General features: G+C 73.0%; 46 protein-coding genes and 1 tRNA gene. 22 read left to right on the top strand and 25 right to left on the bottom strand.

Annotated features, from left to right (window positions below):
• Nucleotides 1-44 precede the first annotated feature (44 nt).
• Nucleotides 45-118 (top strand) — tRNA-Leu (locus D0D28_RS26240).
• Between the two features lie 98 nt (nucleotides 119-216).
• Here D0D28_RS26240 and D0D28_RS26235 read toward each other — a convergent pair.
• From D0D28_RS26235 to D0D28_RS26215, 5 genes are all read right to left on the bottom strand, one after another.
• Nucleotides 217-459 (bottom strand): hypothetical protein, encoded by a 243-nt coding sequence (locus D0D28_RS26235; protein ID WP_094008331.1) that lies wholly within the window; start codon nucleotides 457-459, stop codon nucleotides 217-219.
• Between the two features lie 83 nt (nucleotides 460-542).
• Entirely contained in the window at nucleotides 543-1280 is a 738-nt protein-coding gene (locus D0D28_RS26230) for an HAD-IA family hydrolase (RefSeq protein WP_233157488.1), read from the bottom strand.
• Between the two features lie 490 nt (nucleotides 1281-1770).
• Complete coding sequence (locus D0D28_RS26225; RefSeq protein ID WP_094008332.1) at nucleotides 1771-3408, bottom strand: hydantoinase B/oxoprolinase family protein; 1638 nt, start codon at nucleotides 3406-3408, stop codon at nucleotides 1771-1773.
• Entirely contained in the window at nucleotides 3405-5447 is a 2043-nt protein-coding gene (locus D0D28_RS26220) for a hydantoinase/oxoprolinase family protein (RefSeq protein WP_116113307.1), read from the bottom strand. The genes D0D28_RS26225 and D0D28_RS26220 overlap by 4 nt, the downstream gene beginning before the upstream one ends.
• A gap of 34 nt (nucleotides 5448-5481) precedes the next feature.
• Nucleotides 5482-6822, bottom strand: coding sequence for an MFS transporter (locus D0D28_RS26215; protein ID WP_205413362.1), 1341 nt, complete (start codon nucleotides 6820-6822; stop codon nucleotides 5482-5484).
• A 137-nt stretch (nucleotides 6823-6959) separates the two neighbouring features.
• Here D0D28_RS26215 and D0D28_RS26210 point away from each other — a divergent pair, with 137 nt between their 5' ends.
• Nucleotides 6960-7976 carry a LacI family DNA-binding transcriptional regulator gene (locus tag D0D28_RS26210; protein WP_116113304.1) on the top strand — a complete coding sequence of 339 codons (1017 nt, stop codon included), beginning with the start codon at nucleotides 6960-6962 and terminating at the stop codon, nucleotides 7974-7976.
• Nucleotides 7977-8015: 39 nt separating this feature from the next.
• Here the strand turns inward: D0D28_RS26210 and D0D28_RS26205 are convergent, their stop codons facing one another.
• Nucleotides 8016-9065 (bottom strand): NAD(P)-dependent alcohol dehydrogenase, encoded by a 1050-nt coding sequence (locus tag D0D28_RS26205; RefSeq protein WP_116113302.1) that lies wholly within the window; start codon nucleotides 9063-9065, stop codon nucleotides 8016-8018.
• Between the two features lie 105 nt (nucleotides 9066-9170).
• On the opposite strand from D0D28_RS26205, the gene D0D28_RS26200 reads away from it, so the two are divergent.
• The gene (locus tag D0D28_RS26200; RefSeq protein ID WP_116113299.1) at nucleotides 9171-9770 is read left to right on the top strand and encodes a TetR/AcrR family transcriptional regulator; all 600 of its coding nucleotides are present in this window, start codon (nucleotides 9171-9173) and stop codon (nucleotides 9768-9770) included.
• A 7-nt stretch (nucleotides 9771-9777) separates the two neighbouring features.
• On the opposite strand, the gene D0D28_RS26195 is transcribed toward D0D28_RS26200, so the two are convergent.
• A complete protein-coding gene (locus D0D28_RS26195) occupies nucleotides 9778-10008 on the bottom strand; it encodes a hypothetical protein (RefSeq protein WP_162830623.1) in 231 nt (76 codons plus the stop codon).
• A 25-nt stretch (nucleotides 10009-10033) separates the two neighbouring features.
• Nucleotides 10034-10486 carry a winged helix-turn-helix transcriptional regulator gene (locus tag D0D28_RS26190; RefSeq protein ID WP_094008337.1) on the bottom strand — a complete coding sequence of 151 codons (453 nt, stop codon included), beginning with the start codon at nucleotides 10484-10486 and terminating at the stop codon, nucleotides 10034-10036.
• 38 nt (nucleotides 10487-10524) lie between these two features.
• Between D0D28_RS26190 and D0D28_RS26185 the strand changes: the two genes are divergently transcribed.
• Both D0D28_RS26185 and D0D28_RS26180 read left to right on the top strand, forming a co-directional pair.
• The gene (locus D0D28_RS26185; protein ID WP_116113297.1) at nucleotides 10525-11760 is read left to right on the top strand and encodes an MFS transporter; all 1236 of its coding nucleotides are present in this window, start codon (nucleotides 10525-10527) and stop codon (nucleotides 11758-11760) included.
• 59 nt (nucleotides 11761-11819) lie between these two features.
• Nucleotides 11820-13346, top strand: a complete 1527-nt coding sequence (locus D0D28_RS26180) for an Nramp family divalent metal transporter (RefSeq protein ID WP_094008402.1) — start codon at nucleotides 11820-11822, stop codon at nucleotides 13344-13346.
• Here D0D28_RS26180 and D0D28_RS26175 read toward each other — a convergent pair.
• Nucleotides 13343-14509, bottom strand: coding sequence for a metallophosphoesterase (locus D0D28_RS26175; RefSeq protein WP_094008339.1), 1167 nt, complete (start codon nucleotides 14507-14509; stop codon nucleotides 13343-13345). The two genes, D0D28_RS26180 and D0D28_RS26175, sit on opposite strands and share 4 nt — an antisense overlap.
• A gap of 101 nt (nucleotides 14510-14610) precedes the next feature.
• Here D0D28_RS26175 and D0D28_RS26170 point away from each other — a divergent pair, with 101 nt between their 5' ends.
• From D0D28_RS26170 to D0D28_RS26155, 4 genes are read left to right on the top strand one after another with little or no spacing between them, the layout of a single operon-like run.
• Complete coding sequence (locus D0D28_RS26170) at nucleotides 14611-16026, top strand: ABC transporter substrate-binding protein (RefSeq protein WP_198958365.1); 1416 nt, start codon at nucleotides 14611-14613, stop codon at nucleotides 16024-16026.
• Nucleotides 16027-16029: 3 nt separating this feature from the next.
• Nucleotides 16030-17067 (top strand): ABC transporter ATP-binding protein, encoded by a 1038-nt coding sequence (locus D0D28_RS26165; RefSeq protein WP_094008340.1) that lies wholly within the window; start codon nucleotides 16030-16032, stop codon nucleotides 17065-17067.
• Nucleotide 17068: 1 nt separating this feature from the next.
• A complete protein-coding gene (locus D0D28_RS26160; RefSeq protein ID WP_116113294.1) occupies nucleotides 17069-18007 on the top strand; it encodes a carbohydrate ABC transporter permease in 939 nt (312 codons plus the stop codon).
• On the top strand, nucleotides 18004-18885 hold the full coding sequence (locus D0D28_RS26155) for a carbohydrate ABC transporter permease (RefSeq protein ID WP_116113291.1): 882 nt from the start codon (nucleotides 18004-18006) through the stop codon (nucleotides 18883-18885). The genes D0D28_RS26160 and D0D28_RS26155 overlap by 4 nt, the downstream gene beginning before the upstream one ends.
• A gap of 27 nt (nucleotides 18886-18912) precedes the next feature.
• Here D0D28_RS26155 and D0D28_RS26150 read toward each other — a convergent pair whose 3' ends face one another.
• Both D0D28_RS26150 and D0D28_RS26145 read right to left on the bottom strand, forming a co-directional pair.
• Nucleotides 18913-20469: a BCCT family transporter gene (locus tag D0D28_RS26150; RefSeq protein WP_116113289.1), complete on the bottom strand. Its 1557-nt coding sequence runs from the start codon at nucleotides 20467-20469 to the stop codon at nucleotides 18913-18915.
• A 26-nt stretch (nucleotides 20470-20495) separates the two neighbouring features.
• Nucleotides 20496-20981, bottom strand: a complete 486-nt coding sequence (locus tag D0D28_RS26145) for a flavin reductase family protein (RefSeq protein WP_094008344.1) — start codon at nucleotides 20979-20981, stop codon at nucleotides 20496-20498.
• 143 nt (nucleotides 20982-21124) lie between these two features.
• Between D0D28_RS26145 and D0D28_RS26140 the strand changes: the two genes are divergently transcribed.
• From D0D28_RS26140 to D0D28_RS26115, 6 genes are read left to right on the top strand one after another with little or no spacing between them, the layout of a single operon-like run.
• Entirely contained in the window at nucleotides 21125-21769 is a 645-nt protein-coding gene (locus tag D0D28_RS26140; RefSeq protein WP_094008345.1) for a GntR family transcriptional regulator, read from the top strand.
• A 25-nt stretch (nucleotides 21770-21794) separates the two neighbouring features.
• On the top strand, nucleotides 21795-22928 hold the full coding sequence (locus D0D28_RS26135; protein ID WP_094008346.1) for an LLM class flavin-dependent oxidoreductase: 1134 nt from the start codon (nucleotides 21795-21797) through the stop codon (nucleotides 22926-22928).
• A complete protein-coding gene (locus tag D0D28_RS26130; protein ID WP_116113287.1) occupies nucleotides 22925-23515 on the top strand; it encodes an amino acid synthesis family protein in 591 nt (196 codons plus the stop codon). The genes D0D28_RS26135 and D0D28_RS26130 overlap by 4 nt, the downstream gene beginning before the upstream one ends.
• A complete protein-coding gene (locus D0D28_RS26125) occupies nucleotides 23516-24067 on the top strand; it encodes an amino acid synthesis family protein (protein WP_116113284.1) in 552 nt (183 codons plus the stop codon). It begins immediately after the preceding gene.
• Entirely contained in the window at nucleotides 24064-24795 is a 732-nt protein-coding gene (locus D0D28_RS26120) for an alpha/beta fold hydrolase (RefSeq protein ID WP_116113282.1), read from the top strand. Before D0D28_RS26125 ends, D0D28_RS26120 begins: the two co-directional genes overlap by 4 nt.
• Nucleotides 24782-26260, top strand: coding sequence for an aldehyde dehydrogenase (locus D0D28_RS26115; RefSeq protein ID WP_240323359.1), 1479 nt, complete (start codon nucleotides 24782-24784; stop codon nucleotides 26258-26260). The genes D0D28_RS26120 and D0D28_RS26115 overlap by 14 nt, the downstream gene beginning before the upstream one ends.
• Nucleotides 26261-26277: 17 nt before the next feature.
• On the opposite strand, the gene D0D28_RS26110 is transcribed toward D0D28_RS26115, so the two are convergent.
• Nucleotides 26278-26736 carry a carboxymuconolactone decarboxylase family protein gene (locus D0D28_RS26110; protein WP_094008351.1) on the bottom strand — a complete coding sequence of 153 codons (459 nt, stop codon included), beginning with the start codon at nucleotides 26734-26736 and terminating at the stop codon, nucleotides 26278-26280.
• A gap of 161 nt (nucleotides 26737-26897) precedes the next feature.
• Between D0D28_RS26110 and D0D28_RS26105 the strand changes: the two genes are divergently transcribed.
• Nucleotides 26898-27434 carry a L,D-transpeptidase gene (locus tag D0D28_RS26105; RefSeq protein WP_094008352.1) on the top strand — a complete coding sequence of 179 codons (537 nt, stop codon included), beginning with the start codon at nucleotides 26898-26900 and terminating at the stop codon, nucleotides 27432-27434.
• A gap of 30 nt (nucleotides 27435-27464) precedes the next feature.
• Here the strand turns inward: D0D28_RS26105 and D0D28_RS26100 are convergent, their stop codons facing one another.
• Complete coding sequence (locus tag D0D28_RS26100; protein WP_094008353.1) at nucleotides 27465-28436, bottom strand: magnesium transporter CorA family protein; 972 nt, start codon at nucleotides 28434-28436, stop codon at nucleotides 27465-27467.
• A gap of 151 nt (nucleotides 28437-28587) precedes the next feature.
• On the opposite strand from D0D28_RS26100, the gene D0D28_RS26095 reads away from it, so the two are divergent.
• Both D0D28_RS26095 and D0D28_RS26090 read left to right on the top strand, forming a co-directional pair.
• On the top strand, nucleotides 28588-29499 hold the full coding sequence (locus tag D0D28_RS26095; protein WP_240323358.1) for a Gfo/Idh/MocA family protein: 912 nt from the start codon (nucleotides 28588-28590) through the stop codon (nucleotides 29497-29499).
• Nucleotides 29500-29515: 16 nt separating this feature from the next.
• Complete coding sequence (locus D0D28_RS26090) at nucleotides 29516-30193, top strand: GNAT family N-acetyltransferase (RefSeq protein ID WP_116113312.1); 678 nt, start codon at nucleotides 29516-29518, stop codon at nucleotides 30191-30193.
• A 315-nt stretch (nucleotides 30194-30508) separates the two neighbouring features.
• On the opposite strand, the gene D0D28_RS26085 is transcribed toward D0D28_RS26090, so the two are convergent.
• From D0D28_RS26085 to D0D28_RS26055, 7 genes are read right to left on the bottom strand one after another with little or no spacing between them, the layout of a single operon-like run.
• Nucleotides 30509-31495: a pyridoxal-phosphate dependent enzyme gene (locus tag D0D28_RS26085; protein ID WP_116113277.1), complete on the bottom strand. Its 987-nt coding sequence runs from the start codon at nucleotides 31493-31495 to the stop codon at nucleotides 30509-30511.
• Nucleotides 31416-32342, bottom strand: a complete 927-nt coding sequence (locus D0D28_RS26080; RefSeq protein WP_240323357.1) for a GHMP kinase — start codon at nucleotides 32340-32342, stop codon at nucleotides 31416-31418. Before D0D28_RS26080 ends, D0D28_RS26085 begins: the two co-directional genes overlap by 80 nt.
• Nucleotides 32343-32347: 5 nt before the next feature.
• Nucleotides 32348-33151 (bottom strand): Rossmann-like domain-containing protein, encoded by an 804-nt coding sequence (locus D0D28_RS26075; RefSeq protein WP_116113272.1) that lies wholly within the window; start codon nucleotides 33149-33151, stop codon nucleotides 32348-32350.
• Nucleotides 33148-33903 carry a methyltransferase gene (locus D0D28_RS26070; protein WP_240323356.1) on the bottom strand — a complete coding sequence of 252 codons (756 nt, stop codon included), beginning with the start codon at nucleotides 33901-33903 and terminating at the stop codon, nucleotides 33148-33150. Before D0D28_RS26070 ends, D0D28_RS26075 begins: the two co-directional genes overlap by 4 nt.
• Nucleotides 33900-34886 (bottom strand): ABC transporter substrate-binding protein, encoded by a 987-nt coding sequence (locus D0D28_RS26065; protein WP_430732406.1) that lies wholly within the window; start codon nucleotides 34884-34886, stop codon nucleotides 33900-33902. Before D0D28_RS26065 ends, D0D28_RS26070 begins: the two co-directional genes overlap by 4 nt.
• Nucleotides 34883-35665, bottom strand: a complete 783-nt coding sequence (locus tag D0D28_RS26060; protein WP_116113263.1) for an ABC transporter ATP-binding protein — start codon at nucleotides 35663-35665, stop codon at nucleotides 34883-34885. The genes D0D28_RS26065 and D0D28_RS26060 overlap by 4 nt, the downstream gene beginning before the upstream one ends.
• Entirely contained in the window at nucleotides 35665-36732 is a 1068-nt protein-coding gene (locus D0D28_RS26055; RefSeq protein ID WP_116113260.1) for a FecCD family ABC transporter permease, read from the bottom strand. The genes D0D28_RS26060 and D0D28_RS26055 overlap by 1 nt, the downstream gene beginning before the upstream one ends.
• A 147-nt stretch (nucleotides 36733-36879) precedes the next feature.
• Between D0D28_RS26055 and D0D28_RS26050 the strand changes: the two genes are divergently transcribed.
• On the top strand, nucleotides 36880-38082 hold the full coding sequence (locus D0D28_RS26050; protein WP_116113258.1) for an MFS transporter: 1203 nt from the start codon (nucleotides 36880-36882) through the stop codon (nucleotides 38080-38082).
• Between the two features lie 76 nt (nucleotides 38083-38158).
• A complete protein-coding gene (locus D0D28_RS26045) occupies nucleotides 38159-38572 on the top strand; it encodes an STAS domain-containing protein (protein WP_094008363.1) in 414 nt (137 codons plus the stop codon).
• Here the strand turns inward: D0D28_RS26045 and D0D28_RS26040 are convergent.
• Together D0D28_RS26040 and D0D28_RS26035 are read right to left on the bottom strand one after the other, a co-directional pair.
• Nucleotides 38559-38930, bottom strand: a complete 372-nt coding sequence (locus tag D0D28_RS26040; RefSeq protein ID WP_233157490.1) for a hypothetical protein — start codon at nucleotides 38928-38930, stop codon at nucleotides 38559-38561. The genes D0D28_RS26045 and D0D28_RS26040 overlap by 14 nt on opposite strands.
• 166 nt (nucleotides 38931-39096) lie before the next feature.
• Nucleotides 39097-41106, bottom strand: a complete 2010-nt coding sequence (locus D0D28_RS26035) for an acyltransferase family protein (protein WP_094008365.1) — start codon at nucleotides 41104-41106, stop codon at nucleotides 39097-39099.
• 80 nt (nucleotides 41107-41186) lie between these two features.
• Between D0D28_RS26035 and D0D28_RS26030 the strand changes: the two genes are divergently transcribed.
• The gene (locus D0D28_RS26030; RefSeq protein WP_116113255.1) at nucleotides 41187-41762 is read left to right on the top strand and encodes an NUDIX hydrolase; all 576 of its coding nucleotides are present in this window, start codon (nucleotides 41187-41189) and stop codon (nucleotides 41760-41762) included.
• 107 nt (nucleotides 41763-41869) lie between these two features.
• On the opposite strand, the gene D0D28_RS36290 is transcribed toward D0D28_RS26030, so the two are convergent.
• Together D0D28_RS36290 and D0D28_RS26025 are read right to left on the bottom strand one after the other, a co-directional pair.
• Nucleotides 41870-42043, bottom strand: a complete 174-nt coding sequence (locus tag D0D28_RS36290) for a hypothetical protein (protein ID WP_167481527.1) — start codon at nucleotides 42041-42043, stop codon at nucleotides 41870-41872.
• A gap of 142 nt (nucleotides 42044-42185) precedes the next feature.
• Entirely contained in the window at nucleotides 42186-43184 is a 999-nt protein-coding gene (locus D0D28_RS26025; RefSeq protein WP_240323355.1) for an acyl-CoA dehydrogenase family protein, read from the bottom strand.
• 104 nt (nucleotides 43185-43288) lie between these two features.
• On the opposite strand from D0D28_RS26025, the gene D0D28_RS26020 reads away from it, so the two are divergent.
• Nucleotides 43289-44281 (top strand): SDR family oxidoreductase, encoded by a 993-nt coding sequence (locus D0D28_RS26020; protein WP_116113253.1) that lies wholly within the window; start codon nucleotides 43289-43291, stop codon nucleotides 44279-44281.
• A 241-nt stretch (nucleotides 44282-44522) separates the two neighbouring features.
• On the opposite strand, the gene D0D28_RS26015 is transcribed toward D0D28_RS26020, so the two are convergent.
• Nucleotides 44523-45533, bottom strand: a 1011-nt coding sequence (locus tag D0D28_RS26015) for a phosphoribosyltransferase family protein (protein WP_116113251.1), incomplete at its 5' end; no start/stop codon positions are given.

Genomic DNA, 45533 nt, shown 5'->3' with positions numbered 1-45533 from the left:
GCCAGTTGGGCTACGGGGGCGGGCGCGTAAAGTCTGGCTGCGCCGCCCCCGTAGCCCAACTGGCAGAGGCAACGGATTCAAAACCCGTCCAGTGTGAGTTCGAATCTCACCGGGGGCACTCGCGGGATGCACACTGGCCCTGACCTGGGTTGCTCGACGGGCAGTTGCCTCGACGAGGATCCTGCCGTCCTGCCCACCGCGCGGGAACGACACTTCTCACGCAAGGGGCGGAAGCCAGTCCCAGGCTCCTTCCGATTCTCGGAGTTGCCGGAAGATCTCCGCAAAACCCGCTTCAATCGACGCCGAGTCCGTCCGGACGAACCTTCCGTCTCCCAGCGCCGGGCCGGAAGCCAACACCATCCAGGGTCTTCCGCCGTCCGCCAGCCTCTCGTGATCCAGTTTGAGCAGAACCGTCAAGCCCCGTCGGCCGAGCTCCTTCATGACGGGTTCGATCTCCATTCGGCACTCCATCCTCCCCACGCCGCGGGCATGGGCCCCTTCGGATCCCCCGAGAACCGGCGTTTCCGGTCCGGCTCACCTCGTTACGACGCGCGCGCGAAGGCCTCGTCGGCCGCGTCGGCGAACTCGGCCATCGACGTGAACTCGAGGTCGTAGCTCCACTCCTCGCGGGGCTCGGGGGTCGCGCCCCAGCCGGGCCGGTCGTGCCGGCGGTTGATCCACACCGACGGCAGACCCTCGCGCCTGGCCGGCACGTGGTCGTGGAACAGGCTCTGCGCCACGTGCAGCAGGCGGTCGCGCTGCACACCGAGCCGGGGCAGGGTGGCGTCCAGCGCCCGGAAGTGGTTCGGCGCGGGCTTGTACGCGCCGACGTCCTCGGCGGTGATCACGGCCGCGAAGTCACCGCGCAGGTGCCGGTTGCTGCCGGCGAAGCCGTCGCGGTGCACGTTGGACAGGATGATCAGCCGGTAGTGCCGGGCCAGCCGGGCCAGCGCGCCGGCGGAGTCGGGGAAGGCCGGCCAGTCCGGCACCGAGTCGCCCAGCCGCCGCGCCCACTCGTCGCTCACCGGCCGCCCGAGCCGGTCCCCGGTCCGGCGGAACGCGGTGGCGAGGACCAACGGGTAGCGCGCGGCCGGGGTTTCCCGCTCCACCGCGGCCTCGTTGTCGGCGTAGGCGAGCAGCAGTTCCTCGTCGGTCAGGCCGAGTCCCTGTTCCCGGGCCCAGGGCGCCAGGACCGCGGCGATTCCGGTCTCCCAGTCGATGAGGGTGCCGTAGCAGTCGAAGCTGAGGGCCTCGTACGCGGTCAGGTCCAGGCCGGTCATGGTGCGGCTCCTTCGTGATACGGAGGGACGACGCCGAAGTCCAGCTTGGCCAAGTCCGGGCCGCAGCGCAGCCCGGCGGGCGGAGGGTTCACCGGCTCGGCTCGCTCCGAAACAACTACGACACGTTGAGCTGAAGCGTGCCCCACCCTGGTGGGTAGCCTGTTCACGGACCGGGCGGCGTCCTGTTCTTCACGCATCACGACGTCAGCGAGCCGACGGTCGAGTTGGAGGTTTGGGACGGAGAACCGGTCCGCGGCCCTGATTCCGCATGGCGAAACGAAGGACGCCGAGACCAGCGTGCAACGGTGGCTCGTCCCGATTTGGTGAGATGCACCCGGCCCGCGCGACCAGATCGCGGCGCCGGAACGAGCGGAGGGGTCGGGCGTGAAGGCCCCTTGGCTCGAGTCTCCATCCGCAACCGGAGCACGGGCCGCCGCTCGTGGTGGTCCACCAGCCAAGGCGACCGTCGCCGGCGGCCGGGTGGCGCCGGTCAGGGCCGGCGCGTGATCAGCCCCTGGGCCAGATCCGACTCGACCGCCGCCGGGTCGCGATCGGCCGCCTCACCGTAGCCTCCGCCTCCCCCGGACTCGCACCGCAGCACGTCGCCCTTGTGGACGCGCAGGCTGTTCACCTTGAGCATCTCCCGCTCGCCGGGGGTGCCCGGGTTGAGCACGACCCGGGGCGGCGCACCGGCCTCACCGCCGAACACGCCCCACGCCGGGGTCACCGACCGCTCCCACCACAGCGACAGGTCCTGATCGGCCTCCATCGTGTACTCGCGGATCACCCCGTTCCCACCGCGCCAGCGGCCGGCACCCCCGGAGTCGGGCCGGATGCGGTACTCGTCGACCCGCACCGGGTACAGCGTCTCGACCACCTCGATCGGCAGATCGCGCAACGACCCGTTCACGTTGTTGATCAGCGCGGTCTCACCGTCACCGCCGCGCCAGGCGCCCCATCCGCCGACCGTCGCCTCCAGCGTCACGAACGGCTCCCCGGTGCGCGGGTTGTCGCCGGCGAACTGGACGATCATCGAATCGCCGTAGCTGGCCGCCGCGACCTGCTCCGGCATCGCCGGCGCGAGCGCCCGCACCACCAGGTCGATCAGCATGCCGAGGCTGGAGTAGTAGTACTGGCAGGCCGCCGGCTCGCGGGCGCCCAGCATCGACCCGTCGCGGACCTTCACCTCCAGCGGCGCGAACGACCCGCCGTTGAGGCTGATCGACGGGGAGATCAGCAGCTTGTACCCGACGCGGGCGGCCGAGACGGCCTGGGACCGCCCGCAGTTGACCGGCCCGGTCGTCTGGTCGGCGCAGTCGGTGAGATCGATGGTCATCCGCTCGCCGTCGACGGTGACCCGGACGGTGACCTCCAGCGGCGTCCCCAGGTCGATCGCGTCGTTGTCCAGGTACCCGGTCGCCTCGTAGGTGCCGTCCGGGATCGCCGCGACCCGCTCGCGTTCCAGCCGCTCGGTCTGGGCGAAGATCTCCGCACGGGCGGCCTCGATGGTCTCCGCCCCGAACCGCTCGAACAGCTCCCCCAGCCGGCGCACGCCCATCCGCGCGCACGCCACCTGCGCCCGCATGTCCCCCAGCGTGACGTACGGGAAGCGCACGTTGGAGGCGATCAGGCGCAGCACGTCCGGGTTCTCCTCGCCGCCGACCACGATCCGGGTCGGCCCCATGCGCAGGCCCTCCTGGTAGATCGTGGTCGAGTCCATCGACCCGCCGGGGTCCTTGGACCCCATGTCGATCCAGTGCGCGCGGGACGCGGCGAACCCGGCCAGCTCACCGCCGACGAAGATCGGCGCGTACACGGTGCAGTCGTTGAGGTGGGTGCCGCCGATGTAGGAGTCGTTGAGCACCCACACGTCGCCGGGCTGCCACACCCGCGCGCCGAACTCGGCCTCGGTGTAGCGGGTGCACTCCTCCAGGTTGCCGAGGAAGATCGGCAGGCCGGAGGACTGGCCGAGCACCCGGTGCTCGCGGTCCAGCAGGGCGACCGCGCAGTCCTTGCCCTCGTAGATGGTCGGCGTGTACGAGGACCGGATCAGGGTCATGTTCATGTCCTCGGCGGCCTGGATCAGCGCCGAGCGGATGATTTCCGTGGTGACCGGGCTCGGCGTCATGCCAGCTCCTCCGCGTCCAGGGTGATGATCAGGAATCCGTGGTCGTCGACCCGCAGCAGGGCGCCCGGGGGCACGACGGTGGTCGAGGTTTCCTCGTGCACGATCGCCGGGCCCGCCAGCGTGGCCCCGAGGGGCAGCGTGGACCGCGCGACGATCGAGGTCGGCACCGCGGTGCCGTCGAAGACGACGGCGCGCACCACCTCCTCGCCCGGGTCCGCGACGGCGGGCGGCTCGCCCGGTGTCCGGTCCACCAGCCCGCGGGCGGTGGTGCGGATGGTGACGAACTGGACCGGGGCGCCGGGGGTGGCGTGCCCGTAGCGCTGGTGGTGCGCCTGGGCGAAGCGGTCCTCGATGGCGGCGGGGAACTCCGGCGCGGTCACGTCCTCGCCGGGCAGGATCGGCACGGTGAGGGTGTAGTCCTGGCTCTCGTACCGCATGTCCAGACCGTGGGTGACCTCGCGGCGCTCCGGGGCGATGCCCTGCTCCCCCAGCGCGGCCCGCGCCTGGCTGTCCAAGGTGGACAGTGCGGCCGCGAGCGCGGCGGTGTCGAGGCTCTGGCTCGTGGCGAAGAACTGCTGCGTGAAGTCGCGGCGCACGTCGGCTTCGAGCATGCCCCACGCCGAGAACGCGCCGGGGAACCGCGGCACGACCACCTCGCGGACGCCGATCTCGCGGGCGATGAACGCCGCGTGCATCGGCCCGGCACCCCCGAAGGCGAGCAACGCGAACTGGGCCGGTTCGCGGCCGTGCTCGACGGTCAGGGTGCGGATCGCCTGCGCCATCTTGGCGTTGGACACGTCGCAGATGCCCGAGGCGAGCTCCACCGGGTCCATCCCGAACTCGGCGGCGAGCGCGGCCACCGCCGGGTGCGCCGCGGCGGTGTCCAGCCGCATGCCACCGCCGGCGAAGGACTCCGGATCCACGCGGCCCAGCACGCAGTTCGCGTCGGTCACGGTCGCCTGGGTGCCCCCGCGGCCGTAGCAGGCCGGACCGGGCACGGCGCCCGCCGACTCGGGACCGACGCGCAGCCCGTCGCCCTCGGCGTAGGCGAGCGAACCGCCGCCCGCGCCCACGGTGTGCAGGTTCACCAGCGGCATGAGCAGCGGGAAGCCCTCGCACTCGCCGTCCGGGGACACGTCGGGCCGGTGGTCCATGACCAGCGAGACGTCGAACGACGTACCGCCCATGTCGATGCAGATGACATCGGGCCTGCCGAGCAGCCTGCTCGCCGCGACACCGCCCATCGTGCCGCCGACCGGGCCGGACAGCAGCGTCTGCAACGGGTGCTCGCGGGCGAAGCCGGCGTTGACCAGCCCACCGGAGGACTGCATGACGTGCACCGGCACCGCCAGGCCCTTGTCCGCGAAGCGGGTCTCGATCTTGTCCAGGTAGCGGTGCACGGACGGGCCGGTGTAGGCCTCCATCACGGTGGTGGAGGTCCGCTCGTACTCGCGCCATTCCGGGGCGACCTCGTGGGACAGCACCACCAGCGCGTCCTCGCCCAGTTCCTCGCGCAGGATCCGGCCGGCGCGGCGCTCGTGCCCGGAGTTCAGGTAGGCGAACAGGAAGCACACCGCGACCGCGTCGAACCCTTCCGCGCGCACGCGTTTGGCGACCAGCCGCACCGCGTCCTCGTCCAGCGGCTCCAGCTCCTCGCCCGCGGCGGAGAACCGGCCCGCGACTTCGGCGACGGCGTTGCGCGGGACCAGCGGCTCGGGTTTGCGGTAGTGCAGGTCGAACAACCGGTTCCGGTTGCCCCGGGCGATCTGGTAGACGTCCCCGATCCCCTGCGTCGTCAGGATCAGCACTCGCGCGCCGCGCCGTTCCAGCAGCGCGTTGAGGCCCTGCGTCGTGCCGTGCACGAAGAACCCGATGTCTTCGAAGGGCAGCCCGAATCCCTCCAGCGCGTCGAACACGCCCCGGGCCAGGTCGTCCGGGGTGGTGAGGACCTTGCCCGCACGCAGCTCCCGCGTCGTCTCGTCGTAGGTGACGACGTCGGTGAACGTGCCCCCGATGTCCATGGCGACCCGGTAGGTCATGTGGAAACTCCTTGTCGTTGCGGCGGAAACGGCGTCAGTCGAGGGCCCGGCCCTCGGTCTCCGGGAGCGGGAGCACGGCCAGCAGCGCGACGACGAGGAACGCCACGATCGAGCCGATGACGGCGACGGACGGGACGCCGTGGTCCATCATCGCGCCGATGACGGGCACCGAGACCGTGTTGGCCAGCAGGATCGCCGAGGTGATCCACGCGTAGCCGAGACCGCGCAGGCTGGTCGGCAGGGCTTCGCCGGCCCAGGTGTTCCAGATGCCCCACGCGCCGAGCGAGAAGAACGCCAGCACCAGGTTGCCCGCGTACATCTGGCCGGCGTTCGCCGCGATCCCGAACAGCACCCCGCCGGCGGCGGAGGCGAGCACGAACCAGAGGAACACGCGTTTGCGGCCCTGCCGCCGGGTCAGCCACGCGGCCAGCAGGTACCCGGGCACGGACACCAGCTGGGTGACGGCGACGAACCACAGCGCGCCGGACACGCTCATGCCGCGGCCCTGCAACAGCACCGGCAGCCACGTCTGCAGCCCCCAGTAGCCCCAGCTGAAGGTGAACGAGACGACGAGCAGCAGGAGGAACCGCGTCCGCACGCGGCCGCGGAAGAGCCCGCGCAGGTCCCCGCCCCGGCCCTCGTGGTCGACCCGGAACCGGGTGTCCTCGCCGATTCCGGCGCCGAGGCGGCGCAACACGCGAGCGGCGTCGGCGTGGCGGCCCTGCTTGGCCAGCCAGTACGGGGATTCCGGCACCCAGCGCAGCACCGCCAGCGCCCACAGCCCGGCCAGCGCGGCCACGATCGCCACGGCCCGCCAGCTGACCGCGCCCAGGGTCTGGCTGACCAGGATGCACAGCAACGTGCCGACCGGGAACCCGATCGACAGCGCGACCGCGCCCTGACCACGCCACCGGGTGGGCAGCAGCTCCAGGAAGTACGGGAACGTCACCGAGTACACGCCGCCGAAGGCGATGCCGGAGGCGAACCGCAGCACCAGGAACATCCAGAACTCCGGCGCCACCCCGGCCAGCAGGGCCAGCGCCGCGTAGATCATGAGGCTCAGCACGGTGACGCGGCGGCGGCCCAGCCGGTCGATGATCACGCCCCACAGCAGCGCGCCCGGCACCATGCCGAACGCGACGGCCGACAGCGCCCAGCCCAGCCGCGTGTTGTCGACGCCGAAGTCGTCGCCGATGCCGGTCGAGACGTACACGAGCCCGACCTGCTCCCACGCCTCGATGACGAAGGTGAAGAACAGGACCGCGCCCGCGACGAGGTGGGCGCGGCTGAGGGTCATCCGGTCGCACACGTCGCCGACGGACACCGGCGCGGCGCGGTCGCTGTCCGGGATGGCTGCTCCGCCCTCGGAGGTCATCGCCCACCACCTTCGTCAAAACGATTTGATGATTCGGGCCATGAAACGCGCCCGCGGCCGGGACTGTCAAGAGCCGGACGGGTCGTGGGCGATACTGGGTGCCGGGTCCAGGGTGTCCGGACAGGAGGGTGGGCGGGGTGAGCAGACCGGCCGCGAAGGTCACGATCCGGGAGGTGGCCGAACGCGCCCAGGTCGCGATCAGCACCGTGTCGCACGCGTTCTCCGGCAGCAGGCCGATTTCGCAGGCCACCCGGGAACGCGTCCTGCGCGCCGCCGCCGAGCTGGGCTACGACCCGAACCCGAGCGCGCGCTCGCTGCGCACCGGGCGGTCCGGCATCGTCGGGCTGGTGCTGCGGCCGCGCTACGCGGTCACCGGCACCCCGGACCGGGCCGAAACGTTCAACCGCCTGGTGGGCTCGATCGCCACCGAGATGCTGCGGCGCAAGACCGGGCTGATCCACGTGCCCGACATCGACGACCCGTCGGTCGCGCGGGTGCCCATGGACGGCTGCATCGTGGCCCACCCGTACGGCGACGACTCGGTGCTCACGGAACTGACGCGCCGCGGGATCCCGGTGGTCACCGTCGAGGAGGACCCGGAGCGGCCCGGCTTCCCGTGGGCCGTCCGCCTCGACTACCCGGCGGTCGTCACCGCGCTGCTGGACCACCTGCGCGAGCAGGGCGCCCGCCGGATCACGCTGTTCACCGGCACCGAGGACAACGCGTGGAACCGGCGCACGAGGGAGACCTACCTCGCGTGGTCGGCCCGGCGCCGCCGCACACCGCGGGTCGAGGTGCTCAGCGAGGGCCTGACCCCGGACGACGCGGCGGCGGCGGTGCGTCCGCTGCTGACCGGCCGAAGCCGCCCGGACGCGGTCATCATCGCCACCAGTGACTTCGCGGCGCTGGTGACGCGCGTCGCGGCCGCCGAGGGGCTACGGGTTCCGGACGATCTGATGGTCGCCTCGCTCACCGACACCGAGCACTCCCGCACCGCGTCCCCGCCGATCACCGCGATGGACCTCAACCACGAGAAGCTCGCCGAGCACGCGGTCGAACTGATGCTCGCGCGGCTGTCCGGGGCGGGGGAACCCCGGGAACCACTGGTCATCGCCCCGGTGCTGCACCTGCGCGCGTCCACCCGGCGCGCGTGACCGTCCCGGTAGGACGGTCAGGCGCGCCGGGGCGGATCGTCACGCGCCGATCGTGGACGCGTCGATCACGAAGCGGTAGCGCACGTCGCTGTTGTCCACGCGCTCGTAGGCCTCGTTGACCTGATCGGCGGAGATCGTCTCGATCTCGGCGCCGATGCCGTGCTCGGCGCAGAAGTCGAGCATCTCCTGGGTCTCGGCGATCCCGCCGATCATCGAACCGGCCAGCACCCTGTTGCCGCCCAGCAGCGAGAACGCGTTGTAGGACAACGGTTCGCCGGGAGCACCGACGTTGACCATCGCGCCGCCGACGCGCAGCAGGCCCAGGTAGGCGTCGACCGGCAGCTTGGCCGACACGGTGTTGAGGATCAGGTCGAACCGGCCGCGCAGCGCCTCGAACGTGCCCTCGTCGCCGGTCGCGTAGTAGCCGGTGGCGCCCAGGCGCAGGCCGTCCTCCCGCTTCTTCAGGCTCTGGCTGAGCACGGTGACCTCGTCGCGCATCGCGGCCGCGAGCTTGACCGCCATGTGGCCGAGCCCGCCGAGCCCGACCACGGCGACCTTCTTGCCCGGGCCCGCGCCCCACTGCCGCAGCGGCGAGTAGGTGGTGATCCCGGCGCACAGCAGGGGTGCGGCGACGTCGAGGCCGATGCCCTCGGGGATCCGGCACACGAAGGCTTCCTTGACGACGATCTGCCTGCTGTAGCCGCCGTAGGTCTTCTCGCCGTCGAAGCCGACGCCGTTGTAGGTCTGGACGTTGCCCCGCACGCAGAACTGCTCGGTGCCGGCCCGGCAGTACTCGCACTCGCCGCACGAGTCGACCATGCAGCCGACGCCGACGCGGTCGCCGACCCGGTACTTCGTCACCTCGGGGCCGACGGCGGCGACGACACCGGCGATCTCGTGGCCGGGCACCATCGGGAAGATCGCCTCGCCCCAGTCCTCGCGGGCCTGGTGGATGTCGCTGTGGCAGATGCCGGCGAAGGCGATGTCGATCAGCACGTCGTCCGGTCGCAGGTCCCGCCGCTCGATGGTGGTGGGCGCCAGGGGCGCGCCCGGCGACGGGACAGCGATAGCGTGCGTGGTCGTGGTCATGAATCCTCCGGGAAACGCCGTTTCGGGGCATACTGTAAGAGCCCTCATACATCAACGACGTAAGAGGGCTCTTACATATTCCGGCCGGGGGATGTGATCCACGCCATGGGCGGCAAGTACCACCACGGCAACCTGCGTGACGAGCTCGTCCGGGTGTCCCTCGACCTGATCGCCGAGCGGGGCGTGGCCGGCTTCTCGGTGGCCGAGGTCGCGCGGCGCGCCAAGGTCAGCCCGGGCGCGCCCTACCGGCACTTCCCGGAGCGGGAGAGCCTGCTGGCCGCCGTCGCCGCCACCGTGGCCGGCCAGCTGGCCGGCGAGGTGCGGGCCGCGATCGAGCGGGAGGCCGGCCCGGCCGACGCGCTGGCCGCGGCGGCCGGCGCCTACACCGCCTACCTGATCCGGCGGCGCGCCGGCATGAACCTGATCTACGCCGAGGGCCTGCACGGCCCCGGGCACACCGAGCTGCACGAGAACACCCGCGTGCTGACCGACCAGTTCCTCATGCTGTGCCTGCGCCTGTGCGACGAGCCTACGGAGGCGCTCGAGCTGATGGAGCAGCTGTTCACCCAGGCGCACGGCTACGGCATGTTCTGGCTCGACGGGGTCTTCGTCAAACACGGCTACCCGCCGGAGCAGGTGGTCGCCAAGTCGATCGCGGCGGCCCGGGTGATGATCGAAGGCCACCGCGCCACCACGGGCCGGTAGCGGCCGGTCAGTCCGCGGGGCCCCGCAGGGTCAGCACGACCCGCAGCACGTGCTCGACGGCCGCGGCGAACATCGTGCCGCGCAGTTCCCGCCGCTCGGCCAGGTTGCGGGAGGCGAACTCCAGCACGGTGCCCGGGCCGGCCTTGCGCACCACCAGCTCGGCGATCTCCTCGAGGTCGAGGTCCGGGTGGTCCAGCCGCGTCAGGGCGACCTCCACCAGCAGTTCCTCGTCCGTCACGCCAACCCGCCGCACGCTTCGCACACTACTTGCGCACCGAGGTCGTGTCACTGGTCAGCGGCCGTCCGTCCGCGGCCACCGGGACCACCGGCGGCACGAGCGCGCCCTCCTCGTCGACCAGCACGGAATGCGTCTCCCCGGGCCCGTAGGCGTGCCGCTCACCCCATTGCCGGAGCGTGACGATCACCGGGAACAGGTCCTTGCCCGCCGCGGTGAGCGCGTACACCCGGCGCTTGCCCGACGACGCCTCGACCTGCGTGATCAGGCCGTGCGCGGCGAGCCTGCGGAGCCGGTCGGCGAGGATGTTGCGGGCGATGCCGGTGCGCTGCTGGAACTCGGTGAACGAGCGGGCGCCGTCCATCGCGTCCCGGATGATCAGCAGGCTCCACCGGTCCCCGACCACGTCCGCCGCCCGCGCGACCGGGCAGTCCGGATCCGTCCACACGTGACCCTCCCCTGAGTTGCATTGTGAAACCATTCTGCCCTACTCTCCAAAGAGTTGCAATTTGAAACCGAATGGAGGCGCGGGTGGGCAGGGGAACGAGGCTGCTGCTGGCGGTGGTGTGCGGGGTGGCGGTCGCCGGGGTCTACGCCGGGCAGCCGGTGCTCGGGCCGATGGGGCACGACCTCGGTGTCCCCCGCGATTCGGTCGGCTGGCTGGTGGCCGGCGGGCAGCTCGGCTACCTCGCCGGGCTGGTGCTGCTGGTGCCGCTGGGCGACCTGCTCGACCGCAGGCGCCTCATCGCCGCGCACCTCGGGCTGGTGGCGGCCGGGCTGGCGATCACCGCGGCCGCGCCGGTCGCGTGGATGGCGTTCGGCGGCCTCGCCCTGGCAGGCGCGTTCGCCGTGGTGGTGCAAACCGCCGTCGCCTACGCGGCCGCGATCTCCCCAGCCGGGGAGCGCGGGCGCACCCTCGGCGTCGTCACCTCCGGCGTGGTGGTCGGCATCCTCGGCGCCCGGGTGGTCACCGGAAGCGTGGCGGACGCCTGGGGCTGGCGCGGCAGCTACCTCGCCCTGGCGGTCCTCGCCACCGTCCTCGGCGTGCTCACCCTGGTCGCGCTGCCGCCGGACGTCCGCGCCGGCGGCGAACGGTACGGGCGGATCCTCCGGTCGCTGGCCGGGCTGTTCACCCGGCCGGTGTTCCTCGGCCGCGGGCTGATCGCGTTCTTCCTCTTCGCCTCCTTCGGCACGCTGTGGAGCGGTCTGGCGCTGCCCCTGGCCGGTGCGCCGTGGCACTTCAGCGAGGCGCAGATCGGGCTGTTCGGGGTGGCCGGGCTCGCCGGCGCGCTGGGCGCCGCCCGGTCCGGGCGCTGGGCCGACGCCGGGCACGCGGGCCGGGTCGGCGGCGTCGCGCTGGTCCTGCTGATCGGCTCCTGGCTCGCGATCGGGCAGCTCGGCTGGTCGCTGCCGCTGCTGATCGCCGGGGTGATCGTGCTCGACTTCGCCGTGCAGGCGGTGCACGTCGGCAACCAGCACGTCCTCACGAGCGCCTTCCCCAGCCGCACCAGCAGCACGATCGGCGGCTACATGGTCTTCTACTCGCTCGGCTCGGCGCTCGGCGCCGCCGCGACGACCGCGCTGTTCGACGCCGCGGGCTGGAGCGGCCCCACGCTGCTCGGCGCGGCGTTCGCGCTGTGCGCCCTGGTCACGTGGGCACTCGCCGAACGGCGGGCTGGGCGATCGCGACCCGGCGAGCAGCCACCTGAGCACGTCTCCGGAGCCGAAGGTCACGACTTGCGCGCGACCCCTTGACCCGGCGCACACCCGGGTGCTTACTGCCCGGAAAGTCCGTATCGGGCTCGGAGGTGGTCATGGTCGACGCATCCGGAAGGCCGGTTCCCCCGGCCGCGGTCGGTGAGTACCAGATCGGCGTCAGCAGGCCCCCGCTCGCGGTGGACGACCTGCCGGAGCCGGAGGAGGTGTTCCGGGTCCGCCGCCTCGGCGCGGTGCAGATCGTCCAGTTCGTGATCGGCCCGAGCCTCATCGCGCTGGGCATCTCCATCGGCAGCGGCGAGTGGCTGCTGGGGCCGCAGGCGGTGGGCACGTTCGGGTTCGTCGGGGTCGGCTGGGTCATCACGGTGTCGGCGCTGCTGCAGACCTTCTACAACGTCGAGGTCTCCCGCTACGTCGTCGCCACCGGAGAGGTGCCCATCGTCGGCTTCGGGCGGGTGCCGCCGGGCGCCAAGCTGTGGATCCCGTTCTCCCTGCTGGTGCTGTACTTCGCGTTCATCTTCGGCGGCTGGGCGGCCGGCGCGGGCCAGGGGCTGTTCGCGCTGATCGCCGGGCGGCCGCACCGGCCCGGCGAGCTGGAGTACGTCCGCCTGCTGGGCATCGGGCTGCTGCTGGTGGTCTTCCTGATCACGGTGCTGGCGCGCAAGATCTCCCGCACGCTGGAGCTGGCGAACTGGCTGATGGTCGGCACCCTGCTGCTGGTCCTGCTGGTCGTCACGATCACGGTCGTGCCCGGATCGGTGTGGTGGGACGGCGTGCGCGGCCTGGTGACGCCGGCCGCGCCCCCGGAGGGCATCACCGCGACCCAGCTCGGCGGGCTGGCCGGGTTCACCGCGCTGGCGTCCGGGCTGAACTGGTACGTGATGAACCACTACCGCGACAAGGGTTACGGCATGGGCTACCGCGTCGGGTTCATCTCCGGCCTGCGCGGCGGGCGGACCGAGCTGCGCCACTCCGGCGTGACGTTCCCGGACGACGCGGCGAACACCAGCCGGTGGAAGCGGTGGTACCGGCTGCTGCTGATCGACCTGTGGGGCGTGTTCTTCGTGGGCGCGATGGTCGGCATGCTGCTGCCGACCGTGCTGATGTCGCACATCGTGGCGACCAGCGGGCAACGGCCGACGTCGGCCAACGTCCCGACGTTCACCGCCACCCAGCTCGGCGCCCAGTACGGGTCGTGGATGTTCTACCTGATGCTGGTCGTCGGCGTGCTGGTGCTGTTCTCCACGCAGCTGGGCATCTTCGAGGCGCTGGTGCGCAACTTCACCGACGCCACGCACGCGAGCAGCCCGCGCATCCGCCGCCTCATCGAGGGCGACCCGCGGCGGTTCTACTTCCCGTTCATGCTGGTCGTGCTGGCGGTGATCGCCGGGGCGATGCACCTGGCCCTGCCCACGGACCTGGTCCAGACCTCGGCGAACATGTCGAACCTGGGCGCGCTGATCTTCCCGTTCGCGCTGATGTACCTGAACTCGCGGCTGCCGAAGGCGGCGCGGCCACGGCCGTGGCACTACGTGATCCTGCTGCTGAACTTCGCGTTCTTCGGGTTCTTCTTCATCAACTTCGTGTACGAGCTGTTCACCGGGAGCGCCCTGGTCAAGTTCTAGAGCGACGCCAGGCGGACCACCGTGATGTCGGGCGGGGCGCCGACCCGCACCGGTGGTCCCCACGCGCCCGCGCCGCGGGTGACGTAGAGCTGCGTGCCGCCGTGGCGGGTCAGGCCGGCCAGCGTGTGCTGGATGCCGTCCACCACCAGGTGTCCCGGCCAGAACTGCCCGCCGTGGGTGTGCCCGGACAGCTGGAGGTCGACGCCGTGCGCGACGGCCTGGTCGATGACGATCGGCTGGTGCGCGAGCAGCACCGCGGCCCGGGCGGGGTCGCGGCCGCCGAGCGCCTTGGCGAAGTCCGGGCCTTCCCCTTCGCCGGCGCGGACGTCGTTGACCCCGGCCAGGTCGAAGCCGGGCAGCTCGACGCGCTCGTTGGCGAGCAGCCGCATGCCCAGGGTCCGGACGTGGCCGACCCACTGCCCGGCGCCGGAGATGTACTCGTGGTTGCCGGTCACGAAGAAGGTGCCGTGCCGCGACCGCAGCCCGGCCAGCGGCGCCACCGCGGGCGCGAGGTCCTCGACGTCCCCGTCGACCAGGTCCCCCACCACCGCCACCAGGTCCGGCGACGTGGCGTTGATCGTGTCGACGACGTGCTGCGTGAACCCGCGGCCGAGGAGCGGGCCGACGTGGATGTCGCTGACCACCGCGATCCGGAACCCGTCCGCGCTGCGCGGCAGTTTCGCCAGCGGCACCGTCACGTCCAGCACCCGGGGACCGCTGAACAGGCTGTGCGCGCCGTAGCCGACGGTCCCCGCCACCGCGGCCACCGTTGCGCCGCCCACCACCCGCGACACGAACACCCGCCGCGTCACCGCCGTCTCCTCCGGCACCGGCCCGGCGTCGCGGCGGGCGAGCCACCGGCGCAGTAGCGGCCGCACCACCTCGCCGGCCAGCAGGGCCAGCAGCAGGTACACGCACACCGCCATCCAGACGAACCCCGGCCAGGACACGACCCGCACCAGCCAGTACGGCGCCTCGGCCCGCTCGCTCAGGGGCGCGGCCACCATCAGCACCGGCCCGGCCACGAGCACCCCGGTCGCCACCCGTCGCCACACCGAGCCGCGGGGCAGCGCGTCGCGGACCAGGCGGCGCCAGGCCCACCAGTGGAACGCGGCCACCGCCGCCAGCACGACGACGAACACCAGGGCGATGATCACGACCACGCGAAAGCATCCCAGATCGGTTACGGAGTGTGTTACGGATCACATTACCGCTACACTATCTGGCTACGCTTCCCGAGCCACCCCCACGGGGAGGAGTCGAGATGAACGACTTCCTCGGTTCACGGCACAGCAGGCGGGACGTGCTGCGCGCGGCGGCAGCCCTGACGCTGGGGTCGGCGGCGCTGGGCGCCTGCGCCTCGGAGGAGGATCCCGGCGGCACCGGCACCGCTCCCGGGCAGGCGCCGCAGGAGGTCTTCACCGAGCCCGCCACCAGGCTCTCCGGTGACCTGCGGATCCTGCTGTGGAGCCACTTCGTGCCCAGCCACGACGAGTGGTTCGACCGGTTCGCCCGCGACTGGGGCTCCCGCGTCGGCGTCAACGTCACCGTGGACCACATCGACCAGGCCCAGATCCCGACCCGCATCGCGGCCGAGATCCAGGCCCGGCAGGGACACGACCTGATCCAGTACATCGCGACGCTGTCCCAGTTCGAGCCGAGCGTGCTGGACATGAAGGACCTGGTGGCCGAGGCGAACCGGCGCTGGGGCCGGCAGCTGCCGCTGTGCGAGAAGTCCAGCCGCAACCCGGCCACCGGCAAGTTCTACGCCTACTCCCCCGGCTGGGTGCCCGACCCGGGCAACTACCGCCGCTCGCTGTGGGAACCGGTCGGCCTGCCGAACGGACCGTCCACCTGGGACGAGCTGCTCACCGGCGCCGCGGAGATCAAGCGGAGCAAGGGCGTCCCGCTCGGCCTGGGCATGTCGCAGGAGATCGACTCGAACATGGTGCTGCGGGCACTGATGTGGTCCTACGGCGCGTCGGTGCAGGACGAGAACGAGCGCGTGGTGATCAACTCGCCGGAGACGATCGCGGCGATCGAGTACATGACGCGGCTCTACCAGCAGGCGATGACGCCGGAGGTGTTCTCCTGGAACGCGGCCAGCAACAACCAGGGCCTGGTCGCCGGGAAGCTGTCCTACATCGTCAACTCGATCTCCGCCTGGCGCACCGCGGCCACCTCCAACCCGGACGTCGCCGACGACACGTTCTTCGTCCCGGCGCTGCGCGGGCCGCGGGCCGCACTGGCCGCGCAGCACGTGCTCTACAACTGGATCGTCCCGCAGCACGCCACCGGCGCCGACGCGGCGAAGGAGTTCCTGCTGCACTACACCGCCAACTTCAAGGCGGCCACGTACGCCTCGAAGCTCTACGACTTCTGCGCGTGGTCGGGTCTGACGCCGGAGCTGCCGGGCTGGCTGGCCAGCGACCCGTTCGGCTCGAAGCCGCCGGACAAGCTGAAGCTGCTGGCCGACGCGGTCCCGTGGAGCGCCAACATCGGCCACCCCGGCCCGGCGAGCACCGCGATCGGCGAGGTGTTCAGCACGTTCGTGGTGCCCAACATGTTCGCCAGGGCGGCGCGCGGGGAGATGACGCCGCAGCAGTCGGTGGCCGAGGCCGAGAACCAGGTCAACGCCATCTTCGCGAAGTGGCGTGCGGCCGGGCTCGTCGGCGGTTGAGCCATGGCCGTCGTCGAGGTCCGGGAGCTGGTGAAGGAGTTCGACGGCGGGCGGGTGCACGCCATCGACGGCGTGAGCCTGGCCGCCGCGGCCGGCGAGTACCTGGTGCTGCTCGGCCCCTCCGGGTGCGGCAAGACGACGCTGCTGCGCACCATCGCCGGCCTGGAGCAGCCGACCAGCGGCGACGTCCTGATCGGCGGCCACGTGGTGACCGGGCTGCCGCCGCGGGCGCGGCAGATCGCGATGGTGTTCCAGAGCTACGCGCTCTACCCGCACAAGACGGTGCTGGCGAACATCGTCTTCCCGCTGCGCGCGGCCGGGATGGAGCGGGAGGAGCGGGAGCGCAAGGCGCGGTGGGCGGCCGGGCTGCTGGGCATCGAGCCGCTGCTGAACCGCAAGCCGCGGCAGCTCTCCGGCGGCGAGCGGCAGCGGGTGGCACTGGCCCGCGCGATGGTGCGCGATCCGCAGGTGTTCCTGCTCGACGAGCCGCTGTCCAATCTGGACGCCAAGCTGCGGGCCAGCGCCCGGGACGAGCTGAAGCGCTTCCAGGAGGACCTGGGCACCACCACGATCTACGTCACGCACGACCAGGCCGAGGCGATGGGCCTGGGCGACCGGATCGCGGTGCTCAACGCGGGCCGGGTGGTGCAGACCGGCCCGCCGGTGGAGGTCTACGACGACCCGGCCGACACGTTCGTCGCGACGTTCATCGGCTCCCCGCCGATGAACCTCATCCCGCACGACGGCAGGCTCGTCGGGTTCCGCCCGGAGCACCTGCTGCCGGCCGAGGTGGTGCCCGGCGAGCGGGTGACGGTGCCGCTGGAGGTGGACCGCATGGAGTACCTCTCCGGTGACCGGCACGTCTACGGCACGGTGTCGCGCATCGGCGAGCGCACCCGGGTGGTCGCCCGGCTGCCGGCCACTGTGGACACCCCGATCACCGCCGGGCGGACGCATTCCTTCGCCGTGCCCGCGCGGCGGCTGCGGTTCTTCGACTCCCGGACCGGGCAGCGGGCGGCCCCGGTCCGGCTGGACGGCTGACATGGCGACCACCGCGGACACCGCCACCCGGCCCGGGGTGACTCCGGCGCGGCGCCGGATGGCCGACCGGGACGGCGTGCTGGCGCGGGCGTTCCTGGTGCCGAGCATCCTCTACATCGTGGCGTTGATCGGCGTGCCGTTCGTGCTCGCCATCGCGTTCGCGTTCTCCGACGTGAGCGCGGGCGACCCGTCGTTCGACTGGGTGGGGTTGCGCAACTTCGAGGCCGTGCTGGACGACCCGGTGTTCTGGCGCAGCCTGCGCAACACGTTCCTGTTCACGGTCGTGTCGATGGTGCTGATCGTGCTGCTGGGCAAGGTGCTCGCCAACATCCTCGTCGCCGACTTCCGCGGCAAGTGGGTCGTGCGGTTCCTCGTCCTGCTGCCGTGGACGACGCCGGTGGCGCTGTCGTCGATCTCCTGGCTGTGGCTGCTGGACTCGATCTACTCGCCGATCGACTGGGTGCTGCGGCAGTTCGGCGCGCTCGGCCCGGTGCAGAACGTGTACTGGCTGGGCGAGCCGGACCTGGCGATGGGGTCGCTGATCGCGGTGCACGTGTGGCGGCTGACGCCGCTGGCCGCGGTGATCATGATGGCCGGGCTGATGTCCATCCCGAAGGACATCGACGAGGCGGCCCGCGTCGACGGGGCCGGGTACTGGCGCCGGATGTTCGAGATCACGATTCCGCTGGTGCTGCCGGTGGCCGCGATCGCCGCCCTGTTCGGCGCGATCTTCACGTTCACCGACATGGCCGTGGTCCGGGTGCTCACCCGCGGCGGGCCGAACGACGCCACCCAGGTGCTGGCGAGCTGGGCGTTCTACCGCGGCATCGACGGCGGCGACGTGGCCCAGGGCGCGGTCATCGCGTTGTTCCTGTTCCCGCTGCTGCTCGCCGCCGCGGTGCTCATCCTGCGCGCGGTGCGCCGGATCGAGGTGCGATGACGACCGCGGAGGAGGCCGGCCGGCAGCGGCGCCGCTACGCGCGGCGGCACGTCTCGGCGCGCATCGGGCTGTACCTCGCGGCGGTGCTGGCCGCCCTGGTCTGCGCGGCGCCGTTCCTGTGGAGCCTGATCACCGCCTTCAAGCAGAACCGGGACCTGTACAACCCGCTCAACAACCCGTTCCTGTTCAACCGGCCGCCGACGAGCGACCACGTCACCTACCTGTTCACCGACACCGCGTTCGGCACGTTCGTGCTCAACACCCTGCTGGTCGGGGTGCTGGTCGTGCTGATCACGCTCGCGTTCGGGCTGCCCGCGGCGTACGCGCTGGCGCGGCTGGACCGGCCGTGGTCCGGTCCCATGGCGATCGGGATCTTCCTCGTGTACCTGGTGCCGCCGAGCCTGCTGTTCCTGGCGTTGTCGCGGATGGTGGTGGCGGTCGGGCTGCAGGACTCGACGTGGTCGCTGGTGCTGGTCTACCCGACGATCACGATCCCGGTGTCGACGTGGCTGCTGATGGGGTTCCTCAAGACGATCCCGAAGGACATCGAGGAACAGGCGATGGTCGACGGGTACAGCCGGGTGGGCGCGTTCCTGCGGGCGGTGGTGCCGCTGGCGTTCCCCGGCATCGTCGCGGTGGTGGTGTTCGCGTTCACCCTGACCGCCAGCGAGTTCATCTACGCGCTGGCGTTCGTCGCGCCGACGGGCCAGATGCCGGTCAGCACGGGAGTCCCGACGCAACTCATCCGCGGCGACGTGTTCTTCTGGCAGTCACTCCAGGCCGCGACGGTGCTCGTGGCGGTGCCGATCGCGTTCGTGTTCAACTGGTTCCTGGACCGCTTCGTCGCGGGGTTCACGATGGGCGCGGTCAAGGAGTGATCGTCACGTCGCGGCGGGGCGGTGGCCCTAGCTGACCGGCGTCCGTTCCAGCTCCGTCTCCAGCTCCTCCGCCAGGACCTCCTCCCGCGGCTCGGCTCGCAGCTCCTTCCAGAAGGACACCGCGAGCAGCACCAGCAGCACCACGAACGGCGCGCTGGTGATGATCACCGTCGTCTGCAGGGCGTTCAGTCCGCCGGCCAGCAGGAGCACCACCGCGGTCACCCCGGTGAGCACGCCCCACACCACGAGCACCGCCCGCTTCGGCCGTTCCACCCCGTGCGAGGACAGCATCGCCAGCACGTAGGTGTTCGCGTCGGCGCCGGAGACGAAGAACAGCGCCACCAGCACGATCGCGACGAACGACGTCACCCCCGCCAGCGGGAACTGCCCCAGCGTCGCGAAGATCGCGTCCCCCGCCGACGATCCCGCGATGTCCGCGCCGTGGAAGTAGTCCCGCTCGATCGCCGATCCGCCGAACACCGCGAACCACGCGAAGAACACCGTGCTGGGCACCGCGAGCACCGCCACCACGAACTCGCGGATGGTGCGGCCGCGGGAGATCCGCGCCAGGAACACGCCGACGAAGGCGCCCCACGAGATCCACCACGCCATCATGAAGTAGGTCCAGCTCTGCATCCACGGCAGATCACCGAACGCGCTGGTCTTCAGGCTCATCCCGAAGAACCCGTCGGCGTAGGCGCCGACCGACTCCACGAACAGGTTCACCACGAACACGGTCGGCCCCACCGCGAGCAGGAACACGAACAGCAGCGCCGCCAGGCCCATCGTCGTCTCGGACAGGAACCGGATGCCCTTGTGCACGCCGGTCACCGCGGACAGCGTGAACAACCCGGTGACCGCCACGATGATCAGCACCTGCACCAGGGTGGTCGACGGCACGCCCCACAGCGTGGTGAGCCCGCTGTTCATCTGCACCGCGCCCAGGCCGAGCGAGGTCGTCGTGCCGAACATCGTCGAGAAGATCGCCAGGACGTCGATCGCCTTGCCCAGCCACCCGTCGACCCGGCGCCCGAGCACCGGCCGCAGCATCGGGCTCACCAGGCCGCGGCGGCCCTTGCGGTAGGTGGAGAACCCGATCGCCAGTCCGAACACCCCGAAGATCGCCCAGGCGTGCAGGCCCCAGTCGAAGTAGGAGTACTGCAGCGCCAGCAACGCCGGCTCCCGGCTGCCCGGCGCGGCCAGGTCGTGCGGGGGCGCGGCGAAGTGCGCGATCGGCTCGGCGACCCCGTAGGAGATCAGCCCGACGCCCATCACCGCCGCGAGGATCATCGCGTACCAGGACCAGCGGCTGAACTCCGGCCGGTCGCCGGGGCCGCCGAGCCGCCCGCGCCCGTGCCGGGAGCAGGCCAGGTACACCAGGAACAGCAGCATCGCCAGGCTCACCACCAGGTAGGCCCAGCCGAAACCGCCGGTCAGCCAGTCCAGCGCCATCGAGCTGACCGTCGTGAGGTTCTCGGTGAACACGCTCGCCCACACGACGAACAACGCGCAGATGCCGACCGAGACGTAGAACACCGATCCGAGTTTCCCGCTCGCGCGCGGGCCCGATCGCCGGAGAGCCATGGGTGCTCCTTGGGAGGGAGGAGGGGTCAGGCCGGGATCGGCACCAACCCGGAGGGGTCGAACAGCCGTCCCGCGCGGTAGACCAGCGCGGGGGCGTCGGTGGCCGCCGCCTCGACGACACGGCCGAAGAACACGGTGTGGCTGCCGGCGTCCCGGCGTTCGGTCACCTCGGCCTCGGCGGCCGCGGCGACGCCGTCGAGCAGCGGGCTGCCGTGCGGGCCGGGACGCCAGGACAGCGTGGCGAACTTGTCGGCGGCCTTGCTCGCGAACACCGCGACCACGTCCGCCTGGTCCGCGGCGAGGATGTTGACCGCGAAGTGCCCGGCGCGCAGCAGCGCGCCGTGGGTGGTGGAGCTCTTCTGCACGCACACCAGGACGGTCGGCGGGTCCAGCGAGACGCTGCAGAACGCGTTCACCGCGAGGCCGCGCGGCCGGCCGTCGTCGAGGGTGGTGACGACGGTGACTCCGGTGGTGAAGGTCCGGTGGAGTTGGCGTACCACGTCAGCTTGCATGCCAGAGGACGGTAAGCGGGGCCACACTGAGATGTCAACGATTCCGTGTGAAGTGGCTCGTGACCACGGGATTGCCTGCGATCACAAGCTGTTTGCGCCGCGATCGTTGACGAGCCCGCCCGGCGCGGGTTAGCGTCTCTGCCATGCAAGAAGTTCGTCGCGGGGCGCGGGCCCGCGTCCTCGACCAGTTGCGCGACGCGATCATCAAGGGCGAGTACCCGCCCGGCAGCGCGCTCTCCGAGGGCACGCTCGCCGAGACCTACGGCACCAGCCGGACCCCGATCCGGGAGGCCATCCAGCAGCTGCAGTCCGAGGGGCTGGTCGAGGTCGTCCCCCGGGTGGGCACGTTCGTGCGCGAGCCGTCCCGGCGCGAGCTGGGCGAGTTGTTCGAGCTGAAGTCGGTGCTGGAGGGCCTGGGCGCGAACCTGCTGGCCCGCCGCGGCCGCGTCGCCGAGACCGAGCTGCTCGAGGCCAACGTCGAGGAGTCCCGGCTGGCCGTGGCCCGGGGCGACGTGGAGCGGTACGCGAAGCTGGTGCACGACTTCCACGGCCTGCTCATCCAGGGCGCGGACAGCCGCAAGCTCGCCGACCACTACCAGATCCTGATGAACCAGCTGGCATACCACCGGATCGTCGTGTCCACGCTGCGGCACCCGGGCCGGCTCGGCGCCTCGCTCAACGAACACCACCTCGTCCTGGAACGAATCCTGGAAAAGGACGGCTTCGGCGCGGAAGCGGCGATGCGCGATCACGTGCGCTCGTCCCAGCGCGAAGCCATGACCGACTGACCCACCATCCACTTCGGAGGCACGCATGCGGTTTTCGATCTTCCACAACCTCGGCGCACCCGGCCGCCTCGACGACTACGCCCAGGTGATGAACGAGGCCCGCGAGTTCGCCCGGGCCGCCGACGAGGGCGGCTACTGGTCGATCTGGTACACCGAGCACCACTTCGGCCACGAAGGCTTCGAGATCACCGCCAACCCGGTGCTGATGGGCGCGGACATCGCCGCGCGCACCTCCCGCATCCGCATCGGGCAGGCCGCCAACATCGCGACGTTCTGGCACCCGCTGCGCCTGGCGGAGGACATCGCGTTCCTGGACCAGGCCTCCGGCGGCCGCGTCGAGGTCGGCCTGGGCCGCGGGCTCTACGGGCGGGAGGCGCTCAACCTCAACTCGCTGGCCGATCCGCGCGACCAGGAACAGAACCGCGCGCTGTACGAGGAGACCGTGGAGATCCTCAAGAAGGCGTGGAGCAACGAGTTCTTCGAGCACTCGGGGCAGTTCTACACGTTCCCGGAGCCGGGCGTGAAGTGGAACCACCCCATGTCGCCGGCCACGCCGGAGTACACCTCGGACGGTGTGATCACCAAGCTGGCGGTCACGCCGCGGCCGTTCCAGCGCCCGCACCCGCCGCTGTGGCAGGTCATCGACAGCCCGCGCTCGATCGTCAGCGCGGCCAAGCAGGGTGTCCAGGGCCTGTTCTGGATGCCGCCGGTGTCGGCGCTCAAGGACCGCTTCGCGCTCTACCGGGACACCGCGAGCGAGGCCAGCGGGCGCGAGTACGCGCTGGGCGAGGGCATCGGCCTGGTGCGCGACGTGTTCGTCGCCGACACCATGGAGCAGGCGCGAGCGCGGTTCGAAGAGGCCGTGATGACCTCGTACCAGTGGATCCTGCACTTCCGCGGCCTGGGCAACCTGATGGAAGCCGGCGAGGAGCTGACCCCGGACCACCGGCTGTCCTACGACTTCCTGGCCGACCGCAACCTGCTCGTCGGCACTCCCGACTACGTGGCCGAGAAGATCTCGGAGCTGCGCAGCGAGCTGAACCTGGAGCACCTGCTGCTGTGGACCACGCACCCGGGCCTGGAGCACCGCCACGCGATGCGCAGCCTGGAGCTGTTCACCGAGAAGGTCATGCCGCGGTTCACCGGGTCGGGTTCATGACCCTGCGCAAGCTGGTCACGGTCACCGAGGAGATCGTCACCGAGGCGGGCGCGCCGGCCACGTCACCCACCCGGCCCGCCGCCGCGGCGGCCGTGATCACCAACCCGTGGGCGGGCCGCGGGCTCGTCGGCGACCTGGGCCCGGAGGCCGCGCGCACCGCTCCCCTGCTCGCCCAGCGCCTCACCCGCGCGCTGGAGGCCGCGCTCGGCGGCCGGATCGCGGCGTTCGGCAAGGCGGCGATCGTCGGGCTGGACGGCGAGATCGAGCACGGCGCGGCCCTGATCCACACCCCCTACTTCGGCAACATCCTGCGGGAGCTCGTCGACGGAACGTCCATCGTGGTCTTCTCCGACGAGCGCGGCCCGGCCGGCACGGCGCTGACCGTGCCGGTGTGGCACAAGACCGCCGCGGCCACCCGGTCGCACTACCAGACCGTGCAGGTGCGGGTGCCGGACGCGCCGCGCGGCGACGAGATCGTCGTCATCGCGGCGGCCGCGAGCGGGCCGCGCCCGCACGCGCGCATCGGCGACCGCACCACCGATCCGGCCGTGAGCCTGGACATCCTCGAGGACCTGGAGAGCGTCTAAGTGAAACTGCGCAAGATCGTCACCCTGACCGAGGACCTGCACCGCGAGGGCGAGCGGCCGGTCGACCCCGTCGCCCGCACCGCGGTGGTGCTGGCCGTGATCGAGAACCCGTGGGCGGGCCGCGGTTACGTCGCCGACCTGCTGCCGGTCATCGACGAGGTGGCCCCCGTGCCCGCCGCGCTGCTCGCGCCGCGCGTGGCCGAGGCGCTCGGCGCGCCCATCGAGGCCTACGGCAAGGCCGCGATCGTGGGCCTGGACGGCGAGATCGAGCACGGCTCCGGCCTGATCCACACGCTCAAGTTCGGTGACCACTTCCGCAAGGTCGCCGAGGCGACCACCCTGCTGCCGGCGGTGGAGAAGCGCGCGCCCGCCGGGGTCGTGTTCGACATCCCGCTCAAGCACGTCACCGACGCGACGATCCGGTCGCACCACCAGACCGTCGAGGCCCGCGTGCCCGACGCGCCGCGCCCGGACGAGATCGTCGTCGGGCTCGCCGCCGCCGCGCAGGGCAGGCCGCTCGCGCGCCTGGCGCCGCTGTCCAGCGAGCAATGAGCCCGCTGCTCCTGCTGCACGGGGTCGGGCTCGACCACCGCATGTGGGACCGCTGCCTGCCCGCGCTGCGGCGGCGGCACCGGGTGAGCGCGCCCGACCTGCCCGGGCACGGCAGCGCCGCACCGGCCGGCGGCGGGATCACGGTGTCCGATCTCGCCGCGGCGGTACGGCCCGCCGAACCCGCGCACGTCGTGGGCTTCTCGCTCGGCGCGCTGGTGGCGCAGTGCCTCGCCGTCGAGGAGCCGGGGCTGGTGCGGTCGCTGACCCTGGTCAGCTCGGTGGCGCGCCGGACGCCGGAGCAGGCCGCCGCGGTGCGGGCCCGGCTGGCGGCGGCGCAACGATCACCGGCGGAGACCGCGGACGCCGCGATCGGCCGGTGGATGTCGCCGGAGTGGCGGGCGGCCGAGCCGGAGCTGGCCGGTGAGCTGCGCAGGACGTTGCTGGGCAACGACCACGCGTCGTACCTGGCCTGCTATCGCGTGTTCGCCACGGCTGACGAATGGCTGTGGCCGCGGATCGGCGGGATCACCGCGCCCACGCTCGCGGTCACCGGCGCGGCCGATCCGGGGTCCACCCCGGAGATGACGCGTCTGCTGGCGTCGCGGATCCCCGGCGCGCGGGCGGTGGTCGTGCCCGGCGCGCAGCAGCTGCTGCCGCTGGAGGAGCCGGACCTGCTGACCGAGGAGATCCTGAGCCACACCGAGGAGGCTGACCGTGGACAGCTTTGACCACTACATCGGCGGCGAGTGGACCGCCCCGGCCGGCGGCGAGTACTTCCCGAGCGTCAACCCGGCCACCGCGAAGCCCTGGTACGAGGCCGCGCGCGGGACCCGGGCCGACGTGGACCGGGCGGTCGCCGCGGCGCGGGCGGCGTTCGAGGCGCCGTCGTGGCGGGACCTGTCGCAGACCGCGCGGGGGCGGCTGCTGCGGCGGCTGGCGGACAAGATCGGCGAGCACGCCGAGGAGCTGGCGCGCACCGAGACGCTCGACAACGGCAAGCTGCTGCGCGAGATGCGGTCGCAGCTGGCGAGCATCCCGGAGTACTTCCACTACTACGCCGGATACGCGGACAAGATCTCCGGCGACGTGATCCCCGCGGCGAGCCGGGACATCCTCAACTACACGATGCGCGAGCCGGTCGGGGTGGTCGGCGCGATCACGCCGTGGAACTCGCCGCTGCTGCTCACCGCCGCGAAGCTGGCCCCGGCGCTCGCGGCGGGCAACACGGTCGTGGTGAAGCCGTCGGAGCACACCTCGGCGTCGCTGCTGAAGCTGGCGCCGCTGTTCGACGCAGCCGGGTTCCCGCCGGGCGTGGTCAACGTGGTCACCGGGTTCGGCGCCGAGGCCGGGGCGCCGCTGGTGGAGCACCCGGACGTGGCGAAGGTGACCTTCACCGGCAGCACGGCCACCGGCGCACGGATCGCCGCCGCCTGCGGGTCCCGGTTCGTGCCGGTCACGCTGGAGCTGGGCGGGAAGTCGCCGAACATCGTCTTCGCCGACGCCGACCTGCGCGCGGCGGCGATGGGGATCATCGCGGGCGTGTTCGCCGCGGCCGGGCAGACGTGCATCGCGGGCAGCCGGGTGTTCCTGCAGCGCGCGGTGTACGACGAGGTGCTGGAGCTGGTGTGCGAGCGGGCCGGGACGATCCGGATCGGCGACCCGCTGGAGCCGGAGACCGAGCTGGGGCCGGTCGCGTTCGCCGGTCAGCTGGACAAGATCGAGGAGTACGTGCGGATCGGGGTGGCCGAGGGCGGGCGCCTGCTGGCCGGCGGCCGGCGCCCGGAGACCGGCCGGGACGGGTTCTTCTACAGCCCGACGGTGTTCGTGGACACCGACAACGCGATGCGCATCTGCCAGGAGGAGATCTTCGGCCCGGTGGTGACGGTGATGCCGTTCGACACCGAGGAGGAGGTCGTGCGCCTGGCCAACGCGACCAGCTACGGCCTGGCGGCGGGCGTGTGGACGCGGGATCTGGCGCGGGCGCACCGGATGGCCTCGGCGCTGGAGGCGGGCACCGTGTGGGTGAACACCTACCGGGCGATGGCGCCGATGTCCCCGCGGTCCGGCTTCAAGGCGAGCGGGCTCGGGGTGGAGCACGGGACCGAGGTGCTGCGCGAGTACACGCGCGTGAAGAGCGTGTGGATCAACACCGGCGAAGAGGAGGCGCGGGACCCGTTCGTGCTGCGCTCGTGAGGGTCCCGCGCCGGTCCCTACCAGGTGGTGCCCGCGGGTTCCTTGATGGTCACGTTGATGCGGTTGAACAGGTTCGTCAGCGCGATCGCCAGGATCAGCCCGGACAGCTGCCGCTCGTCGAAGTGGTCGGCGGCGTCGTCCCAGACCCGGTCCGGCACGCCCTCCCGGGAGAGGTCGGCCAGGCGGGTGGCGTGCTCGGCCAGCTCGAGCGCGGCCCGCTCGGCGTCGCTGTAGAAGGGCGCTTCCCGCCAGGCCGCGACGTTGAAGATGCGCTCGTCGGTCTCCCCCGCCTTGCGCGCCTCGGCGACGTGCCCGTACACGCACGCCGCGCATCCGTTGATCTGGCTCACCCGCAGCCCGGTGAACTCGCGCACCGCGGCGGGCAGCCCGCTGTCGTTGACAGCCTTCAGCAGCGTGCCGATGCCCTTCATCCCGTCGGGCAGTACGTAGGCCGGGTTCTTCATCCGTGTGGTCATGGTGTCCTCCTCGGTTCACCGGTCTGACGGATGGCCGCCCGGAAGTGTGACCGGAGGCCGCCAAACCCCGCCCGGGGATCTTTCACCCGAATTCGTGGATATCGGCCGGAATCCGCCGCATTCCCGGGTCCGGGACTGCTCACCCTCGCTAGGGTGCGGCCGTGGCACCGCTTCGCTCCCCCGCGCGCCAGGCCTGCTGGACCACCCTCGCCGCGCTCACCCTCGCCGCCGGGTGGGCCGTGCTGGAGGCCGCGCCGGCCGAGACCGCCGCCGCGCCCGCCGCCCGTCCGGTTCCGCCGCCGATGCCGCTGTCCAGCACCGCGCCGCCGGCCCCGCGCACCGAACTGTGCCCGGACACCGCCCGCGCCTGCGTCGACGAGGAGCGGCGCGTGGCCTGGCTCCAGCACGACGGCGAGGTCACCCACGGCCCGGTCGCGATCATGCCCGGCGACCCCGGCGCCCCGGACTCCGTCGCCACCCCGCGCGGTGTCTTCCGCGTCGAGTGGAAGGACGCCGAGCACACCAGCGCCGAGTTCGGCGACCCGATGAACCACTCGGTGTTCTTCGCCCCCGGCGGGATCGCCTTCCACGAGGGCAGCCTGGACACCCCGTCGCACGGGTGCGTCCACCTGTCGGCGCGGGACGCCGCCCTCTTCTACGACGCCCTGCCGGTGGGCGCCGAGGTCGCGGTGTTCTGACCGCCCGGTCCGGCATCGAGGCCGGACGGCTCACAGCCAGTCGCGCCGCTTGAACATCGCGTACAGCGCGCCGGACAGCGCCACGATCACGGCGGTGGACAGCCAGAACCCCCACGGCTGCTCGAACCCGGGATAGGGCACGTTCTGCCCGTAGAACCCGGTGATGGCCGTGGGCACCGCGATGATCGCCGCCCAGCTGGTCACCTTCTTCATGATCAGGTTGAGCCGGTTGCCCTGCAGGCTCAGCTGCGTCTCGCGGATCGTGGTGACCAGGTCCCGCAACGATTCGGTCCACTCCGAGGCACGCAGCACGTGGTCGTAGACGTCCTGGTAGTACGGCATCAGCATCTCGTCGACGAGGTGGTGGTCGCGGCGCATCAGCGAGTTCACCACCTCGCGCATCGGCAGCACGACCCGCCGCAGCGACACCAGGCTCTTGCGCAGCCGCAACGACCGGCGCTGCATGCCGGTGTGGTCGACGTGCTCGGCGAACACCCCGTCCTCGAGCGACTCGATCTGGTCGTCCATCGCCTGCACCGCCTCGAAGTGGGTGTCCACGATGTAGTCCAGCAGCCCGTGCACGAGGAAGCCGACGCCGCCCTTGGCGAGGTCGGCGGAGGCGTCCCAGCGGTCCACGACCGCCTCGATGTCGAAGTGCTCGTCCTTGCGGACGGTCACCAGCGCGCGATCGGTGAGGAACGCGGCCAGCTCACTGGAACTCAGCACGCCGGTCCCGGTGTCCAGCCGCACGGCGTAGGCGGTCAGGAACGCGTGGCTGGAGTACCGGTCGAGCTTGGGCCGCTGGTGCTCGTGCACCGCGTCCTCGACGGCGAGCCGGTGCAGGCCGAGCTCTTCGCTGATGGTCGCCAGGTCGGCCTCGGTCGGTGCGGCGAGGTCGAGCCACACCACCGTCGCCGGATCCTGGAGATACTCGGACATTTCGGCCGCCGGGAAGTTCTCGGCCTCGAGAACGCCGTGGCGGTACACGCGGGTGCGAGCCATGCCCCCACGCTAGGCTGTGCGCCGGACGACCGCGCACCGGAGTACCTGGGGGTTTCTCGGTGGAACCACTCCGCATCGGCATCCTGGGCGCGCGGCGCGCATCGCCGGGACCGCCATCGCCGCGCCGGCCCGCGAAACCGGGCACCGGCTGGTGGCCGTCGCCGCGCGGGACCGCGCCCGCGCCGAGGCGTTCGCCGCCGGGCACGGTGTGGAACGGGTCGCCGCCTCCTACGCCGAGCTGCTCGCCGACGACGAGATCGACGTGATCTACAACCCGCTGCCGAACGGGCTGCACGGGCCGTGGAACCTCGCCGCGGTGCGCGCCGGGAAGCACGTGCTGACCGAGAAACCCTTCGCCGCCAACGCCGAAGAGGCCCGCCAGGTGGCCGAGGCGGCGGAGGAGGCCGGGGTGTGCGTCATGGAGGCGTTCCACTACCTCTACCACCCGGTTCTGCCGCGGCTGCACGAGATCCTGGACTCCGGCGAGCTGGGTGAGCTGCGCCGCGCCGAGGCCGAGTTGCTGATCCCCGCGCCCGCCGACGGCGACCCGCGGTGGTCGTTCGAGCTGGCGGGCGGCGCGCTGATGGACGTCGGCTGCTACGGGTTGCACGCGCTGCGCGGGCTCGCGCCGTGGGCGGGCGGCGCGGCGGAGCTGAAGTCGGCGAGCGGGACGGCGCGGCGGCCCGGGGTGGACCAGGCGATGGACGCGCGGCTGGCGTTCCCCGGTGGGGCGGCCGGAACCGTGCGCTGCGACATGGCCGCGGGCGAGGTCCGGTTCGGCCTGCGGCTGACCGGCACCCGAGGTGCGGCGACCGCGGTGAACTTCGTGCGCCCGGACACCGACGACCGGATCCTGGTGGGCGACCGGGTCGAGCACCTCGGGCGGCGCCCGTCGTACTCGTACCAGCTGGAGGCGTTCGCGGCGTACGTGCGGGAGGGTGCGCCGCCGCGCAACGGCCTGGCGGACGCGGTCGCGACGATGACACTGGTCGACGAGTGTTACCGGGCCGCCGGGTTCGGTGTGCGTCCCCGCTCACGTGTGGCACCGGCGGCGGGTGGGTGACCGGTACCGTCGGGGCGTGAGTTCTCCCCTGGACAACCCGGCCTACGCGTCGCTGACCGGACCGCACGCGCGGTTCGCCGAGTCGCACGGGACCGCGGTGCGGTACGACCCCGCGGTCTCGCCGTGGGCGGGCATGCCGGACGACGCGGACGAAACGGCGTGGAAGGACCTGGCCGAGCTGGCCGCCGAGGGCGGTGTGCTGTCGCTGCCCGGGCCGCGGCTGCCGGCGCCGGCGGGCTGGGCGGTGGAGTTCGCCGTGCCGGGCGTGCAGATGGTGGCCGGGCCGATGGAGACCGCGCCGGACCCGGAGGCGGTGCGGCTGACGGCGGCGGACGTGCCGGACATGCTGGCGCTGGCCGCGCGGACGCGGCCGGGGCCGTTCCTGCCGCGCACGGTCGAGCTGGGCACCTACCTCGGCTTCCGCCGCGCGGGACGGCTGATCGCGATGGCCGGGGAGCGCCTGCACCCGCCGGGGTACACCGAGATCAGCGCGGTCTGCACGGACGCGGAGTTCCGCGGGCAGGGGCTGGGGACGCGGCTGGTGCTCGCGGTGGCGCACGGAATCCGGGAACGCGGCGAAACCCCGTTCCTCCACGCGGCGGCGGACAACACGAGCGCGATCCGCCTGTACGCGGCGCTGGGCTTCCGCCTGCGACGGGAGATCGACTTCGTCGGGGTGCGGGTACCCGCCTGAGCCGGGGACTTCGTGGGCGCGCGGGGGCCCGCCTGAGACGGGGTCCGGACTTCGTCGGCGTACGCGCGCCCGCCCGAGCCGGGGTCAGGCGGGCGCCGGCCAGCGCATGCGGGACCACGGCAACGCCAGGCCCGCCCGGGTGGCCGGCTCCACCGGCGCCAGGGACGCCACCGGCACCGCCTCGGCGGCGGATGTGCGCCCTCCGCCCCGCACCGGGGTTTCCACCTCCGCCCCGGCACCGACTCCCTCGGGATGGGCGCGCCCACCTGAGACGAAGTCAGGACTCCCTCGGCGTGCGCACCCGCCCGAAACGCATCACGCGGGCGCCGGCCAGCGCATGCGCGACCACGGCAACGCCAGGCCCGCCCGGGTGGCCGGCTCCACCGGCGCCAGGGACGCCACCGGGGCCGCCTCCGCGTGCCGGGCGAACACCGTGTCCACGTACCGGTGCCCGGTGTCCGCGGCGATGAACACCACCGTGCGGTCCGAATGGTCGCGTTCCCAGCGCGCGGCCAGGTACGCGGCGCCCGTGGAGAGCCCGGCGAAGATCGCGTGCCGGCGCAACAGGTCCACGCTTCCGGACAGCGCCGCGGAGAACCCCACCCAGTGGATCGTGTCGTACAGCTCGTGCGTCACGTTCCCGAACGGGATCGAGCTGCCGATCCCGGCGATGATGATGTCCGGATCGGCGACGTGCTCGCTGCCGAACGTGATGCTCCCGAACGGCTGCACCCCGACGAGGCCGACACCGGGCGCCGACGACCGCAACCACGTCGCCAGCGCCCCGGTCGACGCACCGGACCCGACCCCGCCCACCACGATCAGCCGCGACGCGTCCAGCTCCCGCGCGATCTCCTCAGCCACCGCCCGGTACCCCAGGTAGTGCACGCGGTCGTGGTACTGCCGCATCCAGTGCCAGTCCGGGTGCGCGCGCAGGATCTCCCCGATCCGCCGCACCCGCCGGTCCTGGTCGAGCTTGAGATCGGCCGCCGGCGGCATCTGCTCCAGCGTCGCGCCCAGCACCGCCAGCTGCGTGCGCAACGTGTGGTCCACTGTGGTCGATCCGACGATGTGGCACCGCAACCCGAACCGGTGGCACGCCAGGGCCAGCGCGTAGGCGTAGATCCCGCTGGAACTGTCGACCAGGGTGTCCCCCGGCGCGACCACGCCGGTCCGCAGCAGATGCCGCACGGCCTCCAGCGCGGAGACCACCTTCATCGTCTCAAACCGCAGGCAGACGAGCCGCTCGCCGGTCCGGACCAGAGCCGGCCGCGCGATCGCCTCGGCGATGTGGTCGTGCATCCTTCCCTTCCGTCGTGAACAGGCGCGTCACCGGCAACCCGGCGGCCCGCAGCGCGCGGACGCACCGGCGCAACCGGTCCCCGCCGCCGCGCGGGTCGAACAGCAGGCCGGCCACGTTGCCGCTGTGCGCGACCTGCACGCCGGCCGCCCCGGTGAGCGCCGCGATCCGTTCCAGTTCCGGCAGTTCGTCCTTGGCGAGCACGCGCTGGTTCAGCCGCGCGCTCTCGGTGCTCACCCGGCCCAGCAGCGCGACGTCCCCGGTCGCGATCGCCAGCCGCAGCATCCGCCGCAGCCGCTCGAACGCCGCCACGTCACCGGCGAAGTCCAGCGCGAGCGTGTCCACCGGCGCGCCACCGCCGGTCACGCACCCGACCACCACCGCGGCCGGCAACGCGGGGCCGAGGCGTTCCAGCACCCGCCCCTCCCGCTGCGCGAACAGCACCGCACCACCGCCGAGCATGATCGGGTCGCTGGCGTGCTCGGCCCGCACCGCGATCCGCGCGACCGCCTCCGGGGCGAGCGCCGTGCCGAACGCCGCCGACACGGCCCGCACGGTGGCCAGGATGTCGCTGGTGGACGATCCCAGCCCCAGCCCGACCGGTAATCCACTGTCCAGCCGCAACGCCCCGCCCGCCGGGCGGCCGCACGCGGCGGCGGCCAGTTCGGCGGCCCGCCGCGCCTTGACCCGGTCGGCCGGGACCACCGTCAGCGGGCCGGGCCGGGGCACGAACTCGGCGCGCGTCACCGCCCCCGGCACGGGCAGCGTGACCAGCCCGCGGCAGCGGCGGTCACCGTCGCGGAAGACGCCCTGCAGGATCTCCCCGTGGTGCCCGGGTGCGTACCCCACACCGGTCACGCCGCCGCCCGGTACCGGTACAGCACCGTGGGCGCGGCGCTGAACTGCGAGAACGGGAACGGTTCCGCGGACAGGGCACTGACCCCGTCACCGAGGAACGCCCGCGCCACGGCGCTGCCGGTCTGGGCGTAGACGACCAGCGGCACCGCCCGCTCCCGGCAGCGGCGGACGATCTCGTCGAAGGTCCCGTTGCCCAGCGTCATCCCGGTCGCCACGACCGCGTCCGCCACGTCGAGCACCTTCCCCATCTCCGGCGTCACCGGATCGCCCCACTGGGTGCGGCGCAGGTTCAGGTCGCACGGCAGGCAGGTCCCGCCGCGCTCGCGGATCGCCGCGACCAGCGGGTTCACCACGCCGATGAGCCCCACCCGCGCGCCCGGCCCGAGGTCCAGGAGCCCGGCGCGCGCCGCGTCCCGGGCGCGGGCCCGGACCTCGGGCGTGCCGGCGGGCAGGATCACCGGCTCCGCCGCGGGCTGCTGCTCGTGCGGCGCGGCCGCCGACAGGTACGCGTCCAGCGCGGCGATCCGCAGTGGACGCAGCTCCTGGCGCAGCAGCTCGTCCAGCGGCGCCCCGGAGAACTCCGCGCAGATCTCCGGCGCCAGTTCACCGGTTTCGAAGGCACACGCCCCGAACGCCGCGCCCAGCCGGACGAGGACGTAGGAGTTGCGGTAGGTCACGTCCCCGCCGGCCAGCCGGGTGCCGTGGTGCAGCCAGAAGACGCTGGTGACGGTCAGCTCCGCCGGGTCCGGGCCGTGCTTGCCGGCGAGCACCTCGGCGGTCAGGGCGCCGACGGTGCTCACGCCGCCTCCCGCCGCAGCCGGAACAGGTAGGTGAGCACGCCGTCCTGCCAGTCGTGGCAGTGCGCCACCTCGGTGGTGAACCCGTGCCCGGCCGCGTCCCGCACGATCGTGCGCAGGTCCGCGGTGTTGGACACGATGACGAACACCTCGCCGCCGGGCGCGAGCAGGTCGCGTCCGGCCAGCAGCGCGAAGAACCGCTCCAGCAGCGGGGCTCCGGCGCACACGTTGCGCACGACGTCCGGGTCGTCGCTCACCGGCTGGCTCACCGCGGGCGGGTTGAAGGTGACGACGTCCAGCCGCACGCCGTCCGGGAAACCGTCGAAGAGGTCGGCGACCACCGGCACGAACCGGGTGCCCTGGCGCGGCCCGGCGATCCGCTCGTAGTGCCGGCGGGTGGCCTCGACGCTGTCCGGGTGCACGTCGATCGCGTAGATCTCCCGGGCCCCGCGCACTCCGGCGGCGACGGCTTCGACGCCGAGCCCGCAGCCCATGGCGGCGTAGACGCGGTCGCGGACCTCGATGGTGCCGTCCAGGACCCGCTCGTGGATCATGCGGCTGGTCCCGCCGGGCAGGAACACGCCCGGCGGCGCGGTGAACTCCCATCCCCGCCAGGTGTAGCGGCGGGTGGTGTGCAGGTCGGCCTTCGGCTGGTTGAGCGCGATGATCCGCTCGGCGGGCAGGGGCGGCGGGAGCTGGTCGATCCGGGCAGTGTCCACGGTGTCCACAGTGTCCTTTCCGGCCTTTCCGGTCATCGTCCGATCGAACGCAGGTAGGCGGCGAGCTTTTCGGCGGCGTCGAGGTTGCGCGGGCCGCTCACGGCCTCGCCGTAGTCGAGGACGTGGAAGCGGTTCTCCCGCACCGCCGGGGTGTCCGCCAGGGGCGGGAACGACTTGAGGAACGCGATCTTGTCCGCGACCGGGCGGTCGCCGTAGTCGACGACGGCGATCACCTCGGGCTGGGCCTGCACGACCGGTTCCCAGCCGATGGTGGTCCAGCGGGCGTCCAGGTTCCCGGCGATGTTGCGGCCGCGGGCCAGGGACACGATGGTGTCCGGCGCGGCCTGGTTGCCGGAGGTGAACGGCTGGTCGGTGCCGGAGTCGTAGATGAACACCCGGGCGGGCTCCCCCGCCGGCGCGTTCGCCCGCAGCGCGGCGGCCCGCGCCTGCAGGTCCGCCACCAGGGCCTCGGCGCGGTCGCCGACGTGGAAGATCTGCCCGATCTGCCGCAGGTCGGTGTAGAGCGCTTCCAGCGGCGGCACCTTGACCGGCCGGTCGCCGTAGTTGAAGCAGCTCTCGGTGTGCTGGTAGCTGCGGATGCCCACACCGTCCAGTTTGGCCGGGGTGATGCCGCGGGCCTCGCTGAAGCCGGAGTTCCACCCGGCCAGCACCCAGTCGGCCCGCGCGGCGACAACGGTTTCGAAGCTGAGCACGTCGGTGCTCAGGGTCTCCACCGACCGGTAGTCGGCCACGTACGGTGACCGCGCCACGGCGGGTTCGGCGGTGCGGGGCATGACGATGCCGCGCATCCGGCCGGCCAGCCCGAGCGCGAACATCTTCTCGGTGCTGCTCATGTCGTAGGCGACCGCGCGCTCCGGCAGCGGGTAGGTGATCGCGTGGCCGCAGTTCTCGACGGTCACCGGCGCCGGGCCGGTGTCACCGCCGGGCCGCACCTGCGCGCCGCACGCGGTGAGTGCCACCGCCGCGATCGCGAGCACGGCTGTCCAACGCCCTCTCACGGGCTTCCTCCTCGATCGGTGAACGTCCAGAGCAGTTGCGGGACCCCGGTGACCGGATGGGTCACCAGCACCGGGGTCACGCCGAAAACACGGCGGACGAGCTCGGGGGTGAGTACTTCGCCGGGCGGGCCGGCGGCCGCGAGTTCCCCCTCGTGCAGCACGGCGACGCGGTCGCAGGTGGCCGCGGCCAGGTTCAGGTCGTGCAGGGCGACCAGCACGGTCAGCCCGCAGGTGCGCAGGAACGACAGCAGCTCGACCTGGTGACGCACGTCGAGGTGGTTGGTCGGCTCGTCGAGGACGAGGATCCGCGGTTCCTGCGCCAGCGCGCGGGCGATGAGCACGCGCTGGCGCTCGCCGCCGGACAGCGACTGGATGCCGCGCCCGGCCAGGTGCGCGACGCCGGTCCGCTCCAGGCACCGGCGGACGAGGTCGTGCTCGCGCTCGCTCAGCGCCCGGTTGCCGGGGTGGTGCGGGAACCGGCCCATCGCGACGATCTCGGCGACGGTGAAGTCCAGGTCGCTGCCCGCCTCCTGGGTGACCGCGGCGACCACCCGCGCGCTGTCCCGGGTGGACAGTCCACTCAGGTCGGTCCCGCCGACCAGGACGGCGCCGGAGCTGGGGGCCAGCGCCCGGTAGACGCAGCGCAGCGCGGTGGATTTGCCGCTGCCGTTCGGGCCGACCAGCCCGACCACCTCGCCGTCGCCGGCCTTGAGGCTGAGCGCGTCGACCAGCCTGCGGCCGGCGACCTCGACGGTGACCGAGTCGAGGGCGAGGTCCATCAGCGGCCTCCGAACAGGTAGCCGCGGCCGCGCAGCAGGCCGACGAACACCGGCACCCCGATCAGCGCGGTGATCACCCCGAGCGGCAGCTCGCGCGGCGCGAACAGGGTGCGGGAGGCCAGATCCACCCAGATCAGGAAGATCGCCCCGGCCAGGGGCGCGAGCACGAGCACCCGCCGGTGGCCCGGTCCGGCCACCATCCGCACCAGGTGCGGCAGGACCAGGCCGACGAAGCCGACCGCGCCGCTGACCGCGACCAGCGCGCCGGTGACGACGGCGGTGAGCAGGAACAGCTCCCGCCGCAGGGCGTCGGCGTCGAGCCCGAGGCTCGCGGCGGACTCGTCACCCAGAGCCAGCACGTCGAGCGCCCGGCTGCGCCGCAGCAGCACCACCACCGCGAGCCCCACGGCGGCCACCGCGACCGGCAGCGATCCCCAGGTCGCCCCGCCGAGGCTGCCGAGCAGCCAGAACAGCACCGAGCGGGCGGCCTCGCCGAACGGCGCGAAGAACACGATCACGCTCATCAGCGCCTGGAACCCGTAGGCGAGCGCGACACCGGTGAGCACGAGCCGCAGCGGGGTGAGGCCGGCCCGGCCGCGGGCGGCCACGTAGACCAGGACCGACGCCTCGAGCGCGCCGAGGAACGCCGCGGCCGACAACGCGTACACGCCGAGCGCACCGAACAGCCCGAAGGACACCACCGCGCTGGCCCCGACCGACGCGCCCGAGGAGACGCCGAGGATGAACGGGTCGGCGAGCGCGTTGCGCACCATGGCCTGCACGGCGACACCGATCACCGACAGCCCGGCGCCCACGACGGCGGCCAGCAGCACGCGCGGTGTGCGGACCTGCCACACGATCGAGTACCCGGTGATCTCCGCGGCGTCGAGGGAACCCCCGGTCAGCGCGGCGGCGAGGTACCGCAGCGTGTCCGGCAGCGGGATCACGGTGGGACCGAGAGCGACCCCCACCACGACGGACACCCCGAGCACGACGACGAGAACGGGCACGGCGAGCACACCCGGAACGGCTCGGGCCGGCGGTGCGCCGGTCGCGGTGACCGTCACGAGTACCCCCTTGTCGTTACCACCGTCGAAGGACGGCGGCGGAAACCGCTTACTCTTCGTGAACCGGACCCGATGTTACAAACGATAATCATTTTCGTCTAGAGTCTCGTCCGGATGTGCCGCCGACCGAGGAGGAACCCCGCCGCCGTGACCGCTCCCGTCCTGCGTGATCCCGCGTTCCTGCGCCTGTGGTGCGGCACCACGGCCTCCGGGCTGGCGACCTGGGCGCTGCCGTTCGTCCTCGGCCTGGCCGTTCTGGACTCCACGCTCACCCCGGCCGGTCTGGGCGTGCTCCTCGCCGCCCGCACGATCGGGTTCCTCGCGGCCGTCCCGGTCGGCGGCGTGCTGGCCGACCGGCTCGCGCGGCGGCGCGTGGTCGCCGCCGCCGGGGTGGCCGCGGCCGTGGCCAGCCCGGTGATCGGGGCCGGGCTGAGCGGTTCGCTCGCCGTGGCCGTGGTGGCGGCCGCCGTCGCCGGAGCCGGGCAGGGCGCGTGCCGCCCCGCGTTCCAGGCCCTGACCGCCGAGGTGGTCGCCGAGGACGCCCGGCAGCGCGCGAACGCCGCGATCACCCTGTCGGTGCGCGTCACCACCCTCGTCGCGCCGAGCCTGACCGCGCTGCTGGCGACCGTGCTGCCGGTCCCGGCCCTGCTGTGGGGCACCGGGCTGCTGTGGCTGGCCGCCGCGGTCGTCCCGCCCGCCGGGCGCCCGCTCCCGGCCGTCCCCGCGGCGCGCGCGTCGCTGGTCACCGAGTTCGCCGACGGGATCCGCGAAGCCCGCCGCCACCCGTGGTTCGTCGCCGGGCTGTTCGCGCTGACCGCCGTGATCGCCACCGGCTACTCGGCCACCGGGGTGGCGCTGCCGCTGATCAGCCGCGACCGGTACGGCTCGGAGGCGGTGCTCGCCGCGGCGACCACCGCCTACACCCTCGGCGCGCTGGCCGGTGCGCTGTTGCTCGCGCGGTGGACGCCCGCGTCGGCGGGCCGGACGGCACTGGCCGGCCTGGCCGCCTACGCCGCCGCCCCGCTGAGCCTGCTGCTGCCGGTGCACCCGGCGGTCGTCGTGGCGGCCTACGCGGTCGCGGGGGTGGGCATCGAACTGTTCAACGTCCCGTGGTTCACCGCGATCCAGCGCGAGGTCGACCCGTCCCGGCTGGCCCGAGTGTCCGCTTTGGACTTCCTGCTGTCCTACGGCCTGGCCCCGGCCGGACTGGCCCTGATCGCCCCCGCGATGGCGGAATTCGGCCCCGGACCGGTGCTCGGGGCGTGCGCGCTGGTGTGCCTGCTCGCGCCCGCGGCGGCCGCCCTGGTGCCCGGCACGCGACATTTCGCCCAGCCGCGTGACCGTCTCTGAACTGGTGCTCGCCGTGCGAGGGTGATTACCCTACGAGAAGAGAGCAGGCCAGACAGGGCTGACGGGGAGGAGAGTCATGACCCACCCGGCGCGCAACTCCACCGGTGCCGTGACCACGGCCGTCCGGCGCGGGGCCCGGGTCCCCGCGCAACGGGCCGCGCCGGGAGCCCTGCGCCTGCAGGTGTTCTGGCCCGTGCCCGGGATCGCCGTGCTGAAGGTCGCCGGCGACGTGGACGTGGCCACCGCCGCCCCGCTCAACCGCGCGCTCGACGAGCTGACCGCGCACCGGCCACGGGTCGCGGTGGTCGATCTCAGCGGGGTGGAGTTCCTCGGCTCCGCGGGCCTGGCCGCCCTCGCCCAGGCGAGTGAACATGCCGACGTCCGGGTGGTCGCCCCGACGCGGCAGACCGCGCGCCCGCTGTCGATCACCGGTCTGGACCAGCGCCTGCCGGTCTACGCCACCCGCGACGAGGCGCTCAGCTCCTGCTGAGCCCGGCGCCCAGTTCGCGCTCCGCCCACAGCACCCCGTCCGGCCCGGTGCCCCACCGGGTGCTGATCGTGTCCAGCACCCCGGTGCCGATGCCCGGCTCCGGCGGCGCGCCCACCCCGTCGACCTCCACCCGCAGCACGCCCGCGGTCCGGCTCAACCGGACCTCGAACGGCGGGAACGCCGTGACGCACGCCGACGCGGCCAGCTCGTCGACCAGCAGGACGACGTCGATCACGACCGGGTCCGGGCAGTCGGCGAGCATCGCGCGCACCCGCCGGCGCAACGGGGCCAGCCCCTCCGGGCCGTCGAGCCGCACCGCCGCCGTGGCGGGCGTCTGCTCCTCCAGTGAGTCGGTCAAGGACCCGGACACCTCCGCTGTCTGGTCAACGGCCGCCGTCGCTACCCACGTGCGGGTTCATCAAACCTTGGACCGAATGAAATCACGCGGAGGGGCCGCGCGCAGCACACGGATGGGCGCACTCGGCCACCCGGACGGCGGATACCCGCTCTACCGGTGGTGCCGATCAGGCCGGCGCGGGCGGCTCCGGGTCCGGCGGTCCGAGCGCGGCGTCGATGGCCTGTTCCAGGATCGTGTCCATGGTGCCCAGGTAGGTCGCGCCGACGTGGTTGTCGTCGAGGTAGACCAGCACGTTGCCGATCACCGGCGGGCAGACGGCCTCGTCGCAGTAGTAGTCGCTGAAGTCCAGGAACGACACGTTCGGGGGAACGTCGTCCAGGAAGAGCCAGGGCGGCTCGTCGGCGTAGAAGTCGGCGCGCGGCGGGTTGCACTCGGGGGCGTCCGCGCCGCGCAGCTCCACGCACTCCGACGGCGCGTAGTCGTAGCGCGGGTTGTCCCGCACCGCGAGCACCGGGATGCCGGCCGCCTCGATCTTCCGCCACTGCGCGACGAACCCCGGCGGGGTCCGTTCGGTGAGCCCGGCCCGCACGTCACGGGTGGCGGTGGTGAACACCGCGTCCGGCCGCAGGTCGAGGATCTCGTCGGCGGCCGCGGCGTTCCAGTCGCGGCAGGCCTGGTCGTCCGGGTCGATCTCGGACTCGGTGGAGAACGGGCACCCGCCCCGGGACATCACCACCAGCTGCCAGTTGCGCCGCTGCGCCACCGGTTCCAGGGCCGCGATGAACTGGGTGGGGTGCGAGTCGCCGACGATGACCAGCGTCTTCTCCGGCGGGCCGTCCGGGGTGGTGGTGCACACCCGCAGCTCGCTGCCGCGCGGTGAGTCGGCGCAGTTGTCGATCCAGGCCCAGTCGCCGGGCAACGCCAGCAGCGACGGCACCGGCGCCACGTCGGCGGCGCCCTGGTAGACGAACCCGGGCGTGCGGGCCAGTGCGCCGGGGTGGTCGAGACCTCCGGCCGCGGGCGTGCCGGAGCGGGCCAGGCCCGCGACCTGCCAGGCGCCGGCGGCGGCGAGCACCGGGAGCATCGCCAGCACGGCGAACCGGTACGCGCCGCGCACGGCCAGCTGTGACCGGCGCACCGGCGTTTCGACCAGGTGGTGCGTGGCGACCGCCAGCGCGACCGAGAGGCCGACGACGAACGCGCCGCCGAGCAGGCCCACCTCGGTCCGTCCGCGGTACACCAGGTAGAGCACCAGCACCGGCCAGTGCCACAGGTAGAGCGGGAAGCTGAGCCGGCCGAGCCAGGTCAGCGGGCGGGCGGTGAGCAGCCGGTCGGCGCCGGCGGGGCTGCCGGTGGTACCGGCGAGCAGCACGAGCGCGGCGGAGGCGACCGGCCACAGGGCGGCGATGCCCGGGAAGACGGTGCCGACCTGCAGCACCAGCCCGCAGGCGACGAGCCCGGCGACGCCGAGCCAGCCGAGCGCGACGCGCAGTGCCGCGGGCAGGGTGATCGCGTCGATGACCAGCGCGAGCAGCCCGCCGAGCGCGAACTCCCAGATCCGGGTGAGGGCGGAGAAGTAGGCCAGCGGCTGGTTCTCCGCGGTCAGCCACACGGAGTAGGCCAGCGACGCGGTGGTCAGGACCAGCAGGGTGCCGGTCAGGGCGGGGCGCAGGCGGCCCCGCGCGGCGGCGGCGAGGCCGGCCACCAGCAGTGGCCAGAGCAGGTAGAACTGGCCCTGGATGGACAGCGACCAGAAGTGCTGCACCACGCTGGCGTCGCTGTGCTGGGCGAAGTAGTCGGCGGAGTTCGCGGCGAGCTGCCAGTTCTCCAGGTAGAGCGCGGCGGCGAAGATCTCGCGGATGGTGGCGAACCAGCGGGCCTGCGGCAGCACGAGCGCGGCGGCCGCGACGACCACGAGCAGCACGGTGAGCGCGGCCGGGAACAGCCGGGTGATCGTGCGGCGCCACAGCGCGCGGACGTCGATGCGGCCGCGCTGCCCGGCGCGGAAGAGCTGCCCGGTGATCAGGAAGCCGGTGAGGAAGAAGAACACGTCGACGCCGCCGGAGATCCGGCCCAGCCACACGTGGTAGACGACCACCAGGACGCAGGCGAGCGCGCGCAGGCCCTCGATCTCGGGGCGGTAGCGGGACCGGGTCGGCTGGTGGGGCGGGGTCATCGGCACCTTTCCTCGCTCGGCGTTCCCGGGGAGATCGAGATTACCCACGGCCGTGGCGCGGTCCGGCTAGGGTCGGTGGGGTGCGGACCGACGTGATCGAGGCGTTCCCGCGGGTGGCCGTGCCGCTGGACGGGCGGCGCGCGGCGGCGATCGCGATCGTGGTGTCCGGGGACGACCCCGTGATCTGGCTGACCCGGCGGGCGAGCGGGATGCGCGCCCACCCCGGGCAGTTCGCGCTGCCGGGCGGCCGGGTCGACCCGGGTGAGGACGCGATCGGGGCGGCGCTGCGCGAACTCGAGGAGGAGCTGGGGGTGGTCGCGGAGCGGGCGGACTGCGTCGGCCTGCTGGACGACTACCCGACGCGTTCGGGGTACGTGATCACGCCGGTGGTCGTGCGACTGCCCGGCCCGGCGCGGCTGCGCCCGAACCCGGAGGAAGTCGCGCACGTGCACGAGATCGGGGTGCGGGAGCTGGCGGTGGAGCCCCGGTTCCTCACGATCCCGGAGTCGGACCGGCCGGTGATCCAGCTGCCGCTGGTGGGACACCTGGTGCACGCCCCGACGGCCGCGGTGCTGTACCAGTTCCGGGAGGCCGCGCTGTACGGCCGCACCACGCGGGTCGCGCACTTCGAGCAGCCGGTGTTCGCGTGGCGGTGAGGCCGGGTGGTGCGGGAGCTGCCTCGGCCACGGTTGCGCCGGGCAGCTCCGCTCCCGGAAAGCCACGCCCCGCACCACAACCCCAGCCGGGCACCGCCCCCGCGGGCTCAGCCGCGCTGGGCGGGCTCCGTCGCCGTCGTGCCGGACAGGTCGGCGCCCGCTTCGCGGACCTGCCACTTCTCCAGTCCGCCGCCGAGGCGGTCGGCGTAGTGCTCCGCCGCCGCCTGGGTCGGGAACCGGATCTCCTGCGCGCGTGACACGTGTGTGATCTTGTAGGCCATCGCCACTCCCCTGCCGTTCTCTCGCGGCCCGTCACTCCCCGACCGGCCGCGTCGAACAGTAGAACACCTGTTCGACGACACGCAAGCCGACACGCCGGTCCCGGCGGCGGAATCTTCCCGACCGTCCACTGAGGACACCGGCTCAGCGGAATAGTGGCTGGCCAACGGCATCCCGGCCGATGATCTCCGCCAGCATCTCACCCGTGGGGGTCATCACCCGCGCGGTGAGCGCGTCCCGGAAGTGGCGCTCGATGCTCAGCTCCTTGCGCGCCGCCGCGAAGCCGCACAGCCGGAGGAGCCGGTCACCGACGTCGGTGGCCGTCTCCGCGGCGACCATCCGGGCCTGCACCGCGCGCACCAGCGCATCGGGCCGGCCCGTGGTGACCGCCGCGACGGTGTCACCGAGGAACACGCGCAGCAGGTCGGTCCGCGTGCGCAGCGCGGCGAGCTCCGGCCGCCCCGGAAGGTGCCCGGCCGCTTCGGCGAGCATCGCCTCGATCAGGCCCAGCGAGAAGGCGGTGCCGAGCACCAGGTAACCCGGCAGCACAGCCTCCAGGACCTCCCCCAGCGCCGAACCGGCCGGAACCTCGACGCGGTCCGCCGTGACCGACGTGGCCGCGCTGCCCCGCAGGCCGACCCCGTCGAACGGCGCGCCGACCAGCAGGCCCGGCACGTCGCGACCGACCAGCGCGACCCCGGTGCCACAGATCCACACGTAGCTGTCCGCCTCGCCCGCCGCGACCACCCAGCTCTTGGCCCCGTCCAGCTCGGTGTCCCGCAGGGTGCACCGGTCGCCCGGCTCGCCGAGCGCGAGCGTGGCCAGGTGCTCCCCGCGGGCGATCGCGCCGCGCACCGCGGGCGGGCCGTGCGCCTCCACCGCGGCCGTGGCCGCGTAGTGCGTGAGCAGGACCATCGCGGTCGAACCGCAGACCCCGGCGACGCGCTCCACCACGCGCGCGGTCTCCGCGAGGCCGGCGCCCCCGCCGCCCACCGCGGACGCGCTGGCCAGTCCCAGCAGCCCGACCTCGCCGTGGGCGCCGATCCCCGACCGCGGGAACCGCCCGGCGCGGTCGACCTGGTCGGCCTGCGGGGCGATCGTCGACTCGATCACCGAGTCGAGCAGAACGGTGTGGTCCAGCACCGGCCACCACCTGGCGTGCGGGGATGCGAACACAGCGTTACTACCCGGCCGCCTTCCCGGAAAACCACCGGATAGGGCCGCCGCCGCCCGGGTAGCCGGGAGGCATGGGAGTCGTGGTGGTGACGGGAGCCAGTGGCGGGGTCGGCCGGGCGACGGCACGGGCCTTCGCCGAACGAGGTGACGACGTCGCGCTGCTCGCCCGCGGCCAGGCGGGGTTGCGGGCCGCCGCGCGGGAGGTCGAGCGGGCCGGTGGACGCGCGCTGCCGATCCAGGTCGACGTCGCCGACTTCGCGGCCGTCGACCGTGCGGCGAGCCGGACCGAGGCGGAACTGGGGCCCGTCGACGTGTGGGTCAACGCGGCGTTCAGCGGGGTGTTCGCGCCGTTCACGCAGGTGGAGCCGGACGAGTTCCGGCGGGTCACGGAGGTGACCTACCTGGGGTTCGTGCACGGCACGCGGGCGGCGCTGGACCGGATGCGGCCGCGGGACCGGGGCGTGATCGTGCAGGCCGGATCGGCGCTGGCCTACCGCGGCATCCCGTTGCAGTCGGCCTACTGCGGGGCGAAGCACGCGATCCAGGGCTTCACCGAGTCGCTGCGGTGCGAGCTGCTGCACGAGCGGTCCGGGGTGCGGGTGACGATGGTGCAGCTGCCCGGGATGAACACGCCGCAGTTCGACTGGGTGCTGTCGCGGCTGCCGCGCCGGGCGCAGCCGGTCGCGCCGGTCTACCAGCCGGAGGTCGCGGCGCGGGCGATCGTGCACGCCGCCGAGCACCCCGGGCGGCGCGAGTACTGGGTCGGCGGCTCGACGGTGGCCACCCTGCTCGGCGACAAGTTCGCGCCCGGGCTGCTGGACCGCTACCTGGCCCGCACGGGCTACGGAGCGCAGCAGGCCGGGCAGCGGCGCGACCCCGCGCAGCCGGCGAACCTGTGGTCGCCCGCCGACGAGCGCCGCGACTTCGGCGCGCACGGCCGCTTCGACCGCCGCGCGGTGCGGCGGATGGTGCAGCCGTGGGCTTCGCGGCACCACGGCCTCCTCGGCGCGGCCGGACTGCTGCTCGCCACGCTGGGCGGCGTGATCGCTCGCGCGCGCCGCTGACCCCCGGGCGGCGCGCGGGGCACGGCTGACCGCGAGGCGGCGCGAGGCAGGTCGTGGCATGAGCATCGGCGCACCACGCCCTGCTCGGCGCCGCCGGGCTCCAGCGCGCCACGCTGGGGGGACCACTCTCGCCGGCGACCGCGGGCTACGCGCGGGGCACGGCTGACCGCCCTGCCACGTGGCGCTCGATGCAGCCGTGAGCATCGCGGCCTGGTCGGCGCGGCCGGGGCAGCTGCTCGCCCTAACCGCCCTCGATGGTCACCGGTGTCAGGTACCTGCGGAACCAGTCGCGGGCCAGGCGGGCCGCCTGGTCGAGCGTGCCGGGCTCCTCGAACAGGTGCGTCGCCCCGGGTACCACCGCCAGGTGCGCCTCGCCGGGGAGCCGGCTGTGCGCTCGCCGGTACAGCTCCAGCGCGGCGGCCACGCGGGCGCCCGCGATGAGCATCGTCGGCGTGCGGACCCATCCCAGGCGCTTCGCGGCGAGATCGGGGCGTCCGCCGCGCGCCACGACCGCCGCCACCTCCACCCGGTAGTCCGTCGCGGCCAGCAGCGCCGCGGCGGCCCCGGTGCCCGTGCCGAAGTAGCCGACCGGCGGGCCGGTCCGCGCACGCACCCACCGCGTCACCTCCACCAGCCGGCTGGCCAGCAGCTCGACGGCGAACACCCGCGCCCGGTCGGTCTCCTCGCTCGGCGTCAGCAGGTCCACCAGCAGCGTCGCGATCCCCGCCCGGTGCAGCGGTTCCGCCGCCGACCGCGCCCGCGGGCTGTACCGGCCGCTGCCGCTGCCGTGCGCGAACACCACGATCCCCGCCGCGCACTCGGGCACCGTCAGCCGCCCGCCGAGCGGCACCGCCCCGGCGAACACGGTGACCTCCTCGTCGCCGGTCGCCGCGTCCGGATCGCCGGGCTCGCCCGCCAGCAGCCGCGCGACCTCCTCGTCCGGGGTCTGCGTGAAGTCCTCGTACCACTGCCCCACCGCGATGAACGCCGCCGGGCACTCCAGGCACACCACGTCGTCGGCGTCCGCCCGCAGCGCCGTCACCACCTGCCGCGCCCCGACCGGCACCGCGACCACCACCCGCCGCGCCCCCGCCGCCCGCGCGGCCGCCACCGCGACCAGCGCGCTCGCCCCGGTCGCCACCCCGTCGTCGACGACGATCGCCGTCCGTCCCGCCAGCGGCACCGGCGACCGGCCGGACCGGAACCGGGCGGCGCGACGGTCCAGTTCGGACCGTTCCGCGGCCTCCACCGC

The sequence above is a fragment of the Amycolatopsis ruanii genome, from assembly GCF_003385175.1.
GTDB lineage: Bacteria > Actinomycetota > Actinomycetes > Mycobacteriales > Pseudonocardiaceae > Amycolatopsis_E > Amycolatopsis_E thermalba.
Note: the sequence above shows the minus strand (reverse complement) of the source record. Positions and strands in the feature narration are given on the sequence as shown.

Bases quoted from the DNA above. Each gene is read 5' to 3' on its own strand.
- D0D28_RS26235 (WP_094008331.1), bottom strand. From the start codon at position 459: ATGGAGATCGAACCCGTCATGAAGGAGCTCGGCCGACGGGGCTTGACG.
- D0D28_RS26230 (WP_233157488.1), bottom strand. From the start codon at position 1,280: ATGACCGGCCTGGACCTGACCGCGTACGAGGCCCTCAGCTTCGACTGC.
- D0D28_RS26225 (WP_094008332.1), bottom strand. From the start codon at position 3,408: ATGACGCCGAGCCCGGTCACCACGGAAATCATCCGCTCGGCGCTGATC.
- D0D28_RS26220 (WP_116113307.1), bottom strand. From the start codon at position 5,447: ATGACCTACCGGGTCGCCATGGACATCGGGGGCACGTTCACCGACGTC.
- D0D28_RS26215 (WP_205413362.1), bottom strand. From the start codon at position 6,822: ATGACCTCCGAGGGCGGAGCAGCCATCCCGGACAGCGACCGCGCCGCG.
- D0D28_RS26205 (WP_116113302.1), bottom strand. From the start codon at position 9,065: ATGACCACGACCACGCACGCTATCGCTGTCCCGTCGCCGGGCGCGCCC.
- D0D28_RS26200 (WP_116113299.1), top strand. From the start codon at position 9,171: ATGGGCGGCAAGTACCACCACGGCAACCTGCGTGACGAGCTCGTCCGG.
- D0D28_RS26190 (WP_094008337.1), bottom strand. From the start codon at position 10,486: ATGGTTTCACAATGCAACTCAGGGGAGGGTCACGTGTGGACGGATCCG.
- D0D28_RS26185 (WP_116113297.1), top strand. From the start codon at position 10,525: ATGGAGGCGCGGGTGGGCAGGGGAACGAGGCTGCTGCTGGCGGTGGTG.
- D0D28_RS26180 (WP_094008402.1), top strand. From the start codon at position 11,820: ATGGTCGACGCATCCGGAAGGCCGGTTCCCCCGGCCGCGGTCGGTGAG.
- D0D28_RS26170 (WP_198958365.1), top strand. From the start codon at position 14,611: ATGAACGACTTCCTCGGTTCACGGCACAGCAGGCGGGACGTGCTGCGC.
- D0D28_RS26165 (WP_094008340.1), top strand. From the start codon at position 16,030: ATGGCCGTCGTCGAGGTCCGGGAGCTGGTGAAGGAGTTCGACGGCGGG.
- D0D28_RS26160 (WP_116113294.1), top strand. From the start codon at position 17,069: ATGGCGACCACCGCGGACACCGCCACCCGGCCCGGGGTGACTCCGGCG.
- D0D28_RS26155 (WP_116113291.1), top strand. From the start codon at position 18,004: ATGACGACCGCGGAGGAGGCCGGCCGGCAGCGGCGCCGCTACGCGCGG.
- D0D28_RS26150 (WP_116113289.1), bottom strand. From the start codon at position 20,469: ATGGCTCTCCGGCGATCGGGCCCGCGCGCGAGCGGGAAACTCGGATCG.
- D0D28_RS26145 (WP_094008344.1), bottom strand. From the start codon at position 20,981: ATGCAAGCTGACGTGGTACGCCAACTCCACCGGACCTTCACCACCGGA.
- D0D28_RS26140 (WP_094008345.1), top strand. From the start codon at position 21,125: ATGCAAGAAGTTCGTCGCGGGGCGCGGGCCCGCGTCCTCGACCAGTTG.
- D0D28_RS26135 (WP_094008346.1), top strand. From the start codon at position 21,795: ATGCGGTTTTCGATCTTCCACAACCTCGGCGCACCCGGCCGCCTCGAC.
- D0D28_RS26130 (WP_116113287.1), top strand. From the start codon at position 22,925: ATGACCCTGCGCAAGCTGGTCACGGTCACCGAGGAGATCGTCACCGAG.
- D0D28_RS26120 (WP_116113282.1), top strand. From the start codon at position 24,064: ATGAGCCCGCTGCTCCTGCTGCACGGGGTCGGGCTCGACCACCGCATG.
- D0D28_RS26110 (WP_094008351.1), bottom strand. From the start codon at position 26,736: ATGACCACACGGATGAAGAACCCGGCCTACGTACTGCCCGACGGGATG.
- D0D28_RS26100 (WP_094008353.1), bottom strand. From the start codon at position 28,436: ATGGCTCGCACCCGCGTGTACCGCCACGGCGTTCTCGAGGCCGAGAAC.
- D0D28_RS26085 (WP_116113277.1), bottom strand. From the start codon at position 31,495: ATGCACGACCACATCGCCGAGGCGATCGCGCGGCCGGCTCTGGTCCGG.
- D0D28_RS26070 (WP_240323356.1), bottom strand. From the start codon at position 33,903: ATGACCGGAAAGGCCGGAAAGGACACTGTGGACACCGTGGACACTGCC.
- D0D28_RS26060 (WP_116113263.1), bottom strand. From the start codon at position 35,665: ATGGACCTCGCCCTCGACTCGGTCACCGTCGAGGTCGCCGGCCGCAGG.
- D0D28_RS26045 (WP_094008363.1), top strand. From the start codon at position 38,159: ATGACCCACCCGGCGCGCAACTCCACCGGTGCCGTGACCACGGCCGTC.
- D0D28_RS26035 (WP_094008365.1), bottom strand. From the start codon at position 41,106: ATGACCCCGCCCCACCAGCCGACCCGGTCCCGCTACCGCCCCGAGATC.
- D0D28_RS36290 (WP_167481527.1), bottom strand. From the start codon at position 42,043: ATGGCCTACAAGATCACACACGTGTCACGCGCGCAGGAGATCCGGTTC.
- D0D28_RS26020 (WP_116113253.1), top strand. From the start codon at position 43,289: ATGGGAGTCGTGGTGGTGACGGGAGCCAGTGGCGGGGTCGGCCGGGCG.